This is a genomic window from Alkanindiges illinoisensis DSM 15370, assembly GCF_000619845.1.
In the GTDB taxonomy this organism is placed as follows: domain Bacteria; phylum Pseudomonadota; class Gammaproteobacteria; order Pseudomonadales; family Moraxellaceae; genus Alkanindiges; species Alkanindiges illinoisensis.
This window is the reverse complement of record NZ_JHUX01000003.1, coordinates 230,686-280,053: the sequence shown is the minus strand read 5'-3', so window position 1 is coordinate 280,053 and position 49,368 is coordinate 230,686. Positions and strand designations below refer to the sequence as shown.

The 49,368-nt window shown below is 46.9% G+C and carries 54 protein-coding genes (1 of these 54 only partly in view); 9 read left to right on the top strand and 45 right to left on the bottom strand.

Annotated features, from left to right (window positions below; translation table 11 throughout):
- Positions 1-78: 78 nt before the first annotated feature.
- The 5 genes from Q337_RS0101435 (at position 79) to folE (ending at position 4,256) form a co-directional block, all read left to right on the top strand.
- Positions 79-663 carry an anthranilate synthase component II gene (locus Q337_RS0101435; protein WP_026470064.1) on the top strand — a complete coding sequence of 195 codons (585 nt, stop codon included), beginning with the start codon at positions 79-81 and terminating at the stop codon, positions 661-663.
- 10 nt (positions 664-673) lie between these two features.
- On the top strand, positions 674-1,723 hold the full coding sequence (gene trpD / locus Q337_RS0101430; RefSeq protein ID WP_026470063.1) for an anthranilate phosphoribosyltransferase: 1,050 nt from the start codon (positions 674-676) through the stop codon (positions 1,721-1,723).
- Between the two features lie 71 nt (positions 1,724-1,794).
- Entirely contained in the window at positions 1,795-2,613 is an 819-nt protein-coding gene (gene trpC / locus Q337_RS0101425; RefSeq protein WP_026470062.1) for an indole-3-glycerol phosphate synthase TrpC, read from the top strand.
- 119 nt (positions 2,614-2,732) lie between these two features.
- On the top strand, positions 2,733-3,461 hold the full coding sequence (locus Q337_RS16365; RefSeq protein ID WP_051526476.1) for a Smr/MutS family protein: 729 nt from the start codon (positions 2,733-2,735) through the stop codon (positions 3,459-3,461).
- A gap of 237 nt (positions 3,462-3,698) precedes the next feature.
- Entirely contained in the window at positions 3,699-4,256 is a 558-nt protein-coding gene (gene folE / locus Q337_RS0101415) for a GTP cyclohydrolase I FolE (protein WP_026470061.1), read from the top strand.
- 1 nt (position 4,257) lies between these two features.
- On the opposite strand, the gene Q337_RS16360 is transcribed toward folE, so the two are convergent.
- On the bottom strand, positions 4,258-4,818 hold the full coding sequence (locus Q337_RS16360) for a GNAT family N-acetyltransferase (protein WP_051526474.1): 561 nt from the start codon (positions 4,816-4,818) through the stop codon (positions 4,258-4,260).
- A 456-nt stretch (positions 4,819-5,274) separates the two neighbouring features.
- On the opposite strand from Q337_RS16360, the gene Q337_RS0101405 reads away from it, so the two are divergent.
- Entirely contained in the window at positions 5,275-5,895 is a 621-nt protein-coding gene (locus Q337_RS0101405) for a Type 1 glutamine amidotransferase-like domain-containing protein (protein WP_026470060.1), read from the top strand.
- A 25-nt stretch (positions 5,896-5,920) separates the two neighbouring features.
- Here Q337_RS0101405 and Q337_RS0101400 read toward each other — a convergent pair whose 3' ends face one another.
- Complete coding sequence (locus Q337_RS0101400) at positions 5,921-6,718, bottom strand: DUF817 family protein (RefSeq protein WP_051526473.1); 798 nt, start codon at positions 6,716-6,718, stop codon at positions 5,921-5,923.
- Between the two features lie 9 nt (positions 6,719-6,727).
- The gene (gene hemE / locus Q337_RS0101395; RefSeq protein WP_026470058.1) at positions 6,728-7,810 is read right to left on the bottom strand and encodes a uroporphyrinogen decarboxylase; all 1,083 of its coding nucleotides are present in this window, start codon (positions 7,808-7,810) and stop codon (positions 6,728-6,730) included.
- 216 nt (positions 7,811-8,026) lie between these two features.
- Here hemE and Q337_RS0101390 point away from each other — a divergent pair, with 216 nt between their 5' ends.
- Positions 8,027-9,277 carry a L,D-transpeptidase family protein gene (locus Q337_RS0101390; RefSeq protein ID WP_026470057.1) on the top strand — a complete coding sequence of 417 codons (1,251 nt, stop codon included), beginning with the start codon at positions 8,027-8,029 and terminating at the stop codon, positions 9,275-9,277.
- 78 nt (positions 9,278-9,355) lie between these two features.
- Here Q337_RS0101390 and Q337_RS0101385 read toward each other — a convergent pair whose 3' ends face one another.
- The 11 genes from Q337_RS0101385 to lepA all read right to left on the bottom strand — a co-directional run bounded on the left by Q337_RS0101385 (position 9,356) and on the right by lepA (position 19,562).
- The gene (locus Q337_RS0101385; protein WP_026470056.1) at positions 9,356-10,657 is read right to left on the bottom strand and encodes an McrC family protein; all 1,302 of its coding nucleotides are present in this window, start codon (positions 10,655-10,657) and stop codon (positions 9,356-9,358) included.
- Positions 10,651-12,006: an McrB family protein gene (locus tag Q337_RS16355; protein WP_169733731.1), complete on the bottom strand. Its 1,356-nt coding sequence runs from the start codon at positions 12,004-12,006 to the stop codon at positions 10,651-10,653. The genes Q337_RS0101385 and Q337_RS16355 overlap by 7 nt, the downstream gene beginning before the upstream one ends.
- A gap of 38 nt (positions 12,007-12,044) precedes the next feature.
- A complete protein-coding gene (gene miaE / locus Q337_RS16350) occupies positions 12,045-12,665 on the bottom strand; it encodes a tRNA-(ms[2]io[6]A)-hydroxylase (protein WP_034279150.1) in 621 nt (206 codons plus the stop codon).
- A gap of 42 nt (positions 12,666-12,707) precedes the next feature.
- Positions 12,708-13,430 (bottom strand): pyridoxine 5'-phosphate synthase, encoded by a 723-nt coding sequence (gene pdxJ / locus Q337_RS0101375; RefSeq protein ID WP_026470055.1) that lies wholly within the window; start codon positions 13,428-13,430, stop codon positions 12,708-12,710.
- Between the two features lie 90 nt (positions 13,431-13,520).
- The gene (gene recO / locus Q337_RS0101370) at positions 13,521-14,225 is read right to left on the bottom strand and encodes a DNA repair protein RecO (RefSeq protein ID WP_026470054.1); all 705 of its coding nucleotides are present in this window, start codon (positions 14,223-14,225) and stop codon (positions 13,521-13,523) included.
- 99 nt (positions 14,226-14,324) lie between these two features.
- Complete coding sequence (locus Q337_RS16345; protein ID WP_034279149.1) at positions 14,325-14,507, bottom strand: NF038104 family lipoprotein; 183 nt, start codon at positions 14,505-14,507, stop codon at positions 14,325-14,327.
- 60 nt (positions 14,508-14,567) lie between these two features.
- A complete protein-coding gene (gene era / locus Q337_RS0101360) occupies positions 14,568-15,632 on the bottom strand; it encodes a GTPase Era (RefSeq protein ID WP_051526691.1) in 1,065 nt (354 codons plus the stop codon).
- Positions 15,633-15,667: 35 nt separating this feature from the next.
- Positions 15,668-16,357, bottom strand: a complete 690-nt coding sequence (rnc, locus tag Q337_RS0101355) for a ribonuclease III (RefSeq protein WP_026470052.1) — start codon at positions 16,355-16,357, stop codon at positions 15,668-15,670.
- Between the two features lie 42 nt (positions 16,358-16,399).
- On the bottom strand, positions 16,400-16,786 hold the full coding sequence (locus Q337_RS0101350) for a DUF4845 domain-containing protein (RefSeq protein ID WP_228133060.1): 387 nt from the start codon (positions 16,784-16,786) through the stop codon (positions 16,400-16,402).
- Positions 16,787-16,823: 37 nt separating this feature from the next.
- Entirely contained in the window at positions 16,824-17,642 is an 819-nt protein-coding gene (gene lepB / locus Q337_RS0101345) for a signal peptidase I (protein ID WP_026470050.1), read from the bottom strand.
- A 99-nt stretch (positions 17,643-17,741) separates the two neighbouring features.
- Positions 17,742-19,562 (bottom strand): translation elongation factor 4, encoded by a 1,821-nt coding sequence (lepA, locus tag Q337_RS0101340; protein ID WP_026470049.1) that lies wholly within the window; start codon positions 19,560-19,562, stop codon positions 17,742-17,744.
- 418 nt (positions 19,563-19,980) lie between these two features.
- Here lepA and Q337_RS0101335 point away from each other — a divergent pair, with 418 nt between their 5' ends.
- Complete coding sequence (locus tag Q337_RS0101335; RefSeq protein WP_156935674.1) at positions 19,981-20,754, top strand: hypothetical protein; 774 nt, start codon at positions 19,981-19,983, stop codon at positions 20,752-20,754.
- A gap of 37 nt (positions 20,755-20,791) precedes the next feature.
- Here the strand turns inward: Q337_RS0101335 and Q337_RS0101330 are convergent, their stop codons facing one another.
- The 22 genes from Q337_RS0101330 to Q337_RS0101225 form a co-directional block, all read right to left on the bottom strand.
- Positions 20,792-21,556, bottom strand: coding sequence for an N-acetylmuramoyl-L-alanine amidase (locus tag Q337_RS0101330; protein ID WP_084494667.1), 765 nt, complete (start codon positions 21,554-21,556; stop codon positions 20,792-20,794).
- Positions 21,557-21,623: 67 nt separating this feature from the next.
- Positions 21,624-22,004: a hypothetical protein gene (locus Q337_RS0101325; protein WP_034279148.1), complete on the bottom strand. Its 381-nt coding sequence runs from the start codon at positions 22,002-22,004 to the stop codon at positions 21,624-21,626.
- Between the two features lie 65 nt (positions 22,005-22,069).
- On the bottom strand, positions 22,070-24,547 hold the full coding sequence (locus tag Q337_RS0101320) for a phage tail protein (protein WP_034279147.1): 2,478 nt from the start codon (positions 24,545-24,547) through the stop codon (positions 22,070-22,072).
- Positions 24,544-24,966 (bottom strand): NlpC/P60 family protein, encoded by a 423-nt coding sequence (locus Q337_RS0101315; RefSeq protein ID WP_026470044.1) that lies wholly within the window; start codon positions 24,964-24,966, stop codon positions 24,544-24,546. The genes Q337_RS0101320 and Q337_RS0101315 overlap by 4 nt, the downstream gene beginning before the upstream one ends.
- A 43-nt stretch (positions 24,967-25,009) precedes the next feature.
- On the bottom strand, positions 25,010-28,135 hold the full coding sequence (locus Q337_RS0101310; RefSeq protein WP_026470043.1) for a pyocin knob domain-containing protein: 3,126 nt from the start codon (positions 28,133-28,135) through the stop codon (positions 25,010-25,012).
- A gap of 63 nt (positions 28,136-28,198) precedes the next feature.
- On the bottom strand, positions 28,199-29,056 hold the full coding sequence (locus Q337_RS0101305; protein ID WP_026470042.1) for a DUF2163 domain-containing protein: 858 nt from the start codon (positions 29,054-29,056) through the stop codon (positions 28,199-28,201).
- Positions 29,053-29,700: a DUF2460 domain-containing protein gene (locus tag Q337_RS0101300; protein WP_026470041.1), complete on the bottom strand. Its 648-nt coding sequence runs from the start codon at positions 29,698-29,700 to the stop codon at positions 29,053-29,055. Before Q337_RS0101300 ends, Q337_RS0101305 begins: the two co-directional genes overlap by 4 nt.
- Before the next feature lie 2 nt (positions 29,701-29,702).
- Positions 29,703-33,461, bottom strand: a complete 3,759-nt coding sequence (locus Q337_RS18205) for a tape measure protein (RefSeq protein WP_026470040.1) — start codon at positions 33,459-33,461, stop codon at positions 29,703-29,705.
- A gap of 65 nt (positions 33,462-33,526) precedes the next feature.
- Entirely contained in the window at positions 33,527-34,306 is a 780-nt protein-coding gene (locus Q337_RS0101290; RefSeq protein WP_026470039.1) for a hypothetical protein, read from the bottom strand.
- Between the two features lie 41 nt (positions 34,307-34,347).
- Positions 34,348-34,524, bottom strand: a complete 177-nt coding sequence (locus tag Q337_RS0101285; RefSeq protein WP_156935673.1) for a hypothetical protein — start codon at positions 34,522-34,524, stop codon at positions 34,348-34,350.
- A 68-nt stretch (positions 34,525-34,592) separates the two neighbouring features.
- On the bottom strand, positions 34,593-34,901 hold the full coding sequence (locus Q337_RS0101280) for a hypothetical protein (RefSeq protein ID WP_034279145.1): 309 nt from the start codon (positions 34,899-34,901) through the stop codon (positions 34,593-34,595).
- Positions 34,902-34,906: 5 nt separating this feature from the next.
- Complete coding sequence (locus Q337_RS0101275) at positions 34,907-35,680, bottom strand: hypothetical protein (protein WP_026470036.1); 774 nt, start codon at positions 35,678-35,680, stop codon at positions 34,907-34,909.
- Positions 35,681-35,748: 68 nt separating this feature from the next.
- Positions 35,749-36,183 carry a hypothetical protein gene (locus Q337_RS0101270; RefSeq protein WP_026470035.1) on the bottom strand — a complete coding sequence of 145 codons (435 nt, stop codon included), beginning with the start codon at positions 36,181-36,183 and terminating at the stop codon, positions 35,749-35,751.
- Positions 36,180-36,659, bottom strand: a complete 480-nt coding sequence (locus tag Q337_RS0101265; RefSeq protein ID WP_026470034.1) for a hypothetical protein — start codon at positions 36,657-36,659, stop codon at positions 36,180-36,182. The genes Q337_RS0101270 and Q337_RS0101265 overlap by 4 nt, the downstream gene beginning before the upstream one ends.
- Positions 36,656-37,186 carry a head-tail connector protein gene (locus Q337_RS0101260; RefSeq protein WP_026470033.1) on the bottom strand — a complete coding sequence of 177 codons (531 nt, stop codon included), beginning with the start codon at positions 37,184-37,186 and terminating at the stop codon, positions 36,656-36,658. The genes Q337_RS0101265 and Q337_RS0101260 overlap by 4 nt, the downstream gene beginning before the upstream one ends.
- 6 nt (positions 37,187-37,192) lie before the next feature.
- Positions 37,193-37,588 (bottom strand): hypothetical protein, encoded by a 396-nt coding sequence (locus tag Q337_RS16335; protein WP_034279144.1) that lies wholly within the window; start codon positions 37,586-37,588, stop codon positions 37,193-37,195.
- A gap of 84 nt (positions 37,589-37,672) precedes the next feature.
- Positions 37,673-39,202: a hypothetical protein gene (locus Q337_RS0101250; protein WP_026470032.1), complete on the bottom strand. Its 1,530-nt coding sequence runs from the start codon at positions 39,200-39,202 to the stop codon at positions 37,673-37,675.
- A gap of 60 nt (positions 39,203-39,262) precedes the next feature.
- Complete coding sequence (locus Q337_RS0101245; RefSeq protein WP_051526471.1) at positions 39,263-40,447, bottom strand: HK97 family phage prohead protease; 1,185 nt, start codon at positions 40,445-40,447, stop codon at positions 39,263-39,265.
- A 40-nt stretch (positions 40,448-40,487) separates the two neighbouring features.
- A complete protein-coding gene (locus Q337_RS0101240; protein WP_026470030.1) occupies positions 40,488-42,653 on the bottom strand; it encodes a phage portal protein in 2,166 nt (721 codons plus the stop codon).
- Positions 42,626-44,158, bottom strand: a complete 1,533-nt coding sequence (gene terL / locus Q337_RS0101235) for a phage terminase large subunit (protein WP_026470029.1) — start codon at positions 44,156-44,158, stop codon at positions 42,626-42,628. Before terL ends, Q337_RS0101240 begins: the two co-directional genes overlap by 28 nt.
- Positions 44,148-44,612, bottom strand: coding sequence for a DUF2280 domain-containing protein (locus Q337_RS0101230; RefSeq protein ID WP_026470028.1), 465 nt, complete (start codon positions 44,610-44,612; stop codon positions 44,148-44,150). The genes terL and Q337_RS0101230 overlap by 11 nt, the downstream gene beginning before the upstream one ends.
- A 57-nt stretch (positions 44,613-44,669) precedes the next feature.
- On the bottom strand, positions 44,670-45,341 hold the full coding sequence (locus tag Q337_RS0101225) for a putative metallopeptidase (RefSeq protein WP_026470027.1): 672 nt from the start codon (positions 45,339-45,341) through the stop codon (positions 44,670-44,672).
- A gap of 169 nt (positions 45,342-45,510) precedes the next feature.
- On the opposite strand from Q337_RS0101225, the gene Q337_RS0101215 reads away from it, so the two are divergent.
- A complete protein-coding gene (locus Q337_RS0101215) occupies positions 45,511-45,780 on the top strand; it encodes a hypothetical protein (RefSeq protein ID WP_156935672.1) in 270 nt (89 codons plus the stop codon).
- A 70-nt stretch (positions 45,781-45,850) separates the two neighbouring features.
- Here Q337_RS0101215 and Q337_RS16330 read toward each other — a convergent pair whose 3' ends face one another.
- The 9 genes from Q337_RS16330 to Q337_RS18200 all read right to left on the bottom strand — a co-directional run.
- Positions 45,851-46,138 carry a hypothetical protein gene (locus Q337_RS16330; RefSeq protein WP_156935671.1) on the bottom strand — a complete coding sequence of 96 codons (288 nt, stop codon included), beginning with the start codon at positions 46,136-46,138 and terminating at the stop codon, positions 45,851-45,853.
- A 37-nt stretch (positions 46,139-46,175) separates the two neighbouring features.
- Entirely contained in the window at positions 46,176-46,775 is a 600-nt protein-coding gene (locus Q337_RS0101205; protein ID WP_026470025.1) for a hypothetical protein, read from the bottom strand.
- A 135-nt stretch (positions 46,776-46,910) separates the two neighbouring features.
- Positions 46,911-47,168: a Lar family restriction alleviation protein gene (locus Q337_RS0101200; protein ID WP_169733730.1), complete on the bottom strand. Its 258-nt coding sequence runs from the start codon at positions 47,166-47,168 to the stop codon at positions 46,911-46,913.
- 146 nt (positions 47,169-47,314) lie between these two features.
- Entirely contained in the window at positions 47,315-48,061 is a 747-nt protein-coding gene (locus tag Q337_RS0101195) for a DnaJ-like cysteine-rich domain-containing protein (RefSeq protein ID WP_034279142.1), read from the bottom strand.
- 12 nt (positions 48,062-48,073) lie between these two features.
- Positions 48,074-48,496 (bottom strand): DUF1064 domain-containing protein, encoded by a 423-nt coding sequence (locus tag Q337_RS0101190; RefSeq protein ID WP_026470022.1) that lies wholly within the window; start codon positions 48,494-48,496, stop codon positions 48,074-48,076.
- Positions 48,493-48,663, bottom strand: a complete 171-nt coding sequence (locus tag Q337_RS18725; protein WP_156935670.1) for a hypothetical protein — start codon at positions 48,661-48,663, stop codon at positions 48,493-48,495. Before Q337_RS18725 ends, Q337_RS0101190 begins: the two co-directional genes overlap by 4 nt.
- 16 nt (positions 48,664-48,679) lie before the next feature.
- Positions 48,680-48,877, bottom strand: a complete 198-nt coding sequence (locus tag Q337_RS0101180; RefSeq protein ID WP_026470021.1) for a hypothetical protein — start codon at positions 48,875-48,877, stop codon at positions 48,680-48,682.
- Positions 48,874-49,053: a hypothetical protein gene (locus Q337_RS0101175; protein WP_026470020.1), complete on the bottom strand. Its 180-nt coding sequence runs from the start codon at positions 49,051-49,053 to the stop codon at positions 48,874-48,876. Before Q337_RS0101175 ends, Q337_RS0101180 begins: the two co-directional genes overlap by 4 nt.
- Positions 49,050-49,368, bottom strand: partial view of a DUF1376 domain-containing protein gene (locus Q337_RS18200; protein WP_051526470.1) — the end only. 911 nt of this gene lie beyond the right edge of the window; 319 of the gene's 1,230 nt are visible here — the last part of the coding sequence; its start codon lies beyond the right edge, outside the window; its stop codon occupies positions 49,050-49,052. Before Q337_RS18200 ends, Q337_RS0101175 begins: the two co-directional genes overlap by 4 nt.

Here is a 49,368-nt window from a genome sequence, read left to right as displayed (position 1 = left end):
CACCAAACGGGTACGCTAACGGGTATCTTCAACACCATCAATGAAATAATCTTTTAATTTCATAAGGTTGCAATTAATATGCTTCTCATGCTCGATAACTATGATTCTTTTACCTATAACATTGTCCAGTACTTTGGGGAACTGGCGCAGGATGTAAAGGTAATTCGTAATGATCAGGTGACCATTGAGCAAATTGAAGCATGGCAACCCAAATATATTGTGATTGGCCCTGGCCCTTGCTCACCCAATGAAGCTGGCATTTCACTGCAAGCCATTCAGCATTTTGCCGGTAAAATTCCATTGCTGGGTGTTTGTCTGGGTCATCAGGCCATTGGACAGGCCTTTGGCGGGGATGTGGTGCGTGCCCGCGAAGTGATGCATGGTCGCCTGTCTGCCATGTATCATGCCAATGTCGGTATTTTTAAAGATTTGACCAATCCTTATCAGGCCACACGGTATCATTCATTAGTAGTGGATAAAAATACCCTGCCCGATTGTCTGGAAGTCACTGCATGGACGCAAAATGCTAACGGCCAACTGGATGAAATTATGGGGCTGCGTCATAAAACCCTGCCCATCGAAGGTGTGCAATTCCATCCTGAATCCATTTTAAGTGAACATGGACATCAGTTATTAAAAAACTTTATTGATGAATATGCTTAAGGGGTAAGAAATGGATATTCAAACTGCCCTTGAACAGGTGGTACGTCATATTGACCTGTCCCAGTCTGAAATGCGCGATGTAATGCGCGTGATCATGACAGGTGAAGCCACGAGCGCACAAATTGGCGGACTGCTGGTTGGCCTGCGCATGAAGGGTGAAAGCATTGATGAAATTACGGCAGCCGCCAGCGTGATGCGTGAGCTGATGTTGCCGGTGCAGGTTTCGGATTTGCCGCACCTGATTGATATTGTTGGCACAGGTGGTGATGGCCAGCACTTATTTAATGTATCGACTGCCTCAGCGTTTGTGGCGGCGGCGGCTGGTGCTCATGTTGCCAAGCATGGTAATCGCGGTGTGTCCAGCAAGTCCGGCAGCTCTGATTTGCTGGATCAGGCCGGGATCAAACTTGACTTAAATGTTACCCAAACTGAACGATGTATTCGTGAAATTGGTGTAGGGTTTTTATATGCGCCCAACCATCATGCAGCCATGCGTCATGCAGTTGGCCCACGCCGTGAACTGGGTATGCGTACCCTGTTTAACCTGCTCGGGCCATTGACCAATCCTGCTGGTGCACAACGTTTGGTGATTGGGGTATTCAACGAACGATTATGCCGTCCGATTGCCGAGGTACTGCGTCAGCTAGGCACAGTCCATGCACTGGTTGTGCATTCAAAAGATGGCCTTGATGAAATCAGCCTTGCACAGGCCACCCATGTTGCCGAGCTAAAGGACAATGAAATCCGTGAGTGGCAATTCATTCCGGAAGACTATGGCATTGATAGCCAGAGCCTAATTGGTCTAAATGTTGCAAACTCGCAGGAGAGTTTAAAGCTGATCAGGGATGCGCTGGGACGTGGTAAATCATCACTGGGTGATAAAGCAGCCAGTATGATTGCGCTAAATGCTGGTGCCGGGATATATGTGGCTGGTTTAAGCCGCAATTTGGGCCAGGGAATAAGCTTTGCCCAGGACATTATTTATGGTGGTCAGGCTTTAGAAAAAATGTCAATTTTAGCTGAGTTTACGCAGAGTCTGACTGAATCAGTCAACACTTAACCCTGCCAGAACGCTGGCGTCCATTTGACTTGTAGTTGTTGTGATCACTTTATTTTAGGACTTTAATGGATATGGTACGGACAGAAGACACTATTCTTGGAAAGATTGTCGCCCGTAAACGTGAAGAAGTTGATTTGCGTGAGAAAAAACTCTCGCTGAATGATCTGGAACAACGTGCAAAGGGTGTTTCACCCACTCGCGGTTTTGCCAAGGCATTGCAAGGCAAAAAACCGGCAGTCATTGCTGAAATCAAAAAGGCATCGCCGTCACAAGGGGTTATCCGTGAAAACTTCAAGCCAGCAGAAATTGCTGTCCAGTACGAAAAAGCCGGTGCTGCCTGTTTGTCAGTGCTCACTGACGTTGATTTTTTTGCGGGCAATGACCAGAACCTGAAACTGGCACGCAGTGTGACCAAGCTGCCTGCATTACGTAAGGATTTCATGATCTCTCCTTACCAGATTGTGGAAAGCCGCGCGCTGGAAGCTGACTGTGTACTGCTGATTGCGGCATGTTTGTCTGATGACCAAATGCAGGAAATGGCTTCAGTGGCTCGTGAACATGGCATGGATGTGTTGGTTGAAGTGCATAATCACAGTGAGCTGGATCGTGCCTTAAAACTGCCTAGTTCTGCCATTATTGGCATTAATAACCGTAACCTGAAAAATTTTGCCGTGAGCCTGAATGTTACATTGGGTCTAAAGCAATATGTCCCCAGTGATCGTATGCTGGTGACTGAAAGCGGCATCAAAACCCGCAATGACGTAGATCTGATGCTGGCCAATGGGGTAAATAGCTTTCTGGTCGGCGAAAGCTTTATGCGTGAAGCCAATCCGGGCACTGCATTAACCCAGTTATTCGGGCAGCCTAAAGCCATCAGCAGTTCTAGCTGATTGCCTGAATTCAGATAGGTTCAATAGCCTGTTTTAATCATTTGACCCCTTTTTTGGCTTGCCTGCGGTTTGGCCTGCTAATTAGGGGGCAGCTTTTTGTAGGGTCTAAAAGGCATATTATGGCTAAATCTTCCTCGCTCAATAAAGACACACAACAGGCTTTACGGGAATTAAAGCAGCAACTTAAAGCTGCGCCGGTTACTACTATAACTGCATCAGCCAAGACTGCAAATATTAAAGGCGCATCCGGCAAGGCGCCAGAAGAAACCCCGGATGATGAAAAACTCTTTGCACAGGCTATGCGTGGCGTTAAGCCAATAAAAACAGATGAAACACCAGTACCTGCCTCTGCCAGGCCAAAGAAACCCAGTGCCCAGATTCTGGCACGGCGGGCGGCTGCGGTGGGTGTGGATGAAGCGGGCATGCAAGGCATTTCTGATACGCAGGCCATGCTTAACCCAGTGGCCAGTGAAGCCGTTTTAAGTTATCGGCTGGCAACCTTGCAACACCGTATTTTTGAACAATTAAAAACAGGCAAACTGCGCTGGTATGAAGCGGTGGACCTGCATGGCTGTACCATTGAAGAAGCCCGTAGTGCCGTGCTGCAAATTATTGAAATGGCACGACAAGCCAATGAAAATGTCATTAAAATTGTACACGGCAAAGGGCCGCAAGCCATTTTAAAAACCTATGTGAATGGCTGGTTACGTCAGCACCGCGAAGTACTGGCCTTTGTCAGTGCGCCATCGGAGCAAGGCGGTACAGGTGCTGTGCTGGTATTAATCAAGCGTGCCGAGCGCCAGTCCAGTGATGAAAAAGCCAATACCTCAAAGCCTAAAACACGTTAATAGCAATCACAGGTTGGTGAAATGGCGCAAGCCAGCCTGACTTAACCGTATTTTCTCTTGAGCTTTTTTCTAATCTTGCCTTTTTCTGGTATCGGTTTTTTCTGCTATAATGACCGCCCTCGATACTGGCCAATCCCGTCCTGCCAAATACCAAGACAAACTGTGGCCAAACTTGATTCCTGCCAGACCCAGCTTCTGACAAGACTGCTTTTCTGCCAAATTAGGTGAACTGACACAATGACTATGCAACAATCTTATGCCAATATCATTTCTGCAATTGGTGAAGATTTAGAACGTCCGGGACTGCTTGACACCCCTGCCCGTGCTGCCAAGGCATTTTCGTTCCTGACGCATGGTTATCACCAATCGCTGGATGAAGTCACCAATAATGCGGTATTTCCCTCTACCAATCGAGAAATGGTTCTGGTTAAGGGCATTGAGTTTTATTCCCTGTGTGAACACCATTTATTGCCATTTATGGGTCAGGCGCATATTGCCTATTTACCCAATGGCCATGTGCTGGGTTTGTCCAAGTTTGCCCGGATTGTAGATATGTATTCACGCCGTTTGCAGATTCAGGAAAACCTGACCCAGCAAATTGCACAGGCTGTGATGGATGCGACAGGCGCGCGCGGTGCAGCGGTGGTCATGGATGCGGCGCATATGTGCATGATGATGCGTGGCGTGCAAAAGCAGCATTCCAGCACCCGCAGTGTATCCATGCTGGGTGAATTTACCACCAATACACAGGCGCGGCAGGAATTTTTGATGGCTGTACCCAATGAGAATATTTAGGCTATAACGCTTCCCGACACTGCTGCAAGCTCAATCGCTGCTGGCCAGCCTCATCAAAGTTAGCTGGGCTTAACCAGTGCTGCATCGCCTTGTGCTGCTGCGGCCATTCGCTGTCCAGCATGGAAAACCAGTCCGTATTGCGATTATGCCCTTTAACAACCGTTGCCTGACGAAATAGTCCTTCGTGCTGGAAAACCAACCTTAAAGCAGCCTGTCTGGATGGCTCATTTAAACTATTGCATTTCCACTCACAGCGGCGATAACCCAGCGTAAATATCTGCTTTAGCAATAAGCACATCACTTCGGTAGCAGCCAGTGTCCGGCGCAGGCTTGCAGAATAATACACATGGCCAATTTCTATACTGCCCGCCCTAGTATCTGCCCGCATCAAGGCACACCAGCCCTGAATCTGCTCACCTGTAAAAATTCCATATAACAATAAATCTTCAGCCAGAATGCCCTGTAGCCAGTGATTAAAGATAAGCTGTGTTGCAAATGGGCCATACGGTAAATAAGTCCAGCAGGACGCATCCGGCTCCTGATTAATTAAAGCCCATAACACTTCGGCATGTTGCGAAAAACCAAGGGGAACAAGCTGGCTATGCTGTCCAGTTAATAGTTGCGTGGTGGCTTGGTGGCGCCTTGCCAGCTTTCAAGCAGTTGCCCAACAGGTTGCCCAAATTCATTGAGTTCGGTCTGTAAATGTGGCGCGAGTATTTTATTCATTATAAAAATCTTTCGTTTGTTGGTTTGATGGTCGTTTAAGAGTTAGCAGTAAGAAATGCTCAGGTGATATGAACTTTTATCATGATTTTATCCTGGCTGGATAAGTAAAAATTCTTGATAATTCTACCCAATCAAAAATTATAAACTAATCAAATGCTGGCTTTAGAATATTTCGATAATAAAGTCATGCTGGGTAAATTCTTTTCAGTTACTACATAACCTCAACAGATCTAAAGCAGGTTTTTAATAGCATAGCTTCATCATAAAAATTACTTCTAGATGGCAGGTCACTATGAAAAAGTTATTTTTAGCCTCTTCCTTTGCGGATGTCAGCCAGTACTTTAGTCAATTTATTGGCGAGAATATCCAGGGCAAAACGGTTACGTTTATTCCCACAGCCAGCAATCTGGAAGACATTAATCATTACATGCAAAACGATAAAAAAGCCTTTGAGGCACTAGGCATTAAGGTCGATGAACTGGATGTTGCCGAAGCTACACCCACATTAATACAGCAAAAAATCACTTCAAATGATTATATTTTTATCGGTGGTGGCAACACTTTTTACCTGTTACACATGCTAAAAGAATCAGGTGCTGACCAGCTAATTATCCAGCAAATACAACAGGGCAAGCCTTATATTGGGACATCAGCGGGCAGTGTGATTGTAGCACCCAATATTGAATATATTGGCTTGATGGATGAAAAAGATAAAGCACCGCTACTGACAGATTATATAGCTTTAAATATGGTGGATTTTTATCCGCTTCCGCATTATGGCAATCCGCCATTTAAGGAAACTGCTGAACAAACATTAAATAAATACCAGCAACAGCTTCATTTATATCCGATCAGTAATACGCAGTTCATTAGCGTCAAGGACAATGATCTTCAAATTGGTGGCATGCGTTAAAAATGCAATTAATCCCATCAGTAAATCAGTGCAGGCGCCAGTTTCCGGCGTCATCACGCTTGCCCATTACCGCCAACACCAGTACCAGACTTAAGGTCAGCAGCAAATACCACGAACCCAGCTTGCCCCAGCCCACCATATGCCATATGTCGGCCTGCGACGGGTAACGCCAGATGTTGGCAAAAGTGGCAATGTTTTCAGACAGCCAGACGATGAAGGCCAAACCCAGCAACAGCGGTAAAAACGGTAGCTGATACTGCTTTTTATCAATTGAAAATAACAGCCGGGTTTTGAAAAATAAAATAACCGAAGCTGCAAACAGGATATTACGGATATCCGGAATAAAAAACTTGGTAAAAAAATTAGCGTACGACAATACAGCCAGCAAACCCAGCCATTTTAAACGGGGCAAATGAACAAAAGACGCCTGATATAAACGCAGGCTACGCGCCAGAAAACTCCCCACTGCCGAATACATAAATCCGGCAAACAGCGGCACATTGGCAATTCTGAAAATAGCTTGTTCCGGATAATGCCATGATCCAATTTTCGGATGGGTTAGAAAAAGCTCCATCAGCATGGCCATGGCATGAAAAATGGCAATCACCCAGGCTTCACGCGGCGTTTCCAGCTTGTAATACACCAGAAATACCTGAATGAGCAAGGCATAGGCCAGCAAGGCATCGTAGCGATAAACCCCGGCAATCGGCCAGCTTATATAATGAGTCATTTGATGAGTAATGACAAAGGCCAGCAGCAGCAGGATGCCAAACAAGGCAGCATACAAACCCAGTATGCTGCCTTTCACTAAGCTTTTTAACACGGCAAAAACTTACAGGCTGGATTGAAAAATCTGGTTGCTAAATTCATGCACGGCATCAACAAACACGCCAGCATGGTCTGGATTGACCCATTGGGTAATGCCATGCCCCAGATTCGCCACATAACCCGTATGAATACCATCCGCATAGGCATCCTGTAGCATGGCTTTTACCGCAGCACGGATACGTTCAGGAGAACCATACAAGGTATTAGGGTCAAGGTTACCCTGTAAAGCCACTTTGCCCTGAACTGTCTGGCGCGCAATACTTAAATGGGTAGTCCAGTCCAGCCCCAGTGCATCTGCGCCACTGTCCAGCATTTGTGGTATCCATTGTCCGCCGCCTTTAGTAAACAAGATGACTGGCACACGGCGGCCTTCATGTTCCTTAATCAAGCCCTGCACGATTTTTTGCATATAATTGAGGGAAAATTCCACATAGTCCCGATGTGCCAGTGCCCCGCCCCAACTATCAAAAATCTGTACTGCCTGTGCGCCTGCACGAATCTGTGCATTCAAATATTCGGTCACGGCAATGGCCAGCTTGTCCAGTAAGGCATGCAACAATTCCGGAGATTGATACAGCATGGTTTTGCTGTGCTGGAACTCCCGACTACTGCCGCCTTCAATCATATAGGTTGCCAGTGTCCACGGACTGCCGGAAAAACCAATGAGCGGCACCTGACCTCCCAACGCCGAGCGAATCGCTTTTACGGCATTCATCACATAATCCAGTGAAATTTCCGGATTAGTCCATTCAAGCTGGGCAATATCCGCTTCAGTACGTACGGTTTTTTTAAATTTTGGTCCTTCACCCACTTCAAAGTACAGGCCCAGTCCCATAGCATCGGGAATGGTTAAAATATCAGAAAACAGGATTGCTGCATCTAGTGCATAACGACGCAAGGGTTGCAGGGTCACTTCACAGGCCAGATCAGTATTCTTGCACAGGCTTAAAAAATCCCCGGCTTGTGCGCGGGTGGCCTTGTATTCCGGCAAATAACGGCCTGCCTGACGCATCATCCAAACTGGCGTACAGTCCACAGGTTCACGGAGTAGCGCTCGCAGGAAACGATCATTTTTGAGTGGCATCATTGAAGGATTCCTCACGGTAGCTTCTTAATTGGCAGGCTAAAACAGGTGGCAAATCATAACAAACTGACGCTTAAATTAATAATTTTGCTTTGTATTTAAATGCAGGCCTAAGTCGCAGGAAACCTGCATATATTTACAGTTGCTCACTGCAAACTGTTGCAGGTTTTGTCATACTAGGTCACTACATAGAAAGTTACATATTTTAGGAAAATTATGATGTTTGCTCGCTCGGCCTTAACAATTGCGCTTGCATTATGTTTAACTCAACCCGCATTTTCAGCAGAAGATAACACCGATAAATCTGTAACTGCTGCTTCTAACAAGACCACTGCTCAGAACACATCCGAAGCAAATCAGGCAGACGAACAAAGCCTGAAGCCAACCATTGTTAATCAGATGTCTGACATTAACACGCAATCAGACAATGAGCCTGATACCAGCAAGCCTGTTACGCCCCAAACCGAGCGCGCTCTGGAAAAGGCTCAGGCGGTAGTAGAAACCCTGCCTGAGAATCCGGCTGCTTCTGATGACAGCAGTAAAACGTCCACGCAGGAAAAATCAGCACAGAACTGGACACTGGATGGCCTAAACAACGCCAATTGGGTCAGTGATCTGGGTAAAGGGCAGTTTGTTGAATATGCCAAGGCACAGGTTTTGCTAAACCGTCATCATGCCTCACCCGGTGTCATTGATGGGATTTCCGGCAAAAACATGCTCAAGGCCATTTCTGCATTTCAGGTCATGAATGGCCTGACCGCCACTGGCCTGCTGGATACCCAGACCTGGGATTTGCTGAGTGCTGGCCAAACCAATGACGTTTTCCAAAGCTACACTCTCACCCAGCAGGATATAGATGGCCCTTATGCGACATCTATTCCACATGATTATGCTGAACAGGCCAAAATGAAAGGGCTTTACTACACGCGCGTGACTGAAATGCTGGGCGAGCGTTTTCACATGGATGAAAACTTCCTGAAGAAACTAAATCCGGAAGCAACTTTTGCCAAAGCCGGTGAAACCATCATTGTTACCAATACCCGTGAAGATTTAAGTGATCCGGTATCGCTAATCATTGCCCATAAAGGCGCAAAACAGGTCTATGCCTTTGACAGCAATAATAAAATGGTAGCAACTTATCCAGCCACGATTGGCAGTACTGATACACCTTCGCCAAAAGGCACTTATCAGGTGAAAGCCGTTGCACCAAATCCGTGGTATGGCTATAACCCAAAAAACTTTATACAGGGCAAAAACATGAAACCGCTGTCCCTGCCACCGGGTCCAAACAATCCAGTGGGTAATATGTGGATTGCCTTGTCCAAGCCATCCTTTGGTATTCATGGCACACCTGAGCCGTCACTAATTTCCAAGACCGCTTCTCACGGTTGTATCCGCCTGACTAACTGGGATGCCAATGCATTGTCCAAACGGGTTAAACCGGGTGTTACCGTTCGTTTTCTGGAATAACCCGTGCTTTGATTGAGTTTTAGTAAAAATAAATGTCCTCCAGTATGGGGGACTTTTTACAGGCCGAATGGTTTAGTTTTAATGTTGATTCGTTGTTGCTGACAATAAGAAAGGCGCATCAACCAGTTCAAACCGTTGCAGGCAAAATGGCAGCAGCCACAAGTGCACCTCGGCATCGCGAATGTGCTGAAACATGGCTTGCTCGACTGACCGGCTAAATTGTGCAGTTTTAGGATAAACCAGACAAACGCTGCCACCCTTTGGTAAATAGGCGGCCGCGTAGGCAAACATCTGGTACAGCTCATGCTCATCCGGCTTAAGCTGGCTAAAGGTGGTTCCGTTTTTGTTTTTCCATTTACTGTCCAGCACGGCAATTGGCTGCTGCTCATCCAGCACCAACAGGTCGGGTTGCAGTTTTTGCTGAGGCTGGTTATTAACCTGCAACAAGGCCGCGGTCTTTTGCTGTTTTTTAAGCTGCCAACCTAGGGGTAACTGCTTTTTAAGCTGACAGGCCACCATGTTTTCAAACAGCTTGTTCATGTCAAACAACAAGCTAAACGCTGGCTGCGGACCCTGTGCAATCGTGGGACTAAATCCGCTAATGATCAGCCTTGCCCATTGCAGCGCACTGCTATAATACTGGGTATTTCGATCCAGCCGCACTGCCTTGAAGTCCTGCTCCGGCTGGCCAGATGCTGGAATATGTGCCATGCGCTGTATACAGGCTTGTGCCAAATGCTGATGATTGGCGGTATGGCTAATGCGCAAAATAATATTTAATGCCAGCCGTAAAATCCGGTTTTCTGCACAATTGGCCTGATATTCCTCATGCTCACTAAAAAAACGCGCCTGATCACTATGGTTATGCCGGACTTGCTGCTGTACCAGTAAGCGTCCACGCAGTACCGCCAGATTATCCTGCTGAATTCGATAATGCTGTTTTAAACCATGCTGCAATACACTCAGAATGCCAGTCAACGCCTGCTGAATGAATAGTTCCAGTAAGGGCATTTTGGCCAGTTGCACCAGCGCCTGTCGGGGTAAAACCTTAAATGGCATGTCTGGCAAGGCTTGCAGCATGTGTAGCAACATCAGGCGCATCTCATCTGGTGCATGCCCAGCCTTACCGGTCTTGGGCAAAATTTCCAGCACATGCCCACAATTGCCCTGTATCACACCAACGTATTGCCGGGTTTTTAAAACGGCTTGCTTGCCATGCCAGTCACGTACCAGCCAAACTTGCGGCTGCGCTAATGTATGGTTAAACAGTTCATCAAACAGCGCTTGCGGAATTTCCCGTAAACCAGATGCTGGTTTTACAGGACTATCGGCTGGATATAACTGTTCATGCTCAAAGCATACGATATGCTGGTTTAGCATATGAGTTGATAGGCCTGAATTTGTGTAAAGGCCGCTTTATTGATGGTATAACTAGTTTGCAAAGGCACATCCGGCATCTCTCCAAATAGTGCTATGGCCTGCTGTTCGCTATTGCCCAGTTGAATAAACTGCAAGTCGACAGGCTTACGATGATCGTTCAGCACTAACCGGATTTTTTGCCAGTCATCAAAGAAATACTCCTGCAATAGCGGAATAATTTTGTGTTGCATAACTGCCTGTAAGTCAGCAAAACCTTCTACTGCACAAAAAAATGCATGCCCCAGTAGATAATCCCGCCCTATAAGCAACTCAATCCGTGCATTAATACTTTGCAGCAACTGACTTAAATCCAGCCCTGCAAGATCACTGTTTACCGGCTTACCCTGCACTGCTTGCTCTAATAGTTCATAATTTGGCTGCATTTCCACAAACTGGAAACGCCGACGCAGGGCAATATCTATAGGGCTTAAGGAACGGTCAGCCGTATTCATGCTAGCATAGATACTGACATTGGGAGGCACACTAAATTTACTGTGCGAATAGGGTAAAACCACTTCCAGGCTATTTGTCCTGCCCTGTCGCTTGTCCAGTTCAATCAGGCTAATCAGCTCGCCAAAAATTTTGGATACATTGCCCCGGTTGATTTCATCAATAAACAAGGCATACGGATGCGCTGGATCAAGCCGGGCGCGTTCGCACAGTTCTACAAAAATGCCACGCCGGATTTCATAACGAATCTGGCCGTTTTCATCGTCATCCAGTACCGGACGCAAACCCTCTACAAAATCCTCATAGCTATAGGATTGATGAAAGGTGACAAAACTATAGCGCTGAATGACCTCAGCAGCTTGCGCGCCATGTTCAATAATTTTTAGCAGTTTTGCCAGATGGGCAATATCATCACTGGCACTGGGCAACAAAAACCACAAGCCTGCTTCGTCCTTATCGAACAATGCCAGGCTTGAGCGTTTATCAGGATTATATTTAACAGTACTGGAATCCAGCGCACTGTGCCGCATCAGTGTGCCCCAGATGGTCTGGCTGATGTTTTCCTTGCGATTGGTGAGCTGCACTTTACAGCGCATTAAAGGATGATTCAAAATTTCCGGCACACGCAGCAGGCGCTTTTCTTCCAGAAACACCAGACAAATCACTTCGCGCCAGCTTAACTCACGTATTTTCTCAGTGAGAAAGGTGTCATGATTCTGTTGTGCCAGCTGCTCGGTGTATTGCTGCTGCAATTGCTGCAACTGCCAGGTTTTACCGGTACCCGGTGTGCCATAAAAAATCAGGTTGACCGCACTGGCATTTGGCAACACCGTTATGGACGTTGTCCTGCTTCTGACCATCGGCTTTTCCTGTTTGTTCTTCATGCGGTCTATTTATATCAGGCTGGGATACCGCTATGAAAACGTAGCTCGGTATCCGATGTGCTAATCAGCTCGGCTTCAAGCTGACGAAAGGTTTCTACCCGAGCGGTGATATCTTCCTTGCTGATGGATTGTGCCAGATTCAGATAATCCTCAAAGTGGCGTGATTCAGACTTCAGCAAATATTTATAAAATCTTGCCAGTTCATCATCCACATAGGATGCTAGTGCAGCAAAACGTTCACAGGAACGTGCTTCCACAAATGCCCCCACAATGAGCACATCAACCAGCGCCTGTGGTTCATAGGTTTTAATTTCCTTGCGCAAACCACCCGCATAACGTCCTGCCGGAATGGCCTGCCACGCCTGCCCGCGTTTTTGCATGATGTCGAGCACCTGCTCGTAATGCAGCATTTCCTCACGTACCAGTTGCGATAGCTTCACCTGCAGGTCCGTATAAAAACCATAGCGAAACATGAGGTTAATGGCCGTGCTGGCCGCCTTTTTTTCACAATTGGCATGATCCTGAATAATTAGCGGAATATTGGCAGGCAGGCAGGCTTCTTGCAGCCAGCTTTCCGGTGTCGCACAGCCTAAAAAAGCCTGAACAGGTTGTAATAAGACGTCAGTAGAACTCATAAGGAAACACATTAACACTGCAAAAAATGAATAAGAAATCGCCTACTGCGTGGCCTGTGCAATGGCCTGTTTCATATCCTGCACTGCCTGACGCAAGCCCACAAAAACACTGTCCGCAATAATGGCATGACCGATGTTTAACTCATGAATATGCGGCAGGCGCGCAATGGCTGCTACATTGTGCAAATTCAGGCCATGCCCGGCATTTACAATCAAGCGCGAGGCCGCATAGTTTACTGCATCGGTAATGCGCTGTAGCTCATATGCCAGCTCAGTGCCCGCCGCTTCGGCATAAGCCCCGGTATGCAGTTCAATGGTGGGCGCACCGCACTCAATTGCCGCATCAATTTGTCGAGGTTCCGGGTCAATAAACAATGAAACCTCACAACCTGCCTGCGTGAGTTTACGGGTTGCTGCCTTGATTTTCTGGATTTGCCCGGCGACATCAAGTCCACCTTCGGTAGTCAGTTCTTCACGCTTTTCAGGTACCAGACACACATGCTGTGGCCGGATCTGACAGGCAAAATCCAGCATAAAATCAGTCACGGCAATTTCCAGATTCATGCGGGTTTTAAGCAATGGACGCATCCGAACTACATCATTATCCTGAATATGACGGCGGTCTTCGCGCAAATGCAGGGTAATTCCATCGGCACCGGCTTCCTCACACAGCAAGGCTGCTTTGACCGGATCAGGATAAATGGTTCCCCGCGCCTTTCTCAACGTGGCGACATGATCAATATTAACACCCAGTAAAATGCTCATTGGCTTTGCCACCTTTATTAAGAAATATGAGTTTTAGCACTAAAAACTTTCAGATATAAACAGGATTTCAGCTGATTTTACTGCTGCTATTTAAGTGCCCGACTGCTGTGCAATCCACAGTTCCCTGCTTTTTAGAGGCTTATCGTTCAATAATACGGCCAATGCCTTGCGATAAACCCGGCTTAACATGGCAATCACTTCAGCAGGCAATACTTTCTGGGTAAATGCAAATTCCGGATCAGCCATGGCCAGTATGTATTCACCCAATTCACCTGAATTGTTGGGACTAAAGCCTTCATTCGGCGTAAAGCGATATAGTTGTTGCGGCTGAATGGCAATGCCTAAAAAATCCTGTGCGAAGTTAATTGCATAGCCCAGCTCAGCCAGCAGTACCGACTCAAATCGCCGTAATGCGGTCATTAGCGCCAGATTGCCGTCATCCGGTATAGGCAAGTTTTGCAGTTCATCCAGTAACTGACTATAGGCGCCAAAAGCGTTGGGCAAGGCTTCTTCCAGTGGTGCTAGCCTAACCAGCAATTCGTTGGCATAGAAACCGGCAAACAGGGCTGAACCCTGCAAGTTTTTAGGGGCACCGACCCATTCAATTTTACTCAAGCTTTTTAAGGCAGACTTACCAGATGCATATAACAGAACAGGCTGGTACAGCGGAACTTGCGCCCCACGAACCACGCCATCAATTCGGCCAAATTCCAGCGAAAAAAAATGAACCAGTTTACTGTTTTCACGATAAGCACGCTGGTGAAGCATAAACCCATGCAAGAGCTGCTGGCGCACTTTTATAATTCCATAACTATAAACACCTGAGCATTGCAGCACAAAACCGCATGATAGTGCTTTTTATTTTTGTCACTGGCTTGCCCAGCATGCTAGCCCTTATTCTTTCTGCTCATCGTCATCATCAGGAATGGCAGCACCAACCACGGCACCAGTGCCCTTAACCACGGCCTTGGTGGTGCCATACGCCACTTTTACTGGTACGGTGACCACCTTGGTACCCAGGCAGGCTTGCAGGCCAAGCGCCAGCGTTAATAGGGTCAATACATTTATCAACTTCATTATCACATCCCGCCTACTAAATCTGACTAAGCTACTGGTAACCCTTGTGCATTAATCCGCTCAGATATCACTATAGCCCAAGCTTTTTAATGCACGCTCATCATCCGACCAGCCACCTTTGACCTTCACCCATAAGGTGAGCATGACTTTTTGCTCAAACATTTTTTCCATGTCGATACGGGCTTCCATACCAATTTGTTTAAGCTTGCGGCCTTTGTCACCAATCACAATCAGTTTCTGGCCCTGACGTTCCACCAATATTGTGGCATCAATATATAAACAGGCTGGCTTGGGTTTGCCAGTTTTTTCATTAATCGTGGCGGGTTCTTCCTTAAAGGATTCAATTTGCACCGCCAGATCATAAGGCAACTCTTCACCCAGTTGACGCATGATTTTTTCACGCACAATTTCACTGGCCAAAAAGCGCTCTGAACGATCCGTTAACTGGTCAATAGCATACATCGGTGGTGCAAAAGGCAGATATTTGGCAATCACCTCATGCAAATGCTCAAGATTGGCACCGCGCAAGGCAGAAACTGGCACAATATCGCTAAACTTCATTCGTTTGCCATGCTGCTCTATTAACGGTAGCAAGGTGCGTTTTTCTTCAATGGTATCTACCTTATTGATCACCATAATAACTGGCATATCAGCATTCTTGAGCTTTTCCAGCACCAACTCATCATCTGGCACCCATTTCATGCTATCCACCACGAACAGCACCAGATTCACATCACGCAAGGCAGATGAAGCCGCACGGTTCATCATTTTGTTGATGGCGCGCACTTCTTTTTTATGCATGCCCGGTGTATCAACATAGACAGCCTGTACGTTATCGCGGGTATCAATACCCACAATTTTATGACGGGTGGTTTGTGGCTTGCGCGACGTGATCGAGAGCTTCTGGCCAATCAGGTGGTTCATCAATGTCGATTTGCCCACATTAGGACGGCCAACAATTGCCACAAAGCCACAACGGAAGTCTGCCGGAATCTCGGCAGGGCTATCTTTAAAGAACTGACCAATGACATCCTGCGGACTAGCATGGTCTGCATTGTCACTATTGCTGCTGTCACTTGTCGTTATCGCGTTAGCCTGAGAATCATCCTTTTCAGGATTTTGCATTTCAGAATTTGAATGAATATTGTTGGGTTGCGTGGTCATGATGATGCCTGCTCCAATTGCTTTAAAATGACACTGGCAGCAGTTTGCTCAGCATTACGACGGCTTGCTCCTTCACCTACGGCAACAGGAACATTGGTCACTTGACAGTGAATGGTAAAATGCTGGTTGGGCGCTTCACCACGCACCTCAACCAGTTTGTATTCCGGCAATGGCAGGTGCCGCCCCTGTAAATATTCCTGCAAGCGGGTTTTGGGATCTTTCAGTGCATCGGTTGGCATCAGGTCAGCCAGATAAGGTTCATACCACTTAAGCACCAGCGGCCGGATTTGTTCCAGATCACTACAGTCCAGAAAAATGGCACCAATCAGGGCTTCCACTGTATCGGCCAGAATGGACTCACGATGGTGTCCACCGCTTTTCATCTCACCCGTGCTTAAAATCAGTGATTCACCCAGTTTGAGATCACGGGCAATACAGGCCAGTGACTCCTGACGGACCAGTGTAGCACGCATACGGGTTAATCGCCCTTCCTGTTCCTCAGGAAAACGGTGATACAAGTATTGCGCAATAATCACGCCCAGCAGCGCATCACCGAGAAATTCCAGACGCTCATAATTGTGACGCTGGCTGACTGAACGATGCGTGAGCGCCTGTCTGAACAAACCCTGATCATTAAACTGATAGCCCAGTCGGCTCAGTAAGCGCTGTTGATTAACCAAATTGATGTTTCACCTGCCTATTCATTTTTACCTGTTACGATCATGCTGCTATTTGGCACCTGCCTTAATGGCACGCTGGTCAAACTGCTTTTCAAATGACATGACCAAATCAACATTGCCCATAAAATTTTTGCGGACTTCATAATCCAGTTGTACCACCAGTTCACCACCGCTGTTGCTGACTTTCATAATGTCTTTGGCTTGGACATCACGTAAATTATTCAGGCTAAATTGCTGTTCTAGATCCTGTACAAACTTGGCCGGATCACTGCTGGTTGAACTTCTTAACTTTTCTTCAATTGAGGCATTAATCAGACGGTTGTCCCAGTACGCCGGCCAGGTAATCAGTGCTGCCTTGATTACTATTACTCCCAGCATTATTCCTATCATAATGCCCCAGTAAGAGGCACCACGCTGCGCTTTCATATTGATCATGATATTATTCCTTTTAATGATCCAGTCCCTGCTTTACCTAATTAATCCTACCATTTCTGGCAAAACTTGGAATATGGAAACCCGGTTCTTTATGCATCCATACATAAAAAGCACGACCTGACAGGTTTTGTTCCGGCACAAAGCCCCAGAAACGACTATCCGCACTCTGGTCACGGTTGTCACCCATCATAAAATAATGACCCTGCGGCACCTTAACTTCCCAGTGCTGGCCGTTGGTTGCGGCATATTTGCCACCTTCATTGGCCTGACTGTTAATAAACGGTGCGATAGAAGCAGAGTTAGCACCATTCAACTCACGAATGGTATGGGCATGCGTACCCAGCGTTTCCTGATAAAACCGCTCATATTCAGGATTTCCCTGATCTGCCAAGGCTTTCTTGAAAATCAGCTTACCATTGATGCTTAATGTGCCACGGTCATAGACAATATGGTCGCCCGGCAAGCCCACCACCCGCTTGATATAGTTTACAGTGGGCTGCAAGGGATAACGGAACACCACGACCTCGCCACGCTGGGGTTCACCAGTCTGCAAAAACTTGGTATTACTAATTGGCAGACGCACACCATAGCTATACTTGTTGACCAGAATAAAATCACCAGTCTGCAAGGTAGGTACCATGGATTCAGACGGAATATTGAATGGTTCAACCACAAAGGAACGAATTACTAGCACCAGCGCCAGCACAGGCCAGAAATCATAAGCCCAGCCAATTATAATATTTTCGCCATCGCGGCCGCGAGTTGCGCGTTGCTTCCAGATTAATTTATCCAGTAGCCAGATCATAAAAAAGATCAGCGTTGCTGGTACCAAAATCAAATTAAAATCAAAATCCACAGCGCGTTCCTCTTCAGCAATTTCACTTGCAGCCTAACTGCCTGTTTTGCGACTGCGCAAAGCCTTGCGGAGCAGTGCTCCTCACGCTTATTTGCAGTCTTATTTTTTATCAACCTGTAACACCGCCAAGAACGCTTCTTGAGGAATTTCAACACTCCCCACCTGCTTCATGCGTTTTTTACCTTCTTTTTGCTTGGACAGCAGTTTTTTCTTACGCGATACGTCACCGCCATAGCATTTGGCCAGAACGTTTTTACGCATGGCCTTAACCGTAGAGCGTGCAATGATCTGACCACCAATCGCTGCCTGAATGGCGACATCAAACATCTGACGCGGAATCAGGTCTTTCATTTTTTCAACCAGTGCATTGCCCCGATAACGCGCATCATTACGATGGCAAATCATGGCCAGTGCATCGACTTTTTCACCGTTAATCAGCACATCAACCTTAACCAGACTCGAGCTTTCAAAACGGACAAAATTATAATCCAGCGAGGCAAAACCACGGGATACTGATTTTAAACGGTCAAAGAAATCCATCACCACTTCACCCATGGGGATTTCAAAAGTTACAGCAACCTGATTGCCCAGAAACTTAAGATCTTTTTGAATACCACGGCGCTCAATGCACAAGGTCATCACGTTACCCAGATACTCCTGAGGAACTAAAATATGACACTCGGCAATCGGCTCACGCAAATCTTCAACAGTACCGCCATCCGGCATTTTGGACGGGTTATCAATATAAACGGTGTCGCCATTTTTCTTAACGGCTTCATAAATTACAGTCGGCGCCGATGTAATCAGATCAAGATCGTATTCCCGCTCCAAGCGCTCCTGCACAATTTCCATGTGCAACATACCCAGAAAACCACAGCGAAAACCAAAGCCCAGTGCATCCGAGCTTTCCGGCTCAAAAAATAGCGCGGCGTCATTAATTTGTAGCTTTTGCAATGCTTCGCGAAACGCCTCGAAATCACTGGAATCAATGGGGAATAAACCCGCATAAACCTGTGGCTTAACCTGTTTAAAACCGGGTAATATCTCTACATCAGGGGTACTGTGCAGGGTAATGGTATCACCTACTGGTGCGCCAAAAATGTCCTTAATGCCCGCAATCACAAAGCCAACTTCACCAGCCTCTAGCAAACCAGTTTCTTGATGCTTGGGGTTAAATACGCCCACAGAAGTTACCAGATGGCTCATGCCGGTTGACTTCACCAGCATTTTATCGCCTTTTTTGATACGGCCATGACGTACCCGAACCAAAGACACGACACCCAGATAATTGTCAAACCAGGAATCAATGATCAAGGCCTGTAGCGGTGCATCACGATCTCCGGTTGGCGCAGGAATACGATCTACCAGCGTGGCCAGCAGTTCATCAATGCCCAAGCCTGATTTCGCAGAAACACGCGGCGCATCTTCAGCTTCAATACCAATGATTTCCTCAATTTCCTTGATGACACGTTCTGGCTCAACCTGTGGCAAGTCAATCTTGTTCAGGACAGGTAAAACTTCAAGTCCCTGATCAATTGCGGTATAACAGTTTGCAACGGATTGCGCCTCCACACCTTGTGCAGCATCAACGACCAGCAAAGCCCCTTCGCAGGCCGCCAGCGAGCGAGACACTTCATAGGAAAAATCAACATGACCCGGCGTATCAATAAAATTGAGCTGGTAACGCTCCCCGTTGGGATGATTATAGTAGAGCGTTACTGAGTGAGCCTTAATGGTAATACCACGCTCACGCTCCAGATCCATGGAATCTAGAACCTGCGCCTGCATTTCACGATCCTGCAAGCCGCCACAACGCTGAATAAAACGGTCAGCCAGCGTGGACTTGCCGTGGTCAATATGAGCAATAATCGAGAAGTTTCTAATATTCTCTATTTTACAACGAGTTACGTTACTTGACATTCAATAAAACTCAGCAATATGTACAGCACTTTGTACATAGAATATTTTTGCGGCATTCGATTGAATGCAGGCAATAATTAAAGATGCGCGATTATAGCAGACAAAGAAACCTGCGCTCTGATTTTTTATATAAAGTAGGAAGTCGTAAAACATAAGGTTTTACTTATACTGCAATATGATTAAATTTTGAAAAATGCCTATTCAGAATATCGGTATTAGTAAGTATAAAAGGATATCTTTAAAATTCATGGATAGATCCGATAAATGGACTGGACAATTTTTAAAATAATTATTAATAATTTAAAAAATGTAAGGCCGAATTCCACTAAAAAATAGCGTTGTTTTTTTGAACTTTATTGTGTAGGATTCGCGTCAATTTTTTCATACTTATTTTAATGAAAATAATAGAGAGTATTTAGTGACAACAAATGTATTTGACGGTTTAAATGGAATTATAGCAGCAGATACTCGATGGTCAACGCTGGCACCTTCTAAGTGGATGGTATATATTGACGAGGTCAATTACCCAAAACTCGTGATTAAAGATGTTGAACAGCACGCATTTGGCTTTCTTTTTGCAGGCTCTGGAACAGCTATTCAAAAATGGAAAGATTGGTTAAAAGGAGATTATAGTACTCCTAGACCTTCTGCTCATTCTATGGCTATTTGCATTATTGATTTAGAAAACGGTAAGCATTTTTATCACGAGAATCAAAGAATTTTCCATAAAGATATACTTTCAATCACAGGCTCAGGAACCTTACCTGCAATCACATGCTGGGAAGTTAATAAATGTGCTAAAAAAGCTGTTCATTCAGCTTCACATCGTGATGTACATACTGGAAGCCATGTTCATTTTTACGAAATTGCCACAAGTAGTCACAATTTACCAGAAGCAACAACTGAGATGACGATAGATGATGTTAGCCATGCTATGGCTGTTAAGGGGTTTGTTATGAACAAAGAATTAGGAAAAGAATCTTCTTTTTCAATTACTGCGATTGATACTCATAGTACTTTATCTGCTAACGATGTTGCTGAGATTAAAGAAATTCGTCAGGCACTCGTGCAAGCTAAGTTATCCCCTATGGCCCCTTGTATTGAAATTTATGCAGATCGCACAGAAGAGCAGGAAGATGCTTTAGATGCTGCCTTATCTGAAATGTTTAATCGTAAAATAACTCGTGCATGATGTAAAAAGCCCGATTAATTCGGGCTTTTTTATGCTCTCATGTTAAATTTTCACTCAGTACATCAGCAATGGCCGTAAACACTTGATCCTTGCGGTCGAAGTATTTTTGCAGCTCTGCATCGTTGCTGATGAAAAATAGCTCAAGAATGATGCCTCCGGCACTGACGTAGGCAAGTTTGCTGTGCTGGCCACTGCCTTCATCCTTCCAGCCACCATTGCCACCGCGTACAGGAATATCAAGCACGCTTGAGAGCGCACTACACAGTTTTTGACAGATCGCTTTATCTTTCGATTGAGCTAATGCTTCAACACCGGTGGCCGCTTTACTGGTTGCAGCATTCAAGTGAAACTCGATAGCGATTTTACCCTGTTTGACTAGTGCAGCAGCTTTGCTTAAAGCCTGGTTGTCGTTTCCAGTGCCATCATTAATGACTTTGTAGCCTCGACTGTTCAATATGGCCGTTACGCCGTTACGCACTTCCCGCACAATCCCGGCTTCAGTGAATTTTCCATTACACGCGCCCGGATCTACCAGACTATGGCCAGCAGTGAGCACAATAACCGGTTTAGTGTTTGCTGGTGCACCAGCTGGCACAGATAATACCAGGCCGAGCTTGCCGGCAATATAGTCACCTAAAATGCCATCAGGTTTGACATTGAATTTTTGCTGGTACGCTTTTAGTGCATCTTCAGTCTTTTGGCCAAAGTCACCATCTACCAAATAAATATATAACCCTTGCTTGGCCAGTGCAGTTTGCAATCGTTTGACAGCTGACCCAGTATTACCTTTCTTCAGTAGCATAATATTTCCCTTCAGACATAAAAAAAAGACTTCCTGCAGGAAGTCTTAATGAATAAAAAAACACCGGTTATTTTTGGATCTCGTCCTTCACTTCACGGACAACATCAATAATCGTGGCGCCCTCGCGCTGGTTGATAAAATTGAATATCCAGCGGATCAGCGCCCAGCCCGGCAATCCGCAGGCAAAATAAAAGCCGCCTAAAGCGACCATGCCGTAATAATCATTACCCCAGGAATGAAGCTGGTACTTAATCACCAAAAATGAGCCGCCAGCTAAACTGGATACCACTGTTGCAATCAGCCCAACAGCCCACTCTGGCCGTGTGCGTGGCATCCGAGTCATAATCACAACCAGATAACCCAACACAATAAACAAGCCAATGATCAGGCCAGCGCCATAAGCCTTGAGCAATGCCCCTGCCCCATACGTCGAAACTGGTTCAGACATAAGATTTCCCTTCCATTCAAAATGCAAAAAGCTCCCGATTAGGAGCTTTGAAAAATAAAATTGTTTTAGCCAGCCGCTTGGCTAACCTGTCCTGAATAATTTAGTGCACCAGCGCCCCAAACATCCCGCGCCGCAACCCGAATGTAATAGGTGGCACCACTAGCCAGACCCGTAAAGGTATGGTTAGTACTGTTTCCAGTCCATGAGGCAGCCATTGTGGCAGGATCAAAACCACTGGTTGTTGATAGCCAGACCTGATAGTCCTTCAGGTCTGGTGCACTGCTATTATCCCATGACACACTGATGCTATTTGTTCCAGGAACAGCAATCACATTAACGACTGCTGCCGGCACAGGATTACTGACATTCAGCTCAGCAAAGGCCGAAACACTGCCATTTGACCGGCTGGCCACTCGTACCGTAAAAGCACGCCATGGGCCACCATCAGTAGCAGCATCCTGATAACCATAACTGTAGCTGGTGGATGTCACTTCCACTTCACGCCGCACCACCCCATCTGACAGGATCTGCACCACGTAGCTGCTCGCACCACTGACAAATGACCACTGCACCGTAAAGCTATTGCCATTAAAAGGTGCAACCAATGACAGGCCTGCTGGCCCACCCGGTGCACCGCCAACCAGGGTGTAAGAATAAGCAGCCACATCGGCCAGCTGCTCGTGCTTGCGCTCCAGACTGTTAAAACTGGTAAATTTTAAATAGATGGTTTTACCGATCAGGTTTTTATTCACTGTCGCATTGAAGATGGCACTATCTAACACCACCACACGGGTATTGTCCGTATGTGCCTGGGCATCATTGAAGCGGCCGCGCTCCAGATCCGTCAGCTGGTAGGTTTGCTGGCCAGTTAACGTGGAATTCAGATAAGACAGGTATTCATTACCAACAAGCACCAGGCTTACATCGGCTTCCACTGCCACGGTGCTGGATGAGTAAATTTGCAGGCTGGTGTTCAGCTCAACATATAATGCTGTATCGTCTGCATCGATACTGCCAATAAGCTGGCCATAGCGTGCCGCACCGTAAACAGCCCCTGCTTGACTGAAGCTCTGATTGTCGTAACTCACCCAAACCTGACAGCCACCCCAGTTTGGTCCACCGGCAACAGCCACCCACACTTCATTGTTGCCATCGGTTAATTCCAGCGGTGGCTCAAAAATTACTGGTGCAAATACAGGCCCCGGATCTTCATTGCCGCCCTGATAACCGTTGGACGATTGCAGGTCATAGTTAATGGCACTCCCAACACCGATCACCAGTTCTTCAGCGGTGATTGTCAGCTGGCCGTCATCATCTTCGTCAATGTCCTTAATACGCACTGGAAACTGGTTTAAGCCTAAGGATGAATCTGTCAGGGTGACAATATCCATAGGTTCCAGCCGGCAGTACTTCCAGCCCAGCTCAAACTCATAAATATTCCGGATATGCAGTTTACGCTGCATGCGCAGCTGGACAGCATGGCGGGCAATCACTGGCTCACAAAAGTGGTTCAGCTTGACCGGATCTTCAGTGCGCAGGCCGTACATTTCAATATTGGCCTGGTCCTTAGCCTCTACGATTTCCGTATTGTACTGGTTGTGCCGGTTGACGTATTCAATCTGGCAATGGTTATAGGCATCAGAATCCCGGCTACGCTTGACCCTGACCGGTTCCTCCTGATCCAGGAAGTCATCATCAGTTAAGTGATACACCGGGGTTAAATTCGGTGTATAGGTATAACCGTTGCCAGTGAGTGGTGCATCGCCATACGGAATGATTTTTAAGCCATCAGCGCTGGCCACCACGGCACAATTAACCGATTCCACCAGGTCGTTAATCGCTTCATAGGCAGAGCGCTGTTCAGTAAATGCAGGGCTCACCAACAGGTTGGCAGCAGCACAATACGTTCTGAACTGACTTAAGCTAGCCAAGTTTAAATCAGGCGCCGCACCATAATTGGGATTTTTGATATAGTCATAAATCACATCAGCCGGGTTAGCGTCTAGCACAGTGCTGGAAATGGAGTACTTGCCGGTGACTTCAAACCCATGGTTGGCCAATGTAGCACTTTCGCCCAGGTCATACGCGCCAGAGCAAATATAGGCAAGCCTTGGATACGTTAAAGCCTGATCCGGATGCCGGGAAGTTAAATAACCCCAGACACTGTTATTCTGGCCAGTAAACAGTTCAAGGCCACGCTGGGCCAGTGCCGTTTCTGTTGCGCCACCATTTTGCTTGGCTGTGACCTGATCCTTGTCAATCCAGATGGTGTCTACTGAGGTGATGGACTCCCCAAGTCCTAGCATCAGTGCTGCCTGATAAGTGTAGGTGGTGTTTTTAGTCTTGGTTTTACCCATACCTAAAAAGCCCCCGGATTTACTGGTGGTGGTATGAGCAATGGCATTAAAATCGCTATACCAGAACATATTAGCGGCAACCCGCTGCCGGCCATAAATCAGTGGCAGGCATAAGCCATAGGCTGAGGTCTGTACGCGCAAGCTATTGGATTTTTCTGCCGATATTCTTATTGTACCGCCGCTCATCCCTGATTCTCCCGGATACGCCAAAAACCGGCTAAATTACTGCACAGCCTGCCCTTGGTCGCATCACCCAATATGCAGCCCTGGCCATGATAGGCATGGATAATGGTTGGCCATGCCACCACAATGGCCGCATGGCTAATCGATTTTCCAAAATGAAACAGGGCGATATCGCCCTGTTTTGGTGTAGCTACTGGCTCGGCATATTGTTTCACCCAGTCCAAGTATTTATTGTCCATCTGGTGCATATACCAGTCCGGGGGATATGGCCGAGGATCAACAAAGGGAATAAGGCCTGCTGCATGATAAACCTCACAGAGCAGCATGCCACAGTCCACCCCTACGCCCTTAATCCGCCCTTGATGATGGTAAGGCGTCCCGAGCCAGGATCTGGCTTCAGTAATAATTAAATCAGTTTTCATGGTTTTCCTTATTTAATTAAATAAGTGCGGATTAATATGATTATCAAGTCAAATCAATACCGCCAAATACAATTTCAGCGCCTGATCTTGAATTTAGCGTAACGTGAAAATATACCGTGTCGCCTGCTTTTAGCTCTAAGTCAGCCACTTTCAAGCGGTACAGTGCAGCAATCCCTGTTGCGCTAGACGCAGTTGGGCTAATGCAGGGTATATTTAAGACCTGGCGGCTATTTGTATTTAGATTTACTTTAGTCACTTGCAAATCTATGTACGCATCAATTAAACCCGTGTTTGCTTTAGTTAAAAAATCAGTAAAACTCGGATACTCATAGAAAAACACTTGATTGATGTCATTAACTGCGTTGACCGCGCCTGATGTAAAAGCGGGTGCATTAATGCGCTGGGTATCTGCAACAATAAATTTGTCACCAGCGCCGATACAGCAGCTTTTTTTATAGCCAAAGCCCTGCACACCACCCAGCCACATTGGGTATTTTGGCAACACCGTCAATGTCGCGCCACGGTCTGTACTTTGATACACCGCCTTGTTTGTAATGACATATAAAATATTGTCTTTAAATAACAAGGTCGGATGGTTTGTCGAGCTGGTATCCTTAAACGGATACGCAGTAGAAAAATCAAACGCATACGGCGTTGTGCCTTTATAACGCACTGTAAAGTTCCTGCCCCATACCAGCTCATAATCACCTGTTCCGTATTTAACAATTTCAGGGTTCTGGCGATCATCGTTATACGCATAATTCATATAGTTATAACGACCTTGATCGTCTTTGGTGAAGAGCTGACGGCTTGTGGCTTCGGTTAATCGCATGGTGCTACCGTCAGTGCGCACGACATCCCAATCAATCCCATTATTAGTGCGGACGCAGACAAAAAAGTGACTCTTTTCGTCATTGCGCTCGTTAAAAAACAGGTTAAAAGAGTGGTATGTGTAGATGTACCCATCGTCAATGAGCAAGTACGGGTCATGCTTCCACGGCAAGCGTGTACTCAGTGTCATGGTTTGGCGGTCAAGTGCTGGTGCGCCATTGCTCGCAGGTACGCTTACTTCAAACACATCACCAACGGCAGGGGATGGTAAAAAACAATGCTTGCGCGAGTTGTTGGTAACCAGCGTTTGCGGCGGCAAGCGCAGTGTTGCTGTCGTGTATGACTTGTCAGTTTCATAGACTGAGCGGATACGCTGCCACGTCACCGCATCATTACTGACAAACATATCTTCATCTTCCCACTTTACACCGGATTCCGAGGTGGGCGGAAAAGTAGACGAAATCATCCAGTAATTAAATCCTGCGATGGGCGTTGCGGTATAAGCAATCACTGGGTGCGTTGATAAATCTTTGGGATATTTGTCAGCGTAAGCAAAGCTGTCCGGGTTATCTAATGCCCCGGATGGTACGCTAAATGCACGCGGATGCAGCACGCCAGCAGCCCTCTCGCCATTGACGTATTTTATAACATTGACATTAACCGCTTTGTTGCTGTCGCTAAGCACATCAAACTGGGCATAGATATTATTGCTCGCACTATCTGTCGCCGCCGTACCTTTAACGCCATAACTTGCACCGCGCGGGCCGACACCTTTGATAATCGGTGACACAGTACTCATTTGTGGCTCGCGTACCATGTTTAAGTCAATAAATTGCGATACAACTTTTATGCCTGCATCTTTCAACGCCCCGCTGCTGTTTGCGCTAGTGCTAAATTTATTAATGACGCGCTGGAGTGCTATTGTATATTCGGAGGGTTGATAGGCAGTGGCTACGCTGCCGACCTCAATCTGCACTGGCGCAAATTGTGCTTTTTCCAGCACACCCAGATTGTTAGCAGCCAGTGGGAATACAATATATTTAATCTGCACGTCATTAATTGTAACAGTGACAGTAGTGTCAGTAGTTGTCGTTAAAACTTTGACAAAGTCTGTGCTCGGCACTGTGTTGCTGGCAACACCCATGATGCGGGTTGCCGTTGTTGCCATCATGTCGCGGGGTATGCCGCTAATGGTGTAGGTCTTGCCAAATTCAACCGGAATAAATGGCGATAAAATGTCATTGGCATTGGCACTGATATACACACCGTTGTCGTTTACCCGTGCTTTAACGTTGACATCACCTGTGTAGATGTTTTTTGCTGACACAGTAGGGTTGTTTTCTTTTGATAATTTTACAGACGTATCCTTAAACTTGATGCCGTCTATCTCAGCAACATAGGCATTGCCTTGTGTATATGCCGGATTGAATGCGTCTTTATGCACCGCCCAGTTATAGTTTGTTGTACCACCCGCATTTGCGGTAAAACGCTCATTTACGATTAAATAACGGGCATCAGCGGGTGCAATCGCCTTTTTATATATAATTGCGCTAGTGCTATCCGTTGTACTGCTGTCAGCACCGGATGTTGCAAGCGCGGTTTGCGCCCTGTTTAAAAACGGGTTTTGCGCAAAAAACGCATAGTTCGATCCAGTTGAGCCAGTGTAACGTGACTGATCGTTGTGAATGTATAGCGTATCGCCTGCCTGCACTGGTACAATAACGGCATCATAAACGGTACTATCTGCAATCGTATAATCACCGCGCAAGCCAAAATTTGGGTAGCGTAGTGTTTTTGCGCCGATCATATTGCCATCACTGTACGCATAAATCACTTGCTTTGCGTCAAGTTTTGTGTCGCTGTAGGTTTTTGCTTCAGCAGTTGCAGCAGCTTTGGCAGCATCGCTTGCAGTGCTAATTAGCGTCGCAATCGCGGCTTGTCCAATAACTTTCTCAAATGTAGCAGCAAATTCGCCCGTGCTTAGTGTTGATCTAAAATAATAATAAGCAGCACCGAGCGGTCTAATGATCTGCGATACTATATTTGTGTTAGCACTATTTGTGTTAGCAATCACTTCAATGATGCACGGCCGGCTTTCTGGTAGTCCAACAATGGCCGTAGCAATGGCTGTCGAACGTACAAAGTAATAGCCTGCTGTTTTAAACTGGTCGATATGCGTATATTGGCCACTTGAAATGGCTACCGGTTTAAATAAAGCGTTGTTATTTACATAATCTTTGCTAACAACGTTTTCTACTAATATCTTTAGTGCCGCTTTAAACTGACCTTCAGTAATACTAGGTGCAATAAGGTCATCTGCAACAGGTAAATCAGCCATTGTCATCTCTCCAACAATGAAAAACCCGGCACACTGGCCGGGTATAAAAGAAAATTAATTGAGTTAAACAGCGGTTTCAGGAACCGGGACAAAGGGAAAGCCCCGGAAATTTGACAGGTTATTAAAACGGTTGGTGCACGTATCCATGCGCTTGTCACAGCCTGGATAAACCCGGATCTGGTCACCCACGGCCGGCAACTGGTGCAATGGCAAGGTGAGATGCAGCGCGCCGGACTCATGCAGGCGAATCGTGCGTTTTACCCCAGTATTTATTCCGGATAAAAACTCGACCACACCCTGGGTAAAATAACCCTGGGCATGATTAAGGCTACATTGAATACGGTTGGCCACGGTATTGATTTCCACAGTGGCCAGCTCAGCATACGCGGCTCTGACCAAACCGCAGCCTGAATCAAACAGGGTATTTAAACAGCCAGGCTGGTACAGGTTACGTGGCATCTGCACATTGAGAACTTCCGTATCGGACGCCACTTCAAAGCTGGCACCGGTGCGGTGAAACTCTGGCTCAACCAGCCTACCCTCAAACAGCTTAATAGTGCCAGCGCTGGTATCAGTTGGTGTCTGCCAGTCCATGAAAATACGCTCTAGCTTAAACCGCGCTCCATCAAGGCCACCGTTATGCAGTAACTGAATAAATGGCACGCCATCCAGAAGCACCGTATCATTGACCTTAATCTCAATGTTTAGGCTACTAACCTCAATGCCCGTGGTTTGCTTGATGCCGTCACGGCTGATGATAGGACCATCAGCACGGTACAGCTGGCCAGCCACTGTCAGATCCAGATCATAATTGGTAAACCGGTACACCTTCCCCAAAATAGTGGTCAATGTGTAAAGGTCGGCCATAACAAACTGGTTGGCATCCAGCAGCTGGATCAATTTAGCTGAAGCTGCTCTCATACCTTACTCCCTAGTGAAGCAACCATCTCAATTTTCTTGGCCTCCCAAAGGTTGGCCATAAAATTAGTGTATTGCTGCTCATCATCCTTAAAGCGACACCGGTAATAATATGTACCAGTAACACTTAATGTTTTACCCGCTTCTAAAGGTGTGGCCAGTGTCAACATTCCCTTGCTATCAAGCTGCATATTGCTGGATGGCCACATCAGGTTGCTGGCAGTACCCCACATGAGGGTGCTACTGGCCTGCTTCCACATGGAGGCATCCACAATAAGGCTAAATGGCAGGGTATTTGACAGTGGTATCACACTGTTAAACAGTTTTTTATAGACCTGATAAGTCGTGGTTGACCCATCACCCACAAAGGTACAACTAAACTGGTTATCATCCGGCATAAGCAGCAGGAACGAATCAAACGCCCCACGTCGCTCATAAAAGAATGCTTCCAACTGATCCAGCTCGGTTTTACCACCACGCTGGCGTAAAAATTCAAAGCCCAGGCTAATGGCATATTTTGGCACCGCCTGAAACGATGCCCGCAGTTCTTGGCCATTGACCGAGGTCATCACCTTGGTGTTGAACATCGGTGTCTTGGTCAGGTTCCACGTTAAGCCAGGTAATAGTGGAAAAATTGCATCAGACATGATTACCGGCTCCCAAAATTACGGCCATAGGCCTTTAGGCCAGCAGCCACTGCTCCGGGATTTTGACGTAGCAGTTTTTTGAGGCTCTTGGCATCCAGTGCAGAAATGTTGAACTGATTTTGCTCAACCGTTCCACCCATGGCACCAGATCCGCCCGCAGCAGGTACGCCACCGCTGGCCATATCCCGGATAACATTGGCATAGGGTTTAGGCAATACCATTTCTTCTTCGTGCAACTGGGTGACAGGATTCACACCTGCCGGAATGTCGTAGCCTCCAGATGCTGACTTGATCTTGCCGGCAAGTGCCGCAACAGCAGCAAATGTTCCACCAGCGACTACTGGAGCAATTACAGGACCAACGAATGGAATTTTGGCAATTGATGCATAAGCACTTGCCATTGCTTCCCATGCAGACAACATAATGCCTTTAACGGCTTCCATTGCTTTAAGACCAATACGCATCAGGCCACCTGCTGCCGTTGCGCCTGTACGACTAGCCTCACCAACAATGGTTGCCCCCGTCTGTGCGGCTTGACCAGCAGATTCAGCAGCAACTTCTGTCTTGATCACACCCATCTTGACGAGTAATCGGTGTGCAAGGCCTGCCATATAATGCTTCAAAGGTTCACTGACCATCTTTTGTACAAAGAAAGCGCCCATATCGGCAAAAATCGCATTCATGGCATTACGCCAGGTCAGCGTGCCATTCATCATGGTCTGCAAGCCCTGATCCCACAAATTGCTGACCCGATCCCCTAGCCCACCAAACAAGCGCTCCATCTTCTCAGCCTCTGACTGCATGTCAAAGCCTTTCTGATTTTGCTGATGATCAGCATCTAATTCCGTCATGGAATTTCGAATGGATTGCTTTTCCTTGGGATCTGCATCATTGGTGACTTTATTCTCAGCCTCCCACAGTGCCATACGATCAGCGAGTGCTTGTCGTTTGATCTCATAGCGCTTTTGTTCCAGCTCACGTTCTCGCTGCAACTTTTCACGATCAGAGATCAGATTAAGATTAGCTAAATGATCAATATGAGCTTGCTCAGCATCCAGCTCTTTTTCCTTCTGGGATGACTTAAACTCTCTCGATGTTTTTAAGTTAGCCAAGGCACGCAAAGTCATTTCTTGATTAACTGCTGCTACTTCCTTAAGAGCTGACTTGGCTTGATCTGAATCGTCGCCATACAATTTCTTGTTGGCTAAAACTAGCTGCTCCAATGCTGATTTTTTGGCTTCAAGATTATTACGATATTTTGCCTCGTCATCCTTATATGTTCGGATCTGTTCATCACCCGCTTTCCGATGCAACTTAAGAATTGCATCCTGTAGCTTTTCTTCTACCTGAAAGCGATCGCTGGCTGAAAGTTTACGAGTAGCTAAAATTTCCTGCCAGTAGTCGCGTTCTTGCTCAATCGGAAATTCAAGATTACGGCCAAATGGTACGTTTTCTTTCTGATTGAATTCGTACTTTTTGGCATCCAGACCCTTGTTGAGATCACTCATTTCAGACTTTTCAGCCTTAGGTTTTTTCTCTTTTTCCTTTTTTGCCTTACCAGCACCGACAGCCACCTTATTCACTGCTGAATTGCCAGCAGCACCTGCATTGCTGGCTTTAGGTGACTTCATGGACACATCACCCAGTAGCACATCATCTATGCGCTGACGGCTGTCCTGAGTAATCTTGTTGGCATTATTAACGAAACTGCCATTAAGCAAGGCTGATCCACCAGCAGCAGCTGATAAATCAGATTTCATGCTACGGGTTTCTTTGGCAATCTGCTGAGCCTTGTCTTTCACAATCCCAGCAATCTTATTGGTGCCACTTTCCCAGGCGGAAATAGCACCAGTAAAATCCAGCTGCAATGCCTTCATGGCCACCGTGGCCAGTGTCTTGAGCAGTACAATTAAGCCTTCAACAAAACCGCTTACCGCAATGACTGCTGTATTAATACCAGTGCGGAATAATACAAATGAGGCAATAATAGTGGCCACAGCATCCTGGACTACCGCCTTAATGCCTGCCATCACCAACTGGATACCAGTACGCAACCCAATAAAGAATACGTGCACAACCTTAAGTGAATTTTTAAGCAACTCAAAGAAGCCGATTTGAGCACCAGTACTTTCATTGACCGACCCAGCCAGATCCTGCCAGAGTGTAGAGATTTCACTCACAACATCGCCGACAATACCGACCAGCTCCATAAACAGGCTACCAGCTTCAGACAGCACACCCCCAATGTCAGTAGCCCACTCTTTTAAAGTGCCATCTTTTGAAAATTGCTCAAGCTTGCTAACCATATCCTTGAGGCTATCTTTCAAACCCCCAAAAACATCAGCCTGATTAAGATCATCGACTGTTTTAAAGAAGATGTTTTTAACCTGCTGCCAGACACCGCTAAAAGTCGTAGGCAGTTTATCGGCTTTGGCCATAATGCTGTCATAGCTATTAAGCAAGGCATTGGCCAGTACTTCGCTGGTAATCTTGCCTTCAGAACCCAGCTCCTTCAGCATGCCAAGCGTAACCTTGGTGCTGGCATCAGGAAGTTTTAATGCATTGGCCAAAGTTCTAGCCAAAGACTGGTTATTTTCAAGGATGGATTTAAGCTCGTCGCCTTGTAGGACGGAACTTCCGAGTGCCTGTGAAAATTGCTGGGCTGAAGAAGCGGCCTCCATCGTGGATGCACCAGATAGCTTGGCTGTAGTCATCAGGATTTCAGCCAGCTTTACTGCATCTTCACTCCCTTTACCCATTTCCTGAAGGCTAGGAATCATGCGGGCAGTAGACGCAGCCATATCCTGATAGCCAACCTGTAACCGCTGGGCAGCTGCATATAAGCGGTCTTTGACCTCAACTACTGCCTGCTCTGTTCCCAATAGATCCAGCATACGGCTATTCAGCAGTGCTGCATCATCAGAGGTGGTAATTAAGGCTTTACTCAGCTCCGTTAATTTACTGGTAATAAAACCAGTGGCCATTGCAGCCAGATTGCCACCAAAAATAGCGCCGAACCCGCCGCCACCGCTAGGGCCACCACCACCGCCACCAGCATTCATGGCCGCAATTAACCGGATAACTTCCGCCTTTAGGTTATTAATGGCAGTGATAAGGCCTGTTGCTGTTGCATCGACATTAATATTTAAGCTGCTACCCATCGCACCCAGTATTGCCCGCGCATGGGTAATCTGAGCGTTTAGGTGGGCTAGATCAATACCGACTTTTGCCTTAAATATAGTGGTGGTCAGTGAACGCAGTTTGGCACGTACAGCTGCCAGATCAGCTTGGGTAACAGAAATATTTAACCGCATGCCATTAACTGATGTGGCAAAGAAGCTATTGATCCGGGCACGAATCTGAGCCAGCTCAGTTTGCAAATGTGATCGGTCAAACTTGATTTTGATTGTTCCATTATTGCCAGACAGTCCACTACTGATCTGGTTTCTGATATTGGCCAGCTCAGTAGTATCAACTTTGATTTTGATACTGGCGGCATTACCAGCAGCCTGCACCTGAGTTTTGACCGTATTAACCACGCTTTGCATGGTAGTTTGTAGGGCGGCAGTATCAACGTGAACTTTAAAATCAATATTTTTAAGGGTGTTTTTAATATCATTAAATGCCGATTTAATGATATTGGCTGACTCACGCATGCCTTTTGCAGCATTTTTTACCTTGGTTTCAACATGGGTAATATCATTATCTAAATCACCCGTTGTTCCGGTAATTTTTACTTCAATTTCATTTTGGTCGGCCATTTCCTACACCCAATAAAAAACCACCCGGAGGTGGTTTAATTTAATTAAAACAGTTATAAAACTTTTTACCTTAAAGCGGCATATGCTTTAAGCATAAAACTATAAGCTTCATTAAAGCCATCTAGTGGTATAGTTTCCTCATACATTTCCCCACTCCACTCAAAAAACCTTGTCTTTAAAGTAGTGCCTCTTTTTAACTGCTCAACAATGGACTTACTAGTCGCATTTAGGTAAATACCTCTTGTTGTAAATGAAGGTTTATTATCAACGCGCAGATAATTATTTTGCCGATCATTAAGAGATCCCAAATCCTTGCTAACCGTAGTTCTAAGTCCATTAACGTCATATAAAATAACAAATTCAAATTTGCTTAAAACACATCTTTTTTTATCAGTCATTCGATCTTTTGAACAACTTACGCTCCAAGCATCACCAGTATAATCATCAGTGTTTTCACCAAAAAATCCAACGTACTCTTTTCCACTTTTAGAAACTGACATCAAAATATTATTTTTCTCTTTTGTTTCTAAATATTCCCCTGCTTCCTTATAAAATGCAATTTCGCTATCTGTATAAAATGGCTCTATCCCATAATTTTTATATTCTTCAGGCGATAATATTACAGGCTCATTTTTACTACTAATTATATTCTTTTTAGTAACTGAACTTCCTAATTCTTCAAGCTGTTTCAGTCGGGTATCAGCCTGTCTTTCAATTTCTCCAATACTTTGTTGTATTGAATCATTTTCTGATTGCTTCAGTACTGCAAGTTCATCATTATTTATTTCTGCATAAGTTGTAGCAGATAAAGTAATTCCTAAAAACAAAACTGCCAGATTTCTCATAATTTGATCCTTTTATAATCATGAGGAAATCTAGCACAAACTCAACCCTGCGGGAATTGCTGGGCAAACTCCAGAATATCCATTTCCGGCTCAGCATCTGGCAATTGCTCACCAGATACCGATTTTTCCTCAATTCCCATAAAGCACTGGATCATTAAATGCAACGGGGGGTGCTTGGCCCAGTAAGCATTCATACTGGCCAGCCGTGGTAAGTCCATATTATTTTCTATGTACTCCCACGTATAACCGGTGCATGCAATCAAATGGGCGTAAAGCTCCCCCCAGTTCATTCCCCCTGGGCAGTTTCACCCTGGCTGTTTGCCTTTAAGCCAGATACGCTCATGACCGCACCCATCACTTCCTGCAGCTGATCCATATAGATCATGTCAGCAACCTCGGCGCGGGTAATTTCCGGATAATTACGCTTGAGTGACTTATGCGCCACATCAATGACCGTACCCAGATCCTGCTCAGTAAAACTTTGTAGTTTTGGTAATAGCAACTCCAAAGCGCCCAGGGACAGTGGCGCAAAATACCAGGGCTGGCCATCAATGTGCACTACTGTGCCACGTGGGTTATCAACTTGCTGTACCATGAATATTACTCCGATAAATACCAGTCAAACACACGGCCAGTGTCATCTGCAAAGGCCTCGAATTCAAAATCAGGAATGTTGTAATCATCCTGCTTGGTGGCCATGCCCAACTTGTTAGACATACAGCGATAAAACTTAAAGTGCAGGATCTTGCCCTTATAGGCCTGCATCAGATCCAGTGCAAATGTAGGCGCACTACCCATATCCACGTTCATGACTGTGCCGCCCTGGGCACCAGCAATAGTGGCGCTATATCGGTAATTAATGAACACGGTCTTACCCGCATCAGCTACTGCAAAAGTATAAGTACCGGTGCTTTCATCAACACTGTACTGGCCAGCAGTCGGAGCATTCGACACACGCTTCAGTGGTACGGCCTTGGCATCAGTGACGCCCAGATCACCCTTGAATGTACCGCTACTAGGTGGCGCAATTAATATCGTATAGCCACCGGATGACGGAATTACGTTACCGGAAACGGATTGCGGCATGGTGGTGATGGAACCGCCCGTCATGGTCTGGCCAAACACCAAACTATTGAGCAGTGCGCCATTGACACGGGCTGCACTGGCCTTACCCTTGATTGAGCCTTTACCACGTGCAGCATCTACCGCAAATTGGCCTCGACCATGCAAAGTTTTTAAATCAAAACCAAAGTCAACTGATGCACCCTGAAGCACACCCATTTCAACTGGTGTAGGTGTGGCAATGGTATTGCCATAGGCATCCATGTCAGCTGCTGCTACCACCGTGCCAGCACTAAATAAATATTGAGCCATATCGACCTCACAAAATGAAAAAGGCCGCATTTGCGACCTTTAGGGGAAAATAAAACTGTTATATAGAATCAGGTGACTAGCATACGCACTGGCACGATGGCCACCGCCTGATCACCCAGCGTGCCTTCATCAGTTTCAATGGTGCCTTCAATCCAGCAGTGCTCTACCAGCCCGCCCAATGTCTGGCATTTACTGATATCCGGAAACTCCGGAGCCAGTGCCTGCTCAATTGCATCCAGTAGTGGATTAATGACCGTACCGGCCACCTGGTCGCCAGTTGTTTGTGCATACACATAAACATCGGCGTTAAGATACCACTTTGCTGGCACGCCCTTGGCCGGAATGCCCTGCACTACGGTTTGGCCACCTTGTGTGACACACAAATACGGCTGCTCGGCACTGGATACACTGTCCCAGTGACGCAGGCGCCGCTCAGTAACCACAAAGCCAGGCACACTGGCCAGACGGTTAAATAATGCAGCATAAATTGCCTCACGATTCATAAAATACCCTGCCTGACTGATTGCTGGAGTGTTTGCCTGATTTCCGGTGCCATGTCAGTCAGCGCCGATCGTAAAAATGATTTTTCCGGCAAATTGACCTGGCGGCTATGTGCCCGGATCTCTACAGTGCGCGGTGTAATGCTTTTACCCCAAGCCATCTTGATCTGGCGCAAATGTGCCTTAACCGATACCTGGCCATTAAACCCAATTTCATGTGCGCGGGCGTATTCCACATTGGTGCCAACAATACCGGTAATCTGGCTAGGCGTATTAACCACCTTTTGAGTGATAGAACGTCTAAGCCGCCCGGTTCGCACATTGAGTACTTGGCCAGATAACTTATTGACCTTGACACGGGTTAGTAGCTTTAGCGTGAGCCGGCCAATGCTTTGCTCCACATTGGTGGTGATTTTGCGGTATTGCTCACGGATGCTGGCCACAACTGCTGAATCACCTGTTACTGATGCTTCAATCATCCTGGCACCACCCGTTTATATTGCTGTAAAACCATTTTACTGCGCTCAGAAAACACGCCTGTAAAATAGGAAATGGTTTCACCGGCCAGTGTTTTGGATTGCAGGCCAATACGGTCCTTTTCCTTGTAACCAAGCGCCACCAGATCAATCACCGCATTTTCTATATCAGCCGGCACAGTATCAAAGCCTATGTCGTATTTGATACAGATATTACGGCGCCCACGGCTAAAGCAGGCACAATCCAGAATCAGCCACCAGTCAGCATGCCGGTACTGGCCAGCAGGAATTAAGCGGCCATCAATGGTGATGGAGTTTATGGCCAGAATATGCGGATCAGTTAAAACCAGCTCGTCCTTGCCGTTGCCGTCCATCCAGCGCACTACTTCATGGCGTAACACCGTAAAGCCCAGCCATTTCTCCACAAAGGCACTGGCCGCATCAATCAGGCGCTGCAACAGCTCATCATCCACAGCAACAGCCTGGAGCTTTAGCCACTCCTTAACCCTTTCAAGTGTGGTCAGTGCCATGATGGATTATTCCTGTTTTGCTGGTGGGGTGTTTTTGGCAGCCTCGGCATCAGCAGCGGCTTTGGCATCCGCCTCTGCCTTCAGGCGTTTTTCTTCCGCTGCTGCCTGCTTTTTGGCATCCGCCTCTGCCTTTTTGCGTTCCGCTTCAGCATTCTTGGCAAGCTCAGCCGCCTTGCGCTGTTCTTCTTCCTGAGCCAGTCTTTCAGCTTCAACCACACGTTGGGCTTCCGCTTCAGCAATGGCAGCAGCTTTTAACTGATCTTCATTCAGTAGAACAAAACCCAGCGGCAGAATAAGTGCCTGAATTTCAAATGGCGCTTCAATGTGGCCATTTTCTACCAAATATTCCACACCAGCCGCGCTGACTGATTGTACGTGTTCGGGTGCCTGATACTTTGGCATGCCTATTACTCCTGAATTTAAATGGAAAAGCCCAGCAGGGTTGCCGCTGGGCTTTAAGGTGAAACACTACTGAGCCAGCAAAAATTACTGACGGGCAATGTTGGTGATAACACCCATGGAGAATGGCGCATAGTGCTGAAGCACACCGTCTGCGTAAACACCGTATTCATATTTACGGGTACGCAGTGGCCATTCGATCTGGTAGTAATCCTGGCGCATTTTCATCTGTACCGTATTGGCCACGTTGGCCAGTTGGTAAGGCAGCTTACGGGTGAAGAAGAAAATAGTGCCGGTTGGCATGTTAGGGTGAACCTTGATTTCAACCTTGGTATTGGTGATTTTGTTCAGGTAGCTGCCTACCACCTTGCCGGCCACAATACTGGATGGATCGTTCACGTCCACAGTGAGCTGCAACAGCGGTGCACCATTATTGCCAACAATCAGCGTGCTGATGTCCTGCAATTCCTGTGCACTGACGTAGATCACATCAGGACTTAAACGGTAGCGGGTGTAAAACGCATAGAGCGCTTCGTTGATCTCAACCACACCGCCCGCGCCATCACTGGTGAGCTTGGTCCCTACACCAGCAGTGCCGGTCGGCATATACTTCACATACGCCTTGCTATTGGGTTTCAATGCCTGGATCAGCAAACCGTCAAAGTCATAGCTGGAGGTGGAATTATCCTGATCAGCAATGCTACTGGCCAGCTGGGCGCCGCCCTGAGGCTCATCCTTAATAATCACACTGTTAATGGCAGTGACAGTAATCAGGCGTTCAGATCCGGCAGGTCCCATGTACCAGGCATAACCCACTGCACCATTCACTGGTGTAACAGTAGCCGTGATAGAGCCACCATTAACCACAGTGACTGTAGCAGCTGCTGACTTACGGGCAGAACCGCCACCAAAGGTGGATGTAGAACCATCCGCATTGGTACGCACAATTTGTCCTGGCACCTGAGCAAAGGCTGCATCGAAAATCTGGCCAATACCGCCATTATTCATACCAACCACATCAAGGTAGGCCTGTAGACCTAACGCAATACAAATAATTGACTTGGTTGCAGCAGTTAATGTACCGCCATTGGCAACAGCAGCCAGTACTGGTGTGGGCGTTTGTCCCATGGCCAAAGAGGTATTACCACCTAAAATCAGACGTTCTTCCTGAATCATGGTCGCTTCCAGCGTCTGGGCAACTGCCAGTGCTTTCACGTCTTCATAATTCTTGGAGGCATAATTGGCTTCAAACGTCACATCGTTTTCCAGACCAAAGCCACGGAACGATGCAAAATAATCATCGGTTTGATGCTGGATTTTGCCGCCGCGCTGGCCTTCACCCACACCGGCACGCTGATTTTGTACGTTGATATTGGTGATAACTTTCCAGTTTGCCTGAATCGCATAGCCACCAGTAATACGTGGAATGGAATTACGCAGCGGGGTTTCTACTGGGTAAAACTTCTTGGATGGACCTTCCAGATCATACGCCTGAAGACCTGTAGTCGCGCTACCAGGCTGGGTAAAGGATTTGGTCAGATCCGTGTTTTGCATGGCGGACGCCTGTGCTGCTTTCATAGCGTCCAGTGTTTGTTCCAGATTTGCTGGTTTAGGCATTGCCTGTTCTCCATAAAGTAAAAAAGCACCCGTAGGTGCAGTGAAATAGGGCGCTATGAATTACGCCAATTTGAGTGGTGCTGCATGAATCGCCTTAATGAGCGAGGCGGCTTCATGCACTTCGCCCGTGGCATCCACCACCGGCTGCACATTAAATTCTTGCTGTTTCATATCAGCAGACTTGGTTAAATCCATGACTGCTCCCTTAGGGTCTTCCGGCTGGGCTTCCAGTTCTTTCACCCGTTTGGCCAGTGCGTCGCGCTCACCCTGAACTTTAGTCAGGTCTGCCTTGGTCAGATCGTGCTCAGAGCGTACTTTCTGCAAAGCCTCTGAATCAGCTGCTTTCGTGGTCGCATCTTCCGCTGCATCATCGTCTGCTGCCGCATCGTAGCCGAGTGCAGCAAGCTTGCCGTCACATTCCTTGAGGGTTTTATGAATGTCGGCCAGTTGTTCTTTAGTGGCTTTTGAAAACTTGGTGCCGGCTTTGGCCAACACGTCTGATCCGCCCAGCTGCTTAGCTTTGACAATGTTCTCAACAGACGTGACAAGTTTTGCAGATTCCTGCTCAGAGAACTGGTTAAAGATTGAAACGCCTGATTTAAGCCACTCAACCAGCTGGACGGGAATATTAGAATTGTCTGCATAGCACTCACTCTCCCACTGGGCATCCTGAATCAGGTATGACAAATCCCGTAAAATTGTTGAAAAATCTTTGATCTGATACATGCTCTTGTTCAGGTCATCTGTACCAGCTGCTTTTTCCAGTTTTTCCGGGTTATCTTCTAGATCTGCTGGATCAATCCCATCTGCCTTATAACAGGTGATTACTGCTGAAGGATTTGCAGGCCGATCCACCAGAGAAACTTCTACCAGGTTAATCCCGGTAATGATGGTTTTATTGACTGTATCGCGCTCGGTAACACTGCCACCGATACTAAAACCCTTGTAGACGTTGGTTTTAACCTTCTTAATGGCTTCAGCATCAACAATATGGGCTTTAATGACTGTGACGCCATCATCACCCACGCTGATGTCCAGTGCTGTACCAGCAGCTTGAGGTTTGTGCATTTCACGCACCGCCCCAAACTTCATATAGTCGGGAATGGCGGTTTTAATGGCGTTGGCCAAAATGGTTTCGCCGTCGTCGTCCTGTTCTTCAGTGGACGCAATCCCTTCAACAATGATGGTGCCGTCATCCTGATCGTTGACTTTTTGAATAGCACCAAACAGTTTTTTCAGTTTCATAAAAACTCCAGGCAAAATAAAACCCACATAAAGTGGGCGGTTAATCTTTTAACACCGGTAAGATGTCACACCGGCAATGTGGGTGCAGCGGGGCATTCTTGCGAAAACTCCCCACCACAAAATATTCATTCAGCGGGACAATTACTCCAGAGAGTGCTGCACATTTCGGGCAGCAGCCTGGTGCAGTGAGCCACTGCTTGGACTCGACCAGCTCGGATTCCTCATAAGCGGCCACATTACCCTCAACATCAGCGATGGCCGTTTCTGTACGTGCGATAGAATCGGCACGCTCAGCGCTGAAGGCGTAATCAGCCTTGATCTCATTGGCCAGTGTGTCATTGCTCCAGCCCTCCTCCATGGCTTGTGTGACTTTACTACGCAGCATGTCACGGGTGCTTTCAGTGATGGAATATAGCGGGCTGGGATTTTCGACCAGCTCGCCATTCTGCCAGCGCATGCCAACCAGTTCAGCTGCCCGTTCATTGGCATAATCAATCGCTTTCTGATTGGCCAGTGATAAGGCATCTTCCATATTCTCCGGATCTATACCGACCTGAAAAAATGCCTCGTTCACGCCATCCAGTGCCACCACCTGAAGGCGCGCCTTAAACCCGTCCACCAGAGTCTGCCAGCGACCAAACGACAATGTATTTAAAATCTTGCCGATAATACCGTTATTGTCAGTAGCCTTGCCAAGTGCTTCCGCTTCCAGTGCTGCTATCACATCGCTGGCCAGCAGCTCCGACTCCACTGCAAAGAAGCTTACTAACTCCGCCTGAATGGCCGTGACTGTTTCCGTGACTATCGCCCGATCCCGGTTGATCAGGCTCACCGGCTTTTTTGCCTTGGCCACTTTCTCCTTGGCAGGATTTGCCTCTGGTGGATCTGGTTGCTCCGGATCAGCTGGTGGATCTGGCGACATCTCTTTAGGTAATGCACCCAAACCAAACCGCTTGGCGCGTACCTCGTCGGCGGTCAGGATCTTGGCGGTTACATACTTGGAATCAATCTCGGCCTGATCCTTAGGCGCGACCATTTCGTCAGACTGCCAAATGAACTCAAGATCACTGCCAAAATAGGCACTGATAATGCGGTCCATCATGGATTTAACCCACATCATGAGCGGCGCAAGGCCTTCCGATTGTGAGGCCTGCTGTGCAGTTTCTGCCGTGGCCCGGTTCACTTCTTTAACAAAGCCATGTGGTGAAATACCAAAAGCAAAACATGCCACCCGGGCAATCCACTCGTCAGCCTGATCGGTCAGCGCTTTTTCCTTAGTATCAACCGGCTTTACACCGTTTGGCACGAACCGGGTTTTACGCCGTTCCGTCAAATTCCCTGACAACAGATCATTCCACCAGTCCGTGAACTGTTTGGTTTGCTCCACGGTCCACGCATCAGGCACCTGAAAAATCAGGTCAGGGGTGCTGCCATCGGTATAGTAGGCAGTCTGGTAGGTTTGCCGGTTCAACGCCAGGGTAATGATATTGACGATCTGCTCAACTGGCGAGTAACCATACACTTTATGGGTGCGTGGATTACGTGGCAGGTAAAACAGCTCATTATGGGCATAATCTACGGCCGGCATGCCCTTCAGGATTTGCTGATAGGCTGTTTCACCATTAATGGGTGTTCGGCCGTACACATCGAGCACACGCTTAATGGTGGCACCGTCCACTGGCTCCAGCGAATATAAATCACCGCCCTTGGTTTTACGCGGGTAAACCGTCGGAGCATCAATTACCAGTAGATCTTCCAGCAGCATACGCAGCCAGGTTGCCCAGTCGTGCTCCAGATCAGGAAAGCGTAAAAACTCCGCCACCTGGTCACAACGTGGATCTGGTGTCGCTGACTCATCACCCACCGTGCCGGCTTTATCCCGAACTTTAATAGTCCAGTCCATGCGGACAATCTGGTCCTTGCGGCGCTCAATAATGACACGCAGCAAATCCGATGAATCGGCCAGTGTACGCATCACATTAAAGCCGAATAGCTCGCCCTGGCGTGGCGTGTTGTTCATGTTAATGCCGGTGCCATAATCAAACTGGCGTCCGGCTGTACCTTCCGGTGCAACGGCTGGGGTCGGATCAGACGGGCCAAACCAGTCTGGTGCCTTCCCAGTGATTGCAGTATGAAAACCAGCTGCAACACGCTGCACAAAGTCAGCTGCTAAGGCTGTTACCTTGCCACCGCTTGCTGTAGCCATGAATTACCCCCTTGTGATTCGGCTTGCGCCTGTTGTTCCTGCTCGGCTGCTTCACGCTCTGCCTGTTGTTGTGCCTGCTGTGCAATAAAGTCAAATAGGCCTTGCCCTGGCATAATGTCGTTTAAGTCGTTGAACGCATCAGATGCAGCGTCCACCTGATCATCATGCTTACCATTAGGAAAATTACGCAGCTCCTCAATGAAAGCCTTGTTCCAGTCACCCCGGAGCAAGCGAACATTACCCACATTGACCTGGGCAGCAAACGGCGCGGCACGTGTGGCCTTATCACCCGATACGGTTTCAGCCTTGACCTGATAGCCTGAAAGCATTTTGATAAATGACTTGGCCTGTGCCTTACCAGCCTGCCCAGGATCTTGTGGCAAGCGGATTCTGACCGCCTTGCCATCAGTCGCAGCAGTTGATTTAATCCGTTTTTCCACATTCTCTGGCCCCAGCTGGCCATGCTCTACGCCTACGACATACCAGTAACCGTCCTTACCATCAGTAAGACGTACACCAGCAGTCGGATCACCCTCATTTTCAGTGGCGCCCAAATCCCATGCACGGCATGACCGGTCAGCGGTTGCCGGCAAGGCATCCACAATTTCCATGTTGTCAGGCTTGAAGAACCCACCCGCTGGTGGTGATGGAAGTTGCCGATACTGGCCAGCAAATACATAAGGTGCCGCCAGCTCCATGCGGTGCAGGGTTTGAATATCATGCTTGGCTGGCCAGAGTGCAGTGCCATCAGGCTTAATGGCCGACAAACACAAATGCTCCCATATTTCACCATTGCCACCCGCTACAGGCGTACCCTCCTCGCCCCGATCACCCAGTAGCCAGCCGGCTAAATCTTCCTCATGCAGGCGCTGCATGATCACAATGATGGGTGTGTCCCGTGAGTTAGTACGCGACTCCAGTGTATTCTGGAACCACTCAATTACACCCTCACGGATGGTTTTACTGCTGGCCTCGTCCGCCTTGTGCGGATCATCAATAATAATGGCACCGCCAAACTGTTGCCGGAATTTACCAGCACCAAAGCCGGTGATGGTGCCGCCAGTACCCTGTGAATAACAAACGCCTCCAGCTGTGGTGCGCCAATCGTCTTTAGCCTGGCTATCATCTTTTAGCGCCAGATCCGGAAACACTTTAAGGTAAGCCGGCTCACGCACCAGATTACGGGTCTGGGCTGCATTATTCGCGGCCAGCTTTGCCGAATAACTGATATGAATAAATTCACAATCAGGCACACGGCCAAAACACCAAGCCATAAAATTGATTACGGCCAGCTCGGTTTTAGAATAGCGAGGTGGGATATTGATAATCAGCCGCCTGGTTTCACCGCGAAAAACCTTCATGAGTGCGTCACAGATCTGGCGGTGATGGTCGTTGTGCAGCCACTTATACTTACGGCGTTCCTTGAACATATAGCGCGAGAAAAAGTAAAAGTCTTCCCGCGCCTCAACTCGTATGGCCAAGTCACGGGCAGGATCAGTACTCATCCTTCAATTGCTCCCGTGCTGCTATATAGTCATCCAATGGAACATTGGCTGGTGGGTGAAGTGGCTCACCATCCTTGCCGGTTACTTCCTGCCGATTGGTGTACTGGCCACCCACGTCCTTTGCGGCCTGCTCCAGAATCTTGAGCGACATTGTGGTATTTCTACTGTTGCGCTCCAATTGCTTCTGATACTGCTTAAGCCGGTAATGCTTATTGGCAATCGGAATATCAATCAAACCAGCGTCAAACTTCTCTCGTGTGTCAAAGAAAAGCTTTTTTAGGTCAGCACTTAATTTGCGGCACGTAGGCCTTGTTGGGTCATAGGCAGCGCATTGCTGCAATGGAATATCAACACCAAATTCCTGTCTTACCGCGTCTACCACTTCCTGAGGTCGGTCACGGCAGGCAAGAGCTTGAACAATAAATATTTTTACTGGCTCTTTTAAAACTGCCATTACTCCCCCTTTGTAAGTCTAGGTAAGACCTACAAGGCAAAAAAAATGAGCCGAAGCTCACTTGATAACGACTGCCCCGCAGCCCCGTTCCACTTCAGTATCCGGCACAAACGGTGCAGTGTTAGCAATGTTGGCCAGTCGCTTGGTATCGCTGTTTGCACCCCAACGCCTGACGGTATCGAAAAACTCCTCAACATCGTGATTGACCAAACGATGCTTTGGCAGGCCAGTGACATTACTGGTAATCATCTCGCCATCTTCATCGCGCTCTACACCGATATGACAAAGCTCATGGTCAACCAGTGCACAAAACTCCCGATCGGTAGCCGTTTCACAAAAACTCGCATCGAGCGTAATAAGGTACGTGGGTGTAAAACCAAACCATTCACGCATTTGTTGTTCCTGGCGTGCTTTCTGCCAGCCACCGGCACGAAAGGCCACACGCTCACACTGGCCAAGCACCAGGCTATTTTTATTTTTAGCCGGTGCGGATGCCCAGGCAAAGGTTAAAAAGCCTTTATCTTCTTCAATTGACTCAACCAATAGAGAAATATGTTCATGCTCCGGGTTATACAGTGGACTGCCAATTTTTAGGAACGTACGTTTTACCCAGGACAGCACTTCAGGTGCAGGGATAAGCTCAACCGCTGGGTCAAGCCCGGATTCCAAATCTGCTTTAGCCTGATCCAGAAAATTTACTGGTGGGAATGGTCTAACGAGGTCAGTCATAAAAACACCGGAAAACTAACAGCAAGGTAAATAAATAAACTGGCCAGCAAAACCAAAGCGGCCAGCACGAAATACATCCCGTATCCACGATCCATGTGCAGCACCCCAAAATGCCTTTTGGCCAGTCAATAATTATTTGTGACAGTCACATTTAATTAGGTTAAAATTTATGCTCTGTCCAGTGAGCTATAAGAATATGGAAAAGGATAAATACACGGCGGATCTGTTTAAGAATCCGGTTGGCCGTCCACCCAAAATTGATAAATCTGGCAAGTCAGCAGCACAACGCAAAAAAGAACAGCGTGAACGACTGGAGCAACGTGCGGCCGCAAATGATTTTGACCAGGCTGTTTGCCTGCATGTACTCAACAATAAGCAGCTACGTGAAAAATATGGTGTGCTGGCCTGCCAACACTTAGAGAAATTATTAAGCAAATAAAAAAATACCGACTGCTGCCCCGTTTCAAACAGCAGCCGGCTGGTGCAATACGCTCACCCAAGCACAACACTTAAAATTTATGATTTGAACAACGTGCCAATACTTCCAGTTCACGCATGGTTGGCCTGCCAAATCGGCGAGCATTGGCATCGTACAGCTGGCGCTCTAACTGGGCTTTTTTATCCAGCGCTGCATAAAACTTGTTATCCATCTCGGCCAGCTGCTCTGGTGTCTTGCCTGCTTGTGTACAAGAACCTAGATGATCAAGCTCGGCCTTGGCATGCCGAATCTGCTCACGTGACATGGTGAAGTCCTTTTCTATAGGCGTAAAAAAACCCGGCTGGGCGGCTGGGTTCAAATTTCTGTTAATCCAAATTTTTTAAAGAATTAACTCACTAACTGTTTTTGCAGGTTGCTTCTTTTCGATCTATCAGTTTTTGCTGTTTATGATCAATCCGGCTGCCATCAGTTTGAATTTCAGTAATTGAGAATGAGCAGCTATACATTCCTGTTGGAACATCTCTTAACTCATAATCTTTACCAGGTTCAAAAGTAACAGCGCGATATTGACTACAGTTAAGTACCTGAGTTCCATCAATCTTGCGACTTAGGAAGTTAAGAACCATTTTTTTATTAGCAGGGACATTAAATTCATAAAAATATCCATTATCCACTTTTGGTGGAAAAGGCATACCTAGAAGCTTTTCCTGATGAATTCTTGCTTTACCATTTAGCTGGTCTTTAAGACTACCGGATGAAACAACAGGTGTATTCAACGATCCCCTTTCGGTATCTTGTGTTGTTAAGCAGCCTGAAGGATAAATTTCATAAGATTGCAAATCACCCTTAATAACTCGCAACCTGGCTTTTTGCGGTGCATTAGTATCCTGATAATTTTTTACGCCATAGGCTTGAGCCAGCCCATTCTGAATACCAGCAGTACAGCCTGTTAAAGTTAGCGATACCAATACCAAGGCAAATAAATTTTTATTCATATTACATAGCTCATTAGATTTAACGACTTTATAAATTAATTATTTAATGATGTAAAAAAAGTTTCCGTCACGGTTTGTTATCAGAGCCGCCCACTTGCCATGTGACGCCTTGAGGCAGAGGTCCCTACTATTCTGTTATACGCGCTTGTTCCAGGCCTCAATGACACTCAATACCATCGCATCACGGTCATCAACAAATTTGCAATTGGATTCAATTTTTGCACCACAGTCATGGCAACACACATCAGCTGCAAATACTTCCCAATCTTCTACTTCCTCAATCCATGATGATGCAACTGCATGACCACCACAAAATGGGCAAGGCTTAACGGGAACAGGTGGATGTACTGGAGGAATCGCATCACTGGAGTACATGGTTAAACCTTTATGCATAGTCCACCTTTTATTATAGGCATAAAAAAAGCCCGGAATTTTGGAAGACCGGGCTATAAACAGGCTGATTGGCGCTGCACTTACGAAAACGCCCATTATAGGGAAACTTATATCAAAGCGTTGCCTTTGTGTCAACAGTTTGTAAGTTAGGTTACTTTTTGTTCATTATCGAATGAACGTCTTAAATGGTCACCAATGGTAATATTCCACTGGGTAATTATAGATTCTCCGACACGCTCATAGAACGCATATCGACGGGAATAGTTAGATTTATGCATGGCACTAAGCCCCATTAATTTTAATTTCTCATTAATGGTGTACGGGATCTTGCCTGTGCCATTACAGCGCGTGCACTTGGTAATGCCGACTGACTTGCCATGTTCATAAACCTCATGCTTGCCAATACCACTGCAATGAGCGCACATGCCCTTCCCGAATAAATGGCTCATCAGCACCAGCTCGGCCAGCTGCTTGGCCACCTTGATCACGGTGCCATTACAGTGGTTGGGCTGAAAACCATTTTTAATCATGATTTTTTCAATCACACCAGCAATATGGTTTCTGATGCGGTAAAAGTCACCTGACTTAATGGACCCCTGTTTGATTTCCACAGTACCTGGCTTATCCGCAATACGGCGTTTCCATTCATAGTTAAAATCATATTTACTGATCATATCAATATGCTGGCGCTGTGATGGTGTAATCACAGCAATACGCTCGCGCTCGATATGGGTAACTAAAAGACCTGCCCACATTTTCGGCCAGTCAGATAACAGGCCTAATTCACCAAGTACCACTGACCGGGTAATTTTACTACGTGGATTGCCTTCAGTATCGGCAATGGCCAGTCTTAAAAACTCGATAAAATCAAAACGCTCTACTGCTACTACCATAATAATTACCCCTTAAACTTCCCTGATCTCAATGCCGTGCACCGTCAGCATCAAATGTTTTTTCATGCGGTATGGCCGCAATTTACGGGTAACTGCACTTTTCACGTCCTCAACCACCAGCTGGCCAGTAGCATCGGTATAGACAAAATCTGCGATATATTTCATTGCTGGTGTTTTTCGCTTTTCCCCTTCGTATTTAACGGCCTCGTTTAGTACATAACTAACCTGCATGCGTAGATCCGTGATCTGGCCAGCCTGTACCAGCAGTTTTAAAGCCTGATACCGCTGACCTTCTTTTTTTGAATCAAACTTAAAACCGTCAATTTCCACGGCCTGATTGTTATATTTAGAGGGTTTTTTAGGCTTGGCCTGCTTGCCTGACTTCGCCGCTGGAGCAAACCTGCGGCGGTACTCCTCAATAGACATGCTGGTCAATTAAGGCGCTCCCATTCATCATGTAAACGCTCATCCCTTGCCATTTCCGTAGCCAAAAAAAATAACCAGCCGACATAGCCAAGGACAAATATAAAAGTGGCCAGCCCTGGCCGAACCATAAAAGCTAAAAGGCTAATGGCAAATATGAAAATCTGGAGTAACAACATCAGATTTCCAAAAGTCTTAAATTTCACTTAATACCCCCTGCAATTGACGCTTAACAGCCACCTTGGCGGTTTGTTGTATTTCGTAAATGTGATAGTCACTTAAATTTTCTTCAGCACAGCGCTGTTTAAACATTTCTCGCGCTTCCCGAACTGCCAGCTCCAGCTGGGCCAGTACTAGGGCAGATCCGGCAAGCGAGTCACTAACTGGCTTCATTTGGCCACCAGTCTGTTTAGCTTGCTAAATACCGCGTAATAAGACCGATCCAGTACAAAAGCCATTTGGTATGGTGTATATCCATCCCGGTGCATGGAAAGTAGTGCTGTCACTTCGCATGGCCACCAGCCACCGATGGTGCTGTAGTAACGGTGTGTTTGCTGGCAATAAATCATGCTGCACCTGATCTAGGCTGGCGCTGTTGTTGTTTGGCCAGTAGGTCAGCCTCGGCCTGTGCTGCACGTTGCTGGGCTTCCTGCTGTGCGGCCTGCTCTGCTTCACGCTCAAGCTGCTTGGCCATGGTATCGTTGGCCACTTTGCCCTTGATCAGCCGAGCAAGACACTTCTCCGGGGTTTCCCCTTCCTGAATATTCTCGCGGATCTGGCCTACGGTGTAGCCGCAGCCAAACTGTTCCCAATCTGCCATATCATCAAAAACTGGGTTTTTAGGGATAGGTGATTCTGTTTGGAACTGCGAAGTATCCTTTTGC

What these genes read in the sequence shown, in the direction of transcription:
- Q337_RS0101435 (WP_026470064.1), top strand. Translation starts at nt 79, where the DNA reads ATGCTTCTCATGCTCGATAACTATGATTCTTTTACCTATAACATTGTC.
- trpD (WP_026470063.1), top strand. Translation starts at nt 674, where the DNA reads ATGGATATTCAAACTGCCCTTGAACAGGTGGTACGTCATATTGACCTG.
- trpC (WP_026470062.1), top strand. Translation starts at nt 1,795, where the DNA reads ATGGTACGGACAGAAGACACTATTCTTGGAAAGATTGTCGCCCGTAAA.
- Q337_RS16365 (WP_051526476.1), top strand. Translation starts at nt 2,733, where the DNA reads ATGGCTAAATCTTCCTCGCTCAATAAAGACACACAACAGGCTTTACGG.
- folE (WP_026470061.1), top strand. Translation starts at nt 3,699, where the DNA reads ATGACTATGCAACAATCTTATGCCAATATCATTTCTGCAATTGGTGAA.
- Q337_RS0101405 (WP_026470060.1), top strand. Translation starts at nt 5,275, where the DNA reads ATGAAAAAGTTATTTTTAGCCTCTTCCTTTGCGGATGTCAGCCAGTAC.
- hemE (WP_026470058.1), bottom strand. Translation starts at nt 7,810, where the DNA reads ATGATGCCACTCAAAAATGATCGTTTCCTGCGAGCGCTACTCCGTGAA.
- Q337_RS0101390 (WP_026470057.1), top strand. Translation starts at nt 8,027, where the DNA reads ATGTTTGCTCGCTCGGCCTTAACAATTGCGCTTGCATTATGTTTAACT.
- Q337_RS0101385 (WP_026470056.1), bottom strand. Translation starts at nt 10,657, where the DNA reads ATGCTAAACCAGCATATCGTATGCTTTGAGCATGAACAGTTATATCCA.
- Q337_RS16355 (WP_169733731.1), bottom strand. Translation starts at nt 12,006, where the DNA reads ATGGTCAGAAGCAGGACAACGTCCATAACGGTGTTGCCAAATGCCAGT.
- miaE (WP_034279150.1), bottom strand. Translation starts at nt 12,665, where the DNA reads ATGAGTTCTACTGACGTCTTATTACAACCTGTTCAGGCTTTTTTAGGC.
- pdxJ (WP_026470055.1), bottom strand. Translation starts at nt 13,430, where the DNA reads ATGAGCATTTTACTGGGTGTTAATATTGATCATGTCGCCACGTTGAGA.
- Q337_RS16345 (WP_034279149.1), bottom strand. Translation starts at nt 14,507, where the DNA reads ATGAAGTTGATAAATGTATTGACCCTATTAACGCTGGCGCTTGGCCTG.
- era (WP_051526691.1), bottom strand. Translation starts at nt 15,632, where the DNA reads ATGCAAAATCCTGAAAAGGATGATTCTCAGGCTAACGCGATAACGACA.
- Q337_RS0101350 (WP_228133060.1), bottom strand. Translation starts at nt 16,786, where the DNA reads ATGATCAATATGAAAGCGCAGCGTGGTGCCTCTTACTGGGGCATTATG.
- lepA (WP_026470049.1), bottom strand. Translation starts at nt 19,562, where the DNA reads ATGTCAAGTAACGTAACTCGTTGTAAAATAGAGAATATTAGAAACTTC.
- Q337_RS0101330 (WP_084494667.1), bottom strand. Translation starts at nt 21,556, where the DNA reads ATGCTACTGAAGAAAGGTAATACTGGGTCAGCTGTCAAACGATTGCAA.
- Q337_RS0101325 (WP_034279148.1), bottom strand. Translation starts at nt 22,004, where the DNA reads ATGTCTGAACCAGTTTCGACGTATGGGGCAGGGGCATTGCTCAAGGCT.
- Q337_RS0101320 (WP_034279147.1), bottom strand. Translation starts at nt 24,547, where the DNA reads ATGAGCGGCGGTACAATAAGAATATCGGCAGAAAAATCCAATAGCTTG.
- Q337_RS0101315 (WP_026470044.1), bottom strand. Translation starts at nt 24,966, where the DNA reads ATGAAAACTGATTTAATTATTACTGAAGCCAGATCCTGGCTCGGGACG.
- Q337_RS0101310 (WP_026470043.1), bottom strand. Translation starts at nt 28,135, where the DNA reads ATGGCTGATTTACCTGTTGCAGATGACCTTATTGCACCTAGTATTACT.
- Q337_RS0101305 (WP_026470042.1), bottom strand. Translation starts at nt 29,056, where the DNA reads ATGAGAGCAGCTTCAGCTAAATTGATCCAGCTGCTGGATGCCAACCAG.
- Q337_RS0101300 (WP_026470041.1), bottom strand. Translation starts at nt 29,700, where the DNA reads ATGTCTGATGCAATTTTTCCACTATTACCTGGCTTAACGTGGAACCTG.
- Q337_RS18205 (WP_026470040.1), bottom strand. Translation starts at nt 33,461, where the DNA reads ATGGCCGACCAAAATGAAATTGAAGTAAAAATTACCGGAACAACGGGT.
- Q337_RS0101290 (WP_026470039.1), bottom strand. Translation starts at nt 34,306, where the DNA reads ATGAGAAATCTGGCAGTTTTGTTTTTAGGAATTACTTTATCTGCTACA.
- Q337_RS0101285 (WP_156935673.1), bottom strand. Translation starts at nt 34,524, where the DNA reads ATGGACTTACCACGGCTGGCCAGTATGAATGCTTACTGGGCCAAGCAC.
- Q337_RS0101280 (WP_034279145.1), bottom strand. Translation starts at nt 34,901, where the DNA reads ATGGTACAGCAAGTTGATAACCCACGTGGCACAGTAGTGCACATTGAT.
- Q337_RS0101275 (WP_026470036.1), bottom strand. Translation starts at nt 35,680, where the DNA reads ATGGCTCAATATTTATTTAGTGCTGGCACGGTGGTAGCAGCAGCTGAC.
- Q337_RS0101270 (WP_026470035.1), bottom strand. Translation starts at nt 36,183, where the DNA reads ATGAATCGTGAGGCAATTTATGCTGCATTATTTAACCGTCTGGCCAGT.
- Q337_RS0101265 (WP_026470034.1), bottom strand. Translation starts at nt 36,659, where the DNA reads ATGATTGAAGCATCAGTAACAGGTGATTCAGCAGTTGTGGCCAGCATC.
- Q337_RS0101260 (WP_026470033.1), bottom strand. Translation starts at nt 37,186, where the DNA reads ATGGCACTGACCACACTTGAAAGGGTTAAGGAGTGGCTAAAGCTCCAG.
- Q337_RS16335 (WP_034279144.1), bottom strand. Translation starts at nt 37,588, where the DNA reads ATGCCAAAGTATCAGGCACCCGAACACGTACAATCAGTCAGCGCGGCT.
- Q337_RS0101250 (WP_026470032.1), bottom strand. Translation starts at nt 39,202, where the DNA reads ATGCCTAAACCAGCAAATCTGGAACAAACACTGGACGCTATGAAAGCA.
- Q337_RS0101245 (WP_051526471.1), bottom strand. Translation starts at nt 40,447, where the DNA reads ATGAAACTGAAAAAACTGTTTGGTGCTATTCAAAAAGTCAACGATCAG.
- Q337_RS0101240 (WP_026470030.1), bottom strand. Translation starts at nt 42,653, where the DNA reads ATGGCTACAGCAAGCGGTGGCAAGGTAACAGCCTTAGCAGCTGACTTT.
- terL (WP_026470029.1), bottom strand. Translation starts at nt 44,158, where the DNA reads ATGAGTACTGATCCTGCCCGTGACTTGGCCATACGAGTTGAGGCGCGG.
- Q337_RS0101230 (WP_026470028.1), bottom strand. Translation starts at nt 44,612, where the DNA reads ATGGCAGTTTTAAAAGAGCCAGTAAAAATATTTATTGTTCAAGCTCTT.
- Q337_RS0101225 (WP_026470027.1), bottom strand. Translation starts at nt 45,341, where the DNA reads ATGACTGACCTCGTTAGACCATTCCCACCAGTAAATTTTCTGGATCAG.
- Q337_RS0101215 (WP_156935672.1), top strand. Translation starts at nt 45,511, where the DNA reads ATGCTCTGTCCAGTGAGCTATAAGAATATGGAAAAGGATAAATACACG.
- Q337_RS0101205 (WP_026470025.1), bottom strand. Translation starts at nt 46,775, where the DNA reads ATGAATAAAAATTTATTTGCCTTGGTATTGGTATCGCTAACTTTAACA.
- Q337_RS0101200 (WP_169733730.1), bottom strand. Translation starts at nt 47,168, where the DNA reads ATGCATAAAGGTTTAACCATGTACTCCAGTGATGCGATTCCTCCAGTA.
- Q337_RS0101195 (WP_034279142.1), bottom strand. Translation starts at nt 48,061, where the DNA reads ATGGTAGTAGCAGTAGAGCGTTTTGATTTTATCGAGTTTTTAAGACTG.
- Q337_RS18725 (WP_156935670.1), bottom strand. Translation starts at nt 48,663, where the DNA reads ATGTTGTTACTCCAGATTTTCATATTTGCCATTAGCCTTTTAGCTTTT.
- Q337_RS0101180 (WP_026470021.1), bottom strand. Translation starts at nt 48,877, where the DNA reads ATGAAGCCAGTTAGTGACTCGCTTGCCGGATCTGCCCTAGTACTGGCC.
- Q337_RS0101175 (WP_026470020.1), bottom strand. Translation starts at nt 49,053, where the DNA reads ATGATTTATTGCCAGCAAACACACCGTTACTACAGCACCATCGGTGGC.